Source organism: Glycocaulis sp., assembly GCF_050485565.1.
GTDB lineage: Bacteria > Pseudomonadota > Alphaproteobacteria > Caulobacterales > Maricaulaceae > Glycocaulis.
The window spans coordinates 54521-107590 of the sequence record NZ_JBJHBQ010000007.1; the positions used below are offsets into that span (position 1 = coordinate 54521).

Annotated in this window: 63 protein-coding genes (2 of these 63 only partly in view); 34 read left to right on the forward strand and 29 right to left on the reverse strand. The window is 62.9% G+C overall.

The genetic code is table 11. The annotated features are described in order from the left end of the window. From ACQ5ID_RS09155 to ACQ5ID_RS09210, 12 genes are all read right to left on the reverse strand, one after another. Window positions 1-1359, reverse strand: the 5' portion of a protein-coding gene (locus ACQ5ID_RS09155; RefSeq protein WP_429912143.1) for a PQQ-binding-like beta-propeller repeat protein. Its footprint begins 57 nt before the window's first position; 1359 of the gene's 1416 nt are visible here — the first part of the coding sequence; the start codon lies at window positions 1357-1359; the stop codon falls past the left edge of the window. After that, entirely contained in the window at window positions 1356-2114 is a 759-nt protein-coding gene (locus ACQ5ID_RS09160) for a tetratricopeptide repeat protein (protein WP_429912144.1), read from the reverse strand. Before ACQ5ID_RS09160 ends, ACQ5ID_RS09155 begins: the two co-directional genes overlap by 4 nt. 83 nt (window positions 2115-2197) lie before the next feature. Next, the gene (gene panB / locus ACQ5ID_RS09165) at window positions 2198-3025 is read right to left on the reverse strand and encodes a 3-methyl-2-oxobutanoate hydroxymethyltransferase (protein ID WP_429912145.1); all 828 of its coding nucleotides are present in this window, start codon (window positions 3023-3025) and stop codon (window positions 2198-2200) included. A gap of 67 nt (window positions 3026-3092) precedes the next feature. Next, complete coding sequence (locus ACQ5ID_RS09170) at window positions 3093-3431, reverse strand: hypothetical protein (RefSeq protein WP_429912146.1); 339 nt, start codon at window positions 3429-3431, stop codon at window positions 3093-3095. Further along, complete coding sequence (locus ACQ5ID_RS09175; protein ID WP_429912147.1) at window positions 3428-3970, reverse strand: RNA polymerase sigma factor; 543 nt, start codon at window positions 3968-3970, stop codon at window positions 3428-3430. The genes ACQ5ID_RS09170 and ACQ5ID_RS09175 overlap by 4 nt, the downstream gene beginning before the upstream one ends. A 27-nt stretch (window positions 3971-3997) precedes the next feature. Next, the gene (locus ACQ5ID_RS09180; RefSeq protein ID WP_429912148.1) at window positions 3998-4399 is read right to left on the reverse strand and encodes a DUF6249 domain-containing protein; all 402 of its coding nucleotides are present in this window, start codon (window positions 4397-4399) and stop codon (window positions 3998-4000) included. A gap of 45 nt (window positions 4400-4444) precedes the next feature. Further along, a complete protein-coding gene (locus tag ACQ5ID_RS09185; protein ID WP_429912149.1) occupies window positions 4445-5029 on the reverse strand; it encodes an NnrU family protein in 585 nt (194 codons plus the stop codon). A gap of 128 nt (window positions 5030-5157) precedes the next feature. Beyond that, window positions 5158-5487: a PadR family transcriptional regulator gene (locus ACQ5ID_RS09190; RefSeq protein WP_429912150.1), complete on the reverse strand. Its 330-nt coding sequence runs from the start codon at window positions 5485-5487 to the stop codon at window positions 5158-5160. Between the two features lie 119 nt (window positions 5488-5606). Beyond that, the gene (locus ACQ5ID_RS09195) at window positions 5607-7292 is read right to left on the reverse strand and encodes an FAD-dependent oxidoreductase (protein WP_429912152.1); all 1686 of its coding nucleotides are present in this window, start codon (window positions 7290-7292) and stop codon (window positions 5607-5609) included. Window positions 7293-7378: 86 nt separating this feature from the next. Continuing rightward, window positions 7379-9301 carry an AsmA family protein gene (locus ACQ5ID_RS09200; protein WP_429912153.1) on the reverse strand — a complete coding sequence of 641 codons (1923 nt, stop codon included), beginning with the start codon at window positions 9299-9301 and terminating at the stop codon, window positions 7379-7381. Window positions 9302-9387: 86 nt separating this feature from the next. Next, entirely contained in the window at window positions 9388-9591 is a 204-nt protein-coding gene (locus tag ACQ5ID_RS09205) for a SlyX family protein (RefSeq protein ID WP_429912154.1), read from the reverse strand. Window positions 9592-9637: 46 nt separating this feature from the next. Then, window positions 9638-9877, reverse strand: coding sequence for a FitA-like ribbon-helix-helix domain-containing protein (locus ACQ5ID_RS09210; RefSeq protein ID WP_429912155.1), 240 nt, complete (start codon window positions 9875-9877; stop codon window positions 9638-9640). A 203-nt stretch (window positions 9878-10080) separates the two neighbouring features. Here ACQ5ID_RS09210 and ACQ5ID_RS09215 point away from each other — a divergent pair, with 203 nt between their 5' ends. The 4 genes from ACQ5ID_RS09215 to ACQ5ID_RS09230 all read left to right on the forward strand — a co-directional run bounded on the left by ACQ5ID_RS09215 (window position 10081) and on the right by ACQ5ID_RS09230 (window position 13263). Further along, a complete protein-coding gene (locus tag ACQ5ID_RS09215) occupies window positions 10081-10671 on the forward strand; it encodes an NADPH-dependent FMN reductase (RefSeq protein WP_429912156.1) in 591 nt (196 codons plus the stop codon). Window positions 10672-11155: 484 nt separating this feature from the next. After that, window positions 11156-12001 carry a type IV toxin-antitoxin system AbiEi family antitoxin domain-containing protein gene (locus ACQ5ID_RS09220; protein ID WP_429912157.1) on the forward strand — a complete coding sequence of 282 codons (846 nt, stop codon included), beginning with the start codon at window positions 11156-11158 and terminating at the stop codon, window positions 11999-12001. Then, on the forward strand, window positions 12001-12915 hold the full coding sequence (locus tag ACQ5ID_RS09225; RefSeq protein WP_429912283.1) for a nucleotidyl transferase AbiEii/AbiGii toxin family protein: 915 nt from the start codon (window positions 12001-12003) through the stop codon (window positions 12913-12915). Before ACQ5ID_RS09220 ends, ACQ5ID_RS09225 begins: the two co-directional genes overlap by 1 nt. 39 nt (window positions 12916-12954) lie before the next feature. After that, window positions 12955-13263, forward strand: coding sequence for a hypothetical protein (locus ACQ5ID_RS09230; RefSeq protein ID WP_429912158.1), 309 nt, complete (start codon window positions 12955-12957; stop codon window positions 13261-13263). Here ACQ5ID_RS09230 and ACQ5ID_RS09235 read toward each other — a convergent pair. Further along, the gene (locus ACQ5ID_RS09235) at window positions 13247-13735 is read right to left on the reverse strand and encodes a DUF421 domain-containing protein (protein WP_429912159.1); all 489 of its coding nucleotides are present in this window, start codon (window positions 13733-13735) and stop codon (window positions 13247-13249) included. The genes ACQ5ID_RS09230 and ACQ5ID_RS09235 overlap by 17 nt on opposite strands. Window positions 13736-13951: 216 nt before the next feature. On the opposite strand from ACQ5ID_RS09235, the gene ACQ5ID_RS09240 reads away from it, so the two are divergent. Both ACQ5ID_RS09240 and ACQ5ID_RS09245 read left to right on the forward strand, forming a co-directional pair. After that, a complete protein-coding gene (locus ACQ5ID_RS09240) occupies window positions 13952-15193 on the forward strand; it encodes an aminotransferase class V-fold PLP-dependent enzyme (protein WP_429912160.1) in 1242 nt (413 codons plus the stop codon). Between the two features lie 64 nt (window positions 15194-15257). After that, window positions 15258-15611: a hypothetical protein gene (locus tag ACQ5ID_RS09245; protein WP_429912161.1), complete on the forward strand. Its 354-nt coding sequence runs from the start codon at window positions 15258-15260 to the stop codon at window positions 15609-15611. A 39-nt stretch (window positions 15612-15650) separates the two neighbouring features. On the opposite strand, the gene ACQ5ID_RS09250 is transcribed toward ACQ5ID_RS09245, so the two are convergent. Continuing rightward, a complete protein-coding gene (locus ACQ5ID_RS09250; protein WP_429912162.1) occupies window positions 15651-15953 on the reverse strand; it encodes a DUF2934 domain-containing protein in 303 nt (100 codons plus the stop codon). A 157-nt stretch (window positions 15954-16110) separates the two neighbouring features. On the opposite strand from ACQ5ID_RS09250, the gene ACQ5ID_RS09255 reads away from it, so the two are divergent. The 3 genes from ACQ5ID_RS09255 to ACQ5ID_RS09265 all read left to right on the forward strand — a co-directional run bounded on the left by ACQ5ID_RS09255 (window position 16111) and on the right by ACQ5ID_RS09265 (window position 17154). Next, window positions 16111-16275: a hypothetical protein gene (locus ACQ5ID_RS09255; RefSeq protein ID WP_429912163.1), complete on the forward strand. Its 165-nt coding sequence runs from the start codon at window positions 16111-16113 to the stop codon at window positions 16273-16275. 150 nt (window positions 16276-16425) lie between these two features. Continuing rightward, complete coding sequence (locus ACQ5ID_RS09260; RefSeq protein ID WP_429912164.1) at window positions 16426-16911, forward strand: hypothetical protein; 486 nt, start codon at window positions 16426-16428, stop codon at window positions 16909-16911. 3 nt (window positions 16912-16914) lie between these two features. Beyond that, entirely contained in the window at window positions 16915-17154 is a 240-nt protein-coding gene (locus tag ACQ5ID_RS09265; protein WP_429912165.1) for a hypothetical protein, read from the forward strand. On the opposite strand, the gene ACQ5ID_RS09270 is transcribed toward ACQ5ID_RS09265, so the two are convergent. Next, window positions 17151-18101 carry a mechanosensitive ion channel family protein gene (locus tag ACQ5ID_RS09270; protein WP_429912166.1) on the reverse strand — a complete coding sequence of 317 codons (951 nt, stop codon included), beginning with the start codon at window positions 18099-18101 and terminating at the stop codon, window positions 17151-17153. The genes ACQ5ID_RS09265 and ACQ5ID_RS09270 overlap by 4 nt on opposite strands. Window positions 18102-18167: 66 nt before the next feature. Between ACQ5ID_RS09270 and otsB the strand changes: the two genes are divergently transcribed. After that, window positions 18168-18875 carry a trehalose-phosphatase gene (otsB, locus tag ACQ5ID_RS09275; protein ID WP_429912167.1) on the forward strand — a complete coding sequence of 236 codons (708 nt, stop codon included), beginning with the start codon at window positions 18168-18170 and terminating at the stop codon, window positions 18873-18875. Here the strand turns inward: otsB and ACQ5ID_RS09280 are convergent. Next, the gene (locus ACQ5ID_RS09280) at window positions 18872-20107 is read right to left on the reverse strand and encodes an MFS transporter (protein ID WP_429912168.1); all 1236 of its coding nucleotides are present in this window, start codon (window positions 20105-20107) and stop codon (window positions 18872-18874) included. The genes otsB and ACQ5ID_RS09280 overlap by 4 nt on opposite strands. Window positions 20108-20231: 124 nt before the next feature. Next, window positions 20232-21842, reverse strand: a complete 1611-nt coding sequence (locus tag ACQ5ID_RS09285) for a PRC-barrel domain-containing protein (protein WP_429912169.1) — start codon at window positions 21840-21842, stop codon at window positions 20232-20234. A 149-nt stretch (window positions 21843-21991) separates the two neighbouring features. Between ACQ5ID_RS09285 and ACQ5ID_RS09290 the strand changes: the two genes are divergently transcribed. The 9 genes from ACQ5ID_RS09290 (at window position 21992) to ACQ5ID_RS09330 (ending at window position 30860) form a co-directional block, all read left to right on the forward strand. Continuing rightward, window positions 21992-23083, forward strand: a complete 1092-nt coding sequence (locus tag ACQ5ID_RS09290; RefSeq protein ID WP_429912170.1) for a YihY/virulence factor BrkB family protein — start codon at window positions 21992-21994, stop codon at window positions 23081-23083. A gap of 46 nt (window positions 23084-23129) precedes the next feature. After that, on the forward strand, window positions 23130-23981 hold the full coding sequence (locus tag ACQ5ID_RS09295; protein WP_429912171.1) for an SDR family oxidoreductase: 852 nt from the start codon (window positions 23130-23132) through the stop codon (window positions 23979-23981). Window positions 23982-24020: 39 nt separating this feature from the next. Continuing rightward, a complete protein-coding gene (locus tag ACQ5ID_RS09300; protein WP_429912172.1) occupies window positions 24021-24905 on the forward strand; it encodes a Ku protein in 885 nt (294 codons plus the stop codon). Then, a complete protein-coding gene (gene ligD, locus ACQ5ID_RS09305) occupies window positions 24906-26423 on the forward strand; it encodes a non-homologous end-joining DNA ligase (protein ID WP_429912173.1) in 1518 nt (505 codons plus the stop codon). Continuing rightward, a complete protein-coding gene (gene ligD, locus ACQ5ID_RS09310; protein WP_429912174.1) occupies window positions 26416-27303 on the forward strand; it encodes a non-homologous end-joining DNA ligase in 888 nt (295 codons plus the stop codon). Before ligD (ACQ5ID_RS09305) ends, ligD (ACQ5ID_RS09310) begins: the two co-directional genes overlap by 8 nt. 106 nt (window positions 27304-27409) lie before the next feature. Then, window positions 27410-27742 (forward strand): four-helix bundle copper-binding protein, encoded by a 333-nt coding sequence (locus tag ACQ5ID_RS09315; RefSeq protein WP_429912175.1) that lies wholly within the window; start codon window positions 27410-27412, stop codon window positions 27740-27742. A 14-nt stretch (window positions 27743-27756) separates the two neighbouring features. After that, a complete protein-coding gene (locus tag ACQ5ID_RS09320; protein ID WP_429912176.1) occupies window positions 27757-28785 on the forward strand; it encodes an AI-2E family transporter in 1029 nt (342 codons plus the stop codon). 101 nt (window positions 28786-28886) lie between these two features. Then, window positions 28887-29657 carry an SRPBCC family protein gene (locus tag ACQ5ID_RS09325; RefSeq protein WP_429912177.1) on the forward strand — a complete coding sequence of 257 codons (771 nt, stop codon included), beginning with the start codon at window positions 28887-28889 and terminating at the stop codon, window positions 29655-29657. Between the two features lie 9 nt (window positions 29658-29666). Then, window positions 29667-30860, forward strand: a complete 1194-nt coding sequence (locus tag ACQ5ID_RS09330; protein ID WP_429912178.1) for a zinc-dependent alcohol dehydrogenase — start codon at window positions 29667-29669, stop codon at window positions 30858-30860. Between the two features lie 64 nt (window positions 30861-30924). Here the strand turns inward: ACQ5ID_RS09330 and ACQ5ID_RS09335 are convergent, their stop codons facing one another. Then, window positions 30925-31356 (reverse strand): CBS domain-containing protein, encoded by a 432-nt coding sequence (locus ACQ5ID_RS09335; RefSeq protein ID WP_429912179.1) that lies wholly within the window; start codon window positions 31354-31356, stop codon window positions 30925-30927. Between the two features lie 154 nt (window positions 31357-31510). Here ACQ5ID_RS09335 and ACQ5ID_RS09340 point away from each other — a divergent pair, with 154 nt between their 5' ends. The 4 genes from ACQ5ID_RS09340 to ACQ5ID_RS09355 all read left to right on the forward strand — a co-directional run bounded on the left by ACQ5ID_RS09340 (window position 31511) and on the right by ACQ5ID_RS09355 (window position 34753). Further along, window positions 31511-31699, forward strand: a complete 189-nt coding sequence (locus ACQ5ID_RS09340) for a DUF3008 family protein (RefSeq protein ID WP_429912180.1) — start codon at window positions 31511-31513, stop codon at window positions 31697-31699. 55 nt (window positions 31700-31754) lie between these two features. Beyond that, window positions 31755-32021, forward strand: a complete 267-nt coding sequence (locus ACQ5ID_RS09345; protein WP_429912181.1) for a hypothetical protein — start codon at window positions 31755-31757, stop codon at window positions 32019-32021. A gap of 141 nt (window positions 32022-32162) precedes the next feature. After that, complete coding sequence (locus ACQ5ID_RS09350) at window positions 32163-33644, forward strand: alpha,alpha-trehalose-phosphate synthase (UDP-forming) (RefSeq protein ID WP_429912182.1); 1482 nt, start codon at window positions 32163-32165, stop codon at window positions 33642-33644. Window positions 33645-33727: 83 nt separating this feature from the next. Further along, window positions 33728-34753 (forward strand): SDR family oxidoreductase, encoded by a 1026-nt coding sequence (locus ACQ5ID_RS09355; RefSeq protein ID WP_429912183.1) that lies wholly within the window; start codon window positions 33728-33730, stop codon window positions 34751-34753. 4 nt (window positions 34754-34757) lie between these two features. Here ACQ5ID_RS09355 and ACQ5ID_RS09360 read toward each other — a convergent pair whose 3' ends face one another. Further along, the gene (locus ACQ5ID_RS09360) at window positions 34758-35198 is read right to left on the reverse strand and encodes an MgtC/SapB family protein (RefSeq protein WP_429912184.1); all 441 of its coding nucleotides are present in this window, start codon (window positions 35196-35198) and stop codon (window positions 34758-34760) included. Between the two features lie 167 nt (window positions 35199-35365). Between ACQ5ID_RS09360 and ACQ5ID_RS09365 the strand changes: the two genes are divergently transcribed. After that, the gene (locus ACQ5ID_RS09365; RefSeq protein ID WP_429912185.1) at window positions 35366-36163 is read left to right on the forward strand and encodes a DUF2243 domain-containing protein; all 798 of its coding nucleotides are present in this window, start codon (window positions 35366-35368) and stop codon (window positions 36161-36163) included. Between the two features lie 99 nt (window positions 36164-36262). Continuing rightward, a complete protein-coding gene (locus tag ACQ5ID_RS09370) occupies window positions 36263-36781 on the forward strand; it encodes a sigma-70 family RNA polymerase sigma factor (RefSeq protein WP_429912186.1) in 519 nt (172 codons plus the stop codon). On the opposite strand, the gene ACQ5ID_RS09375 is transcribed toward ACQ5ID_RS09370, so the two are convergent. Continuing rightward, window positions 36778-37002: a hypothetical protein gene (locus ACQ5ID_RS09375; protein ID WP_429912187.1), complete on the reverse strand. Its 225-nt coding sequence runs from the start codon at window positions 37000-37002 to the stop codon at window positions 36778-36780. The genes ACQ5ID_RS09370 and ACQ5ID_RS09375 overlap by 4 nt on opposite strands. A gap of 91 nt (window positions 37003-37093) precedes the next feature. Continuing rightward, window positions 37094-37843 (reverse strand): sigma factor-like helix-turn-helix DNA-binding protein, encoded by a 750-nt coding sequence (locus ACQ5ID_RS09380; protein ID WP_429912188.1) that lies wholly within the window; start codon window positions 37841-37843, stop codon window positions 37094-37096. Between the two features lie 166 nt (window positions 37844-38009). Here ACQ5ID_RS09380 and ACQ5ID_RS09385 point away from each other — a divergent pair, with 166 nt between their 5' ends. Continuing rightward, window positions 38010-38306: a hypothetical protein gene (locus tag ACQ5ID_RS09385; RefSeq protein ID WP_429912189.1), complete on the forward strand. Its 297-nt coding sequence runs from the start codon at window positions 38010-38012 to the stop codon at window positions 38304-38306. Window positions 38307-38391: 85 nt separating this feature from the next. Here ACQ5ID_RS09385 and ACQ5ID_RS09390 read toward each other — a convergent pair whose 3' ends face one another. The 5 genes from ACQ5ID_RS09390 to ACQ5ID_RS09410 all read right to left on the reverse strand — a co-directional run bounded on the left by ACQ5ID_RS09390 (window position 38392) and on the right by ACQ5ID_RS09410 (window position 41943). After that, window positions 38392-38880, reverse strand: coding sequence for a ferritin-like domain-containing protein (locus tag ACQ5ID_RS09390; protein ID WP_429912190.1), 489 nt, complete (start codon window positions 38878-38880; stop codon window positions 38392-38394). Between the two features lie 330 nt (window positions 38881-39210). Continuing rightward, window positions 39211-40503 carry a cytochrome P450 gene (locus ACQ5ID_RS09395; RefSeq protein ID WP_429912191.1) on the reverse strand — a complete coding sequence of 431 codons (1293 nt, stop codon included), beginning with the start codon at window positions 40501-40503 and terminating at the stop codon, window positions 39211-39213. A 3-nt stretch (window positions 40504-40506) separates the two neighbouring features. Beyond that, window positions 40507-41013, reverse strand: coding sequence for a ferritin-like domain-containing protein (locus ACQ5ID_RS09400; protein WP_429912192.1), 507 nt, complete (start codon window positions 41011-41013; stop codon window positions 40507-40509). Window positions 41014-41042: 29 nt separating this feature from the next. After that, window positions 41043-41738: a DUF4142 domain-containing protein gene (locus ACQ5ID_RS09405; protein ID WP_429912193.1), complete on the reverse strand. Its 696-nt coding sequence runs from the start codon at window positions 41736-41738 to the stop codon at window positions 41043-41045. 58 nt (window positions 41739-41796) lie between these two features. Then, window positions 41797-41943: a hypothetical protein gene (locus ACQ5ID_RS09410; protein ID WP_429912194.1), complete on the reverse strand. Its 147-nt coding sequence runs from the start codon at window positions 41941-41943 to the stop codon at window positions 41797-41799. Window positions 41944-42053: 110 nt separating this feature from the next. Between ACQ5ID_RS09410 and ACQ5ID_RS09415 the strand changes: the two genes are divergently transcribed. Both ACQ5ID_RS09415 and ACQ5ID_RS09420 read left to right on the forward strand, forming a co-directional pair. Beyond that, window positions 42054-42488, forward strand: a complete 435-nt coding sequence (locus ACQ5ID_RS09415) for a hypothetical protein (RefSeq protein WP_429912195.1) — start codon at window positions 42054-42056, stop codon at window positions 42486-42488. 215 nt (window positions 42489-42703) lie between these two features. Next, on the forward strand, window positions 42704-43696 hold the full coding sequence (locus ACQ5ID_RS09420) for an ArdC family protein (protein ID WP_429912196.1): 993 nt from the start codon (window positions 42704-42706) through the stop codon (window positions 43694-43696). A gap of 174 nt (window positions 43697-43870) precedes the next feature. On the opposite strand, the gene guaA is transcribed toward ACQ5ID_RS09420, so the two are convergent. Next, window positions 43871-45436 (reverse strand): glutamine-hydrolyzing GMP synthase, encoded by a 1566-nt coding sequence (gene guaA, locus ACQ5ID_RS09425; protein WP_429912197.1) that lies wholly within the window; start codon window positions 45434-45436, stop codon window positions 43871-43873. A 112-nt stretch (window positions 45437-45548) separates the two neighbouring features. Between guaA and ACQ5ID_RS09430 the strand changes: the two genes are divergently transcribed. The 3 genes from ACQ5ID_RS09430 (at window position 45549) to ACQ5ID_RS09440 (ending at window position 47223) form a co-directional block, all read left to right on the forward strand. Next, window positions 45549-46187, forward strand: coding sequence for an SRPBCC family protein (locus tag ACQ5ID_RS09430; RefSeq protein WP_429912198.1), 639 nt, complete (start codon window positions 45549-45551; stop codon window positions 46185-46187). A 4-nt stretch (window positions 46188-46191) separates the two neighbouring features. Beyond that, a complete protein-coding gene (locus ACQ5ID_RS09435; protein WP_429912199.1) occupies window positions 46192-46521 on the forward strand; it encodes an ArsR/SmtB family transcription factor in 330 nt (109 codons plus the stop codon). Window positions 46522-46752: 231 nt separating this feature from the next. Further along, entirely contained in the window at window positions 46753-47223 is a 471-nt protein-coding gene (locus ACQ5ID_RS09440; RefSeq protein ID WP_429912200.1) for a cupin domain-containing protein, read from the forward strand. Between the two features lie 67 nt (window positions 47224-47290). Here ACQ5ID_RS09440 and ACQ5ID_RS09445 read toward each other — a convergent pair whose 3' ends face one another. Beyond that, window positions 47291-48604 (reverse strand): RsmB/NOP family class I SAM-dependent RNA methyltransferase, encoded by a 1314-nt coding sequence (locus ACQ5ID_RS09445; RefSeq protein ID WP_429912201.1) that lies wholly within the window; start codon window positions 48602-48604, stop codon window positions 47291-47293. A 72-nt stretch (window positions 48605-48676) separates the two neighbouring features. On the opposite strand from ACQ5ID_RS09445, the gene ACQ5ID_RS09450 reads away from it, so the two are divergent. After that, complete coding sequence (locus tag ACQ5ID_RS09450) at window positions 48677-49747, forward strand: bifunctional transcriptional activator/DNA repair enzyme AdaA (protein ID WP_429912202.1); 1071 nt, start codon at window positions 48677-48679, stop codon at window positions 49745-49747. Beyond that, on the forward strand, window positions 49744-50508 hold the full coding sequence (locus tag ACQ5ID_RS09455; RefSeq protein WP_429912203.1) for an isocitrate lyase/PEP mutase family protein: 765 nt from the start codon (window positions 49744-49746) through the stop codon (window positions 50506-50508). Before ACQ5ID_RS09450 ends, ACQ5ID_RS09455 begins: the two co-directional genes overlap by 4 nt. Before the next feature lie 12 nt (window positions 50509-50520). Here ACQ5ID_RS09455 and guaB read toward each other — a convergent pair whose 3' ends face one another. Continuing rightward, entirely contained in the window at window positions 50521-52011 is a 1491-nt protein-coding gene (gene guaB, locus ACQ5ID_RS09460; RefSeq protein ID WP_429912204.1) for an IMP dehydrogenase, read from the reverse strand. Window positions 52012-52259: 248 nt separating this feature from the next. Here guaB and ACQ5ID_RS09465 point away from each other — a divergent pair, with 248 nt between their 5' ends. Then, window positions 52260-53070: the 5' portion of a hypothetical protein gene (locus ACQ5ID_RS09465; protein WP_429912205.1), read on the forward strand. It continues 140 nt past the right edge of the window; the window shows 811 of its 951 coding nt (coding positions 1-811); the start codon lies at window positions 52260-52262; its stop codon lies beyond the right edge, outside the window.

Here is a 53070-nt window from a genome sequence, read left to right on the forward strand (position 1 = left end):
AATGACCGGGGCGATAAACACCGGATCACCAACACTGCGGCGCTCCTGGATCGTGCCATCAGCCGGGTTGATGATAACCAGATCCCCGCGCGATGACGCTGCAAGCAGCCGGTTGCCAGCAAGCACAGGGCCCGCCCAGGCAATACGGTCGCGCCGGCGGCGCTCATTGCGGAAAGCTTCCAGCTGGGTGATCCAGGCGACATTCCCGGTCTGGCGTTCAAACGCCACCACCTGGGCATCACTCGTCACCACAAACAGGTAATTGCCAACAAGCCACGGGGCATGCAGCGCGCTGGCAGGCTGGGTCCAGTTGCGTTCCCCGGTGCGCATGTCGAACGACGCCATGACGCCCGAATGGCTCAGCGCATAAACTTGGCCCCCGCCAATCACCGGCGACCCGGCAATGTCGTTGATCGAGGACATGGGCGTCAGGCCGCCCGCACGCGTGAGCGAGTCGCTCCACAGAACCGTTCCGTTTTGTGCGCGCAGCGCGATCAGCTCGCCAGAGCTGAACGGCGCCACCACAACATCGCCCTGTACGGCCACGCTGGGGGCTGTAAGCAGCCGCGCAGAATCCGCAATCGCACCATGCGTCCACTGGATATTGCCCGAAGAGGCGTCAAACGCGATCAGCTCGTTCTCATGGGTGATCGAATAGACGCGGCCATCAGCGACCGTTGGCGCTGCGATCAGCGGCGTCAGCACCGTCTCGCGCCAGACTTCCTCGCCATTGGACGCATTGAGGGCAGCCATGAAGCGCCGCCCCGTATGCACATAGACACGTCCGCCATCAACAGCGATGCCGCCACCGAACGCATACCGGTCAGTGCCTCCGCCCTCCCGGCCCAGGAAGGGTATCGGTAGTGACCTGCCGCCACCCTGGGCTTCCTCGCGTGGTGACAGGCGCACCTGCCAACGGCGTGCGCCCGTCTCGGCGTTGGTGGCCGTCACACGGCCTTCCCCGTCGACCGTGTAAACGGTCCCGTCGAGCACAACCGGGCGCGCATTGATGCGGCGGTCACGGTTGGAGCCCGCACCGATATCGGCACGCCAGATGCGTTCCAGGCTGCCACGCGCCTGTGTGTGCTGCATGGCGTGGGTCGGGAAGCCGTCCGGCTGGGGCCAGCGATCATTGACATAGGCGGACGGCAGGTTGACGAGCGAACCCCCGCTGATTTCCAGGCTTTCGCCCACACCCAGAACCGGCACGCGCTGATCGCGCGGCGGCGCATTGGGGTCTTCGCGGTCTCCGCCAGAGAAAGGATTGAGCCGGGAAATCTGCTGACCGGCACCACATCCGGCCAGTAAGAAACTGCTCGCCAGAGCCGCCAGCACGGCAACACGAAGGGTAGAAGTCATTCGACAGTATCCTCTTCCTCAGCGGCAGTCTCTGCCGGACCGGGGGCAGTATCGGTGCCGGCGGCATCCGGCGTTTCATCAGCCGAGGCGTCAGCTGGCACCTCTTCGGGTGCTTCACGCGCAATTACGGCCAGAGCGTCACGGGCCCGCGAGCGCATGGCTTCGGATGCATCTATCGACAATTGCACAAACTCATACTGACGGCGCGCTTCGCTCCACCGCTCGTCGCGCAAGGCCGCCGCGCCGATCAGTTCGCGCGACAACAGGGCAAAGCCGCCGCCGCCCGACACCAGCGGATCAAGCCGGAGCGCGAGATCATCGCTGGAGAGCGTGTCAAAACCAGCCACTGCAGACTGGTAGCGGGCCAGATCGCGGACAAGCGCGACCGGTGAACGCTGGCCAGCCTCCTCATAGAGGCGCGCCGCTTCCGCATTATCGCCCGCCTCGCTCGCAATGGCAGCCTGGTGAAGCAGCGACAGGGTTGCATAGCCGCGCGGGCCTTCGCTGGCCAGCAAGGCATAGGCTTCGAGAGCCCCGTCCGTCTGCCCGGCATCATGCAAGGCGCGCGCGTCGGCAAACTGCGCAGAAGCCTCTGCGCTCTGGTTTTCCTGCCACGCACGCCAGCCCTGATAGCCCGCCACACCCGCAATGACCGTGACGGCTGCGCCGAGCACCCACGGGCCCCAGCTGCGCAGCATCTGCATATAGCGCTCTTTGCGCAGTTCTTCTTCAACTTCGTCGAAAACGTCGACCAAGGTCCGCCTCGCAATTCATGCCAGTTCAATGTCCGGCGGACCCTAGCGGCCCTGCAGGGCCGCCGCAATACGCGCGAGCCGCGTTACGCGCGTGTAATGCGGTAGACTTGGTCCGGTCCGGGGAAGCGACGGGCGCGCACATCGTCGGCATAGGCTTTTACAGCCCCCTCCGTCAGCGCTTTCAGGTCGGCGTAGCGCTTGACGAAGCGCGGCGTCCAGTCGAACAGGCCGAGCATGTCCGGCGTGACGAGAATCTGCCCGTCACAGCTTGCCGACGCGCCGATACCTATGGTGGGCGCCGCCACCGCTCCGGTAATCTCCGCGGCGAGGTCTTCGGCAACCCCCTCGATGACAATCGCAAACGCTCCCGCCGCATCGGCGGCCTGGGCCTCGCTTATCACGCGGGCACGCTCGTCATCATTGCGGCCCTTGGCCTTGAAGCCGCCCTCGGCAAGGGCTGCCTGCGGGCGCAGGCCGACATGGGCCATCACCGGCACACCGCGCTCGGCAAGATAGCGGATGGTGTCGGCGATATAGACACCGCTCTCCAGCTTCACGGCCTGCGCGCCGGTTTCGCGCAGGATCCGGGTGGCATTCATGAACGCCTGCTCCGGGGAGGCTTCATAGCTGCCAAACGGCATGTCGATGACGACCATCGACCGGCTGGCGCCGCGCATCACCGCCTGACCGTGCAGGATCATCATGTCCAGTGTCACCGGGATGGTGTTGGGCAGCCCGTGCACGACCATTCCCACCGAGTCGCCCACCAGCAACAGATCACAATGCGGGTCCAGAAGGCGCGCCGTGGGCGCATCATAGGCTGTCAGGCAAACCAGCGGTTCACCCCCCTTGCGGGCACGGATGTCCGGGACGCCAATGCGCTTAACCGGGGCGGGGTTTTGTGCGGACATGAGCTACTCCGTACCTGGCAGACGGCGGCACGCTAGCCCAAGTTCGCAATTGCACAAATCACGCAACTCACAGATCAACCTCGCCATGCCGGAAGGCGATCAGGGTCAGGGCACTCAGCCCGAGGGCCGCAATGGCCATCAGCATGGCCTGCAGGCCAGCGGTATTGGCCACTGCGCTGCCAATGCTGAAAAGTGCAGCGCCAAGAAGCCCGATCAGATCGCCAAATTGCCAGCTGGCAAGGGCCACGCCCAGAAGCGCAGCGGTCACCAGCAAGAGCGGGCGAAGGAATGCGAGACGGTCCACCGCGCCCATCACCCGGCCGGTAAAGGCGCGGTCGGCGGGCGGCGCAGCCTCCTCGAACAAGTCCATCAGGCGGGCGTCAAATCCATTATCATGTCCGCTCATGCCGCACTCTCCTGCCGGTCAAACCAGTCCTTCAGTTTTGCCCGTCCACGGTTGACGTGAGACTTCACCGTACCCAGCGGCAGCCCCGTCACGTCCGCTGCTTCAGAATGGCTGAGGCCGGAAGCAAAGCATAGCACAACGCAGGCCCGCTCCTCATCCCCCAGCACGGCCAGAGCCCGGTCGAGATCACGCGCAAGCCCCGGCTGCGCCGCCGCCTCGTCCAGCAGGGGCGGATCAGCGCGCAAGCCTTCCATCAGCCGCCCGCGTGACCTCGCCTTGCGCGCACTCATCAGGAAACGGCTATAGGCGATCTGGCACAACCACGCCTTGAAGCTGCCCTCGCCGCGATAGGTGGCAATGCGCTGCCAAGCCTGCACGAACGTATCCTGCGCGATATCGTCAGCATCCGCCCTGTTGCCGGTCAGGCGGGCCAGAAGCCCGCGCACAAGGCGCTGATGACGGTCGACAAGCGCGCTGAAGGCACGCCTGTCACCCGTCGCCAGAACCTGGCTCACCAGCACATCATCGCTCTGCGCCATCAGCGCCCCCGCAAGCCGCGCTTACGCTCAGTCTTCCTGCTTGGGCGGCCGCAAGGCGTTGACCACGCCAAACCCGGTCAGAACCAGGCCGATAAAGGCCGGAATTGCCGCAACACCAGCCATCATGTTCATCATCGGGGGCACATCCGGCTCGTCCGGCAGGGCCGTCCCCACCAGCGCGCCAAGAGCGACCAGACCCGCCGCCACCGCGATCAGGATCAGTCCGGCCTTGAGATCATTATTGCGAGGCTTGCGCCGGGGCGCGCCCAGCGCCTTGATGGCTTCGGCGTCCAGCGTCTTTCCCTGACGCAGGGCCTCGCGCACGGTCTCGTGCATGTTGAACCGGTTCACGACACTGGCGGTGACGATGATCAGCACGATGGCGACCGCCGCAAGAAAAAAGCCCACTGATGCGATGACGTCTTCCATCGAAAGTCTCCTGTTGGGCACCCGCCTGCCGGGCACCTATGAAGACTAGATGCCGGGCGCGTAGGGATCGGATGCAAATTCGACGACGGCAACGCCAAATAATTCCATATGGAACCAGGCGAGCAGTCCGGCGGCGACAAGGCCGATAATGATCGCCACGATATCGGCCGACCATTTGCCGTCGCTGGCAAAGCTGCCGCCGCGCACATAGGCGCCAATCAGGGTGAGCAGCGCCCAGGCGGCAAAACTGCCAAACAGAATGACGCTTGCAATCTCGCCATTGGCCACCAGATGCGCGGCAGCCCAGAGCAGCACACCCAGCGTCATGGGGTGGCGCACGGTCGAGCGGATATGGCCGGGTACATAGGCCGACACGATCAGGACAATGCTGAGCGGCACCACTACCAGCGCCAGCGTGCGGGTCCACTCAGGCGGAGCCCATACGGCGGCAGACGGGTGAGCAAGAATGTGGCCGTACACGATCAGTGCGAGCCCGATAGCGCTGACAAGCGAATAGACAATCGAGTACGCGCCCTGCCCCAGGACTGCGATCATCGGGCCGCGCAACCCGACAAGGCGGACAGAGTGAACCCCCAGAAAGAGTGCCAGCCCCACAATCAGGAATTCCATTTACCCGCTCCCTGCGACGTGAATCATGCCGGTTCAACCTTAGGGCAAATGACGCCTGCCGGGCACAGGATTATCGCTGGCCGCAAACAGGTAAGGGCGCGGCTGAGGCTTTCAGGTAACGGCGCGCGTCACGCCCTTACAATCCGATTGAGTTGCGCTTCAAATTCGCTCCAGAACGCGGCCATGCCTTCGACAGCTTCCCGGCCCGATCTGGTGAGTGAGTAGTATTTGCGCGGGGGCGCATTCTCATTGACTTCCCACCGCGCGCTCAGGCGCCCGTCCGCCTGCAGCCTGCGCAATAGCGGATAGACGGTCCCTTCGGACAATCCCACACTGTCTGCGCCGGTAAGGCGCGCGACCAGCTCCACCCCGTACAGCTCGCCCTCGCGCAGGGCCGACAGGACAGCAAATTCGGCTGCGCCCTTTCGCATCTGGGACTTCCAGGAATCCAGATTCATCAGACATCCGAAGGTTTGAGCGCCCAACCGGGATATCTAGCGGCGAGTGCGCCACAAAGGCAATCGCTCGCCGGACGCAAGCGCCCCGCAAAACGCCCCCTCGCAAGACCGCAGCTGGGCTATTCGGGCTTTCCAAACCCGGCAAGCGCAGCATGGATGGCGCTGACCACCACCGAGCCCTCACCGACCGCGCTGGCCACGCGTTTGACCGACGCCGACCGCACATCGCCCACCGCATAGACCCGCTCAAGACTGGTCTCATAGGCTGATGGCATCCGGTCCAGCGCCCAGCCGCCGCGCACCAGCTCGCGCGGCTCGATTTGAGTGCCGGTTTTCACGAAGCCTTTTGCGTCACGGGCCAGTCCGGCTGGCAGCCAGTCTGTAAAGGGCGCGGCACCAATGAACAGGAACACGAAGCCCGCCTCGATCTCGGCCTCGCCTTGCGCGGTTTTGACCTTCAGCGCCCGCAGCCGCCGGTCATCGCCCTCGCCAATACCGGCAAGGCCGGAGATTTCCGTCTGCGGATGCAGGGTGATATTGGCCTGTTCCTCAAGGCGGCGGACGAGATATTCGCTCATCGTGTCGCGAATATCAGGGCGCCGGTACATCACATGGGCATGGCGCGCTGTGCGGGCGAGGAAGACCGCGCCCTGCCCGGCCGAATTGCCCGCCCCGACAATCACCACATCCGCCCCGGCGCACAGCTGCGCCTCCAGCGGCGAGGCCCCGTAATAGAGCCCGCAGCCCTCATAGCTCTCCGCCTCTTCCACCGGCAGGCGCTGATATTGCGCGCCAGACGCAATCACCACCGCGCGCGCCTCCAGCTTGCGGCCATCGCTCGTGGAGACGCAGTAGCAACCATTCTCCAGCCGATCCAGCGCACAAGCCTTTACCGGCGCGGCGAGGCGCACACCGAATTTCTGCGCCTGAATGGCGGCGCGGTCTGCCAGCTCCCGGCCCGACACGCCCATCGGAAAGCCCAGATAATTCTCGATCTTGGAGCTGGAACCCGCCTGACCGCCCGGCGCTTCGGCATCGAGCGTCACCACGGTCAGCCCTTCCGACGCCGCATAGACCGCAGCGGCGAGCCCGGCAGGCCCCGCACCCACCACAATGACATCCGCCGCTGCGCCGTCAGGCACGAGGTCCGAGCCGAAATATCCCGCCAGATCGCTAACCGTCGGCTGGGTCATCACCCGCGACGCGCTAAGCACCACGGCGGGCAAGGCATCGCGCGCCAGTCCTTTGGCCTCCATGATCGGCGCGGCCAACGGATTGCTGTCCGGATCCAGCCAGGCATGGGGCAGGCCGTGGCGAGTGAGAAAATCGCGCAAGGCAAAGACCGACCGGTCGAGCGCCGAGCCGATCACGATCACCGAATTGCCCTCCCGCGCCAGCGCAAAGGCACGCCGCGCCGAGAGCGTGCGCACGAACACGTCCGACAGGGCGGAGTTCTCCACCAGCAGGCGCTGGAAGGCGGCAAAGGGGATGTGCAGCACCTCGCCCGCCTTACCCATGGTGGTGCGCCCCAGCGCCGCCTGCCCGGTCAGCACGCCGATATCACCGGCAAACTGGCCGCGCTCCATCCAGCCAAGCCGCACTGGCCCGTCCATGTCATCGACGAAGATATGGGTCTCGCCCGACAGGGTGATCAGGCAATCAGCCTGCCGGTCACCGACGGCCACCAGCACCTCGCCTTCCTCATGCGCGCGCACCTCGCCATAGGGCGCGAGCGCGGCCAACTCGGCATCGGAGAACGTGTAGTTCACATCAGCAGGCGGCTTGGTGGCGGCGAGAGTGTTCACGCGGGGAAATCTCCGCAGGAGTGATCAGAGCGCTCCAGCCTAACGCCGGGCCCTGCACCCGCAAGCCTCAGATATGTGACGGGCCCTCACTCTCCCTCCGGCGCGTCCGCCTGATCCAGCAGGCGTTCGCACACCCCGCCATCTACGGTGTCCAGCTGGACGGTGCCCAAAAGCCCTGCGAGCGGGGTCAGGAAGACGCCAAGAGCGACCGAGGCAGCGCCGCGCAGATAGGTCTCGTCATCAAGCGAAATATCCGGATCGCGGAACGTGCCGCCAATATTGATCGGTCCGCCCAGCGAGCCGATATTCGGGCTGGTATCGCGCGCCTGCACCCTCAGATCAAAGCGCTCGCGGCGGAAATCGAACCGGCCTTCGCCATGGATCTGGCTGTCAGGCGTGGCGACCAGCAAGGTCTCGGCCTCGCCGACACCGTCCGTCACCACGATATCGGCCATGCCGCACGTAGTGGCGACCGTTTCATCGTTGGCAAACAGATAGTTGAACAGGTCGAGCCCGATCAGCTCCAGCGTCCGCCGCGAGATGCCGCCCTCATCGACCAGCGCGCGGATGCGACCGTTCGAGCTGGCCATGGCGCGGCGGATACTGTCGCCGGTCCCGACCAGGCTGATATCGCCGGAAAACGTGCCGGTAATCCGCTCATCGGGGATGAAATCCTCCAGCCGGATGCCAGAGAAAGTCCCGTCAGCGGACGTCACCGTGTCCTCGCCGCGCGCATCGATCTCCACCCGCGATTCCAGCCGTCCGCCCCGGAAGCCGAACTCCAGCGGCTCAAAGAGCAGCACCCGGTCATCCAGCGTGATGGTGGTGGAGACTTCCGTGAGCGCCTGGCCGGCGCCGGTCACCTCGCGCCCCTCGAAGACCAACCGCCCGTCCACGCCTGAAATCCGCTCCACGTCCAGCGGCGCGCGCGGGAAGATGCGGCCCTCATCGCGCAAGGCACGCGCCTGCGCCCGCCTTAGCGCGCTTTCACTCATATCGTCAGGGTCGATGGCCGGCGCACCGATCAGCATGCCGATATCGTTGAAATCGAGTGCATCCGAAGTCAGTTCGGCATCGACAAAGGGCCGCTCCCGGCCGGTATCGTAATCAAGCTGGCCGGCAAGATCGCTATCGCCCACCACGCCCTCGATATTGCGCGCCTGCCAGACATCGTCCACGCGCGCCAGATCCAGCGTCAAATCATAAGGCGAGGTATCGGGGACGGGAATGCCGGTGAAATCATACACCTCGCGCAGATTCTCGCCCTGCAGCGCCAGTGCGCCCGCAATCTGGCGGAAACTGCCGCGCGGACCCAACTGCCCGTCAAACACGAAGCGCGTCTCGCCTCCCTCGATGTCGAGGCGGAAGGCAAAGCTCTGATCAGGATCACGCAGGCGCATCACCCCGTCGCCCTCGCCGGTGAAGCTCAAGGCATTGCCGCGCACCTCGCCTTCGCCGGAGATGGAGGTGCGGTCTGCGCCGCCCTCGTCCTCGGCCACCACGCTGTCCAGATCGGCGGTGAAGGACACCTCGCGCGCCGCATTGCGGTAAATGATCTGGCTGTCGACCAGATGCAGCCCGCCAACGATCGGCACCCGGCCCTGCCCGTCCTCGCGGCCAAGACCCCAGTTATTGCGGCCCTCATCATCCACGCTCAGGCGCAGTTCCAGGCCCCTTATCCAAGCTTCACGCAAATTCACCCGCCCGCGCAACAGGTCGAGCAAGGCGACGTCCGCTACCGCGCGCTCCAGCTGAATGAAATGCTCATCGCCGGTCCAGTCCTCATCGGAAATGGTGACGCCTTCAAAGCGGACACGCGGCACGAAATTCCACCGCCACCGCACCGCCAGCGGCTCGTTGATGGTCACCTGGCGGTCGAGCGCGTCTGATACGCGCGCCTCCACCGGACCGCGCAGCCAGTCCCACCCCGCCAGCTGGATCAAAAGAACCAGGGCAAGGCACGCTGCGACGATAAGGGCCACAAGGCCGGCAAGGATGCGCACGAACATGACGGAACCGGAAAAGCGGACACGTATGAACTAAGCGCGCAAGGCGGCGCGCGGTTCCCCTGCGGCGTCAGATGGCGGCGTGAGGCTCAGTAGTGCGGCGGCTTTTCAGACGCAGCGGCAGGCAGGCCCGCCTCCAGCTCCGCAATGCGGTCATCAGAGCGGTGAAGCCGGGCTTTCAGCCGCTCGATATCCTTCTGCTGCAGCGCCAGCGCCTCGGAGAGCTCATCAATCGTGCGCTGCTGCTGGGCGATATGGATTTCCAGCGCTTCGAGGCGGGTGTTGTCGGTCATGGGGGCTGCTCTCGGTCATGAATCCCCGCCACCTTGCGGGCAGTGTTCAGACTATAGGGTTTTCGCCGCGCTCTTCGCGGATGATCCGGGTTGTGGAGACCGGCAGCTCGACCGGCTCCATCGACGCCTGGCGCGCCCTGATCGATACCCAGTCGGGCCGCTTCAGATCCTGCTCTATCAGGCGGCGCAGATAATCGCTCATGCTCATCCCTTCCGCCGCCGCACGCGCTTTGAGCGCCTGATGGGTCGCGTCGGGAATTTCCCTGATCCGGACATGTTTGAGCATGTGGAAAACATGAAGACGGGGGTTCGGGAAGTCAATGCGCGTCAGACGGATGCCCCCTGCCCCGCTTGATCCCGGCTGCTGAGGCGTGGTGACTGCAGAGCCATCGTTACCGAGGGCCAGTTGGACATTTTGGCATTAGCAGAATGTTCGGCCTAACATTGTTGATCACGCATCACACAAGGCCGTCCGGGAAAGGGAAATACATGACCCACCATATCCTCGTCCTCTACGGCTCCTATCGCGCCGACCGGCAGGGAATCAGGCTCGCGCGTTATCTGGTGAGAAAGCTGAGCGAGCTCGGCAACGAGGCCGAGCTGATCGACGCCAAGGCCATCAACCTGCCCATGCTGGACCGCATGTACAAGGAATATGCTGCCGGCGAGGCACCTGCCGGAATGGAAGAGCTGGCCGGAAAGATCCGTGCCGCCGATGCCTTCGTCTTCGTCACCGGCGAATATAACTGGGGTATCCAGCCGGGCTTGAAAAACCTGACGGACCATTTCCTGGAGGAATGGTTCTGGCGGCCCGCGGCCATCGCCAGCTATTCGGCCGGACGGCTGGCCGGCGTGCGTGCCGCGCTTACCTGGCACGGGACGCTGTCGGAAATGGGGATGGTCGTCATTTCAAGTTCGCTGGCCGTGGGTGGGATTCGCCACGCCATCGATGACGACGCGAAGCCGACCGGCGAGGGCGGAGCCGCGCTGGAAAAGGCTTTTCCACGCTTCGCCGCCGATCTTGCATGGTGGACCGAGGCGGCCCGGGCTCAACGCCAAAAAAGCGGAACACCGTATTGAGTGGCGGCTACAGAGCCTGAACCTGCCTGATCAGTCTCAGACTCACTCCCACTCAATTATAGATTAGAGCTTAAATAGATTGAATAATAAAAGCAAATTACGTTTTCCACAGAAATTTCCCGGCGACCGCTCCGTCAAAATTTCGGGCTATTGAAAATATTGAGCTTTTCAGATTGAGCTGAAAACTTCGATTTCGGGGATTATCGTCTAGCGACGGAACCTCAGACACTTCGCAGTCCCGCGCATGCATCCGCCGTTTCTACGCTATAGTCTTCTACCACCGAACGCTAAGCGTGTCACGCCACACCCCGGCCAGGATCCGGTATGCGATTTTCGCAAAGCGGTCGAGCGATCACAAGACCCCTAATGGGTACCTCGAACCTCACAGGCAGTTTATCTTTCGAGCGATTTGCAAACCAAGACTACTTAAATTCCATGATGTTTAAACTGGCGCTCGGTTTGCAAACACGCTAAAAACCACACCATGAGAGAGCAAAGGGCAGGAAAGCTAAACCAGCTCGAGCGCCTCCTTCCAGAAGGCCTGCTCGTGGACGCCGCTTGGCTGTCCTCTCACGGCTACTCCCCCTCCTTGCGCGCCAAGTATGTCGCGTCGGGCTGGCTCGAGCAGCCTGCCCGCCGGGTCTATCGCCGACCGCGCGGACAGCTAGGCTGGCAGCAGGCCGTCATCTCGCTCCAAACGCTTCTCGGGCATCGCCTATTTGTCGGAGGCCGCACGGCTCTCGAACTGCAAGGCTACACCCATTATGTCACGCTGAGCCGCACGCAGATACATCTGCACGGCCCGACCAAGCCGCCGACCTGGCTCGCCGCGCTGCCGATCAAGGAGCGGTTCGTTTATCGCAACAGCGCCCCGCTTTTTGGAAACGATCTGGACCAGGTCGCCTTCCCTGCCCTTGTTCCGGATCACGCCAGCAGCCACGGCGACCAGGCTTTCCGGGATGCAGGACTGCGCGCGCTCCCCTGGGGGCAATGGGATTGGCCTTTGACGGTCTCGGCGCCTGAACGCGCGATCCTGGAGCTTCTCGACGCACTGCCGGATCATGAAAGCTTCCACCAGGCCGACATGCTGATGGAAAGTCTGAGCAATCTCGCTCCGCGGCGCATGCAGACGCTGCTGGTCCGCTGCCGCAGCGTGAAGGCGAAGCGCCTGTTTTTCTATTTCGCTGATCGCCATCGCCATGCCTGGCTGAAACATCTCGACCAAGCGGCGATCGATCTGGGCTCGGGCAAGCGCATGCTGGTCAAGGACGGGCGGTATGATTCCGCCTACCAGATCACCGTACCCAAAGAGCTGGACGAGGCGCCCTGATCACTTTCGCTGATGCTTATCGAAGCCAGGTCGCGCTGCTGATCCGCGCGCTGCCTTCCGTCGCGGCTGAAGCGTGTTTCGCGATGAAGGGCGGCACCGCCATCAATCTGTTCATCCGCGACCTGCCGCGGCTTTCGGTCGATATCGACCTCACCTATCTGCCGGTTGAGGATCGCGCAGCCTCGCTGGCCGCGATCGATGCCGCAATGCTCCGCATAGCAGAGCGCATTACGGCAACCATCCGAGACGCCCGAGTCCTGCCTTCCCGCTCTCGTGAAAACGTCATCACCAAGCTCGTCGTCCGGGGCGATGGCGCGCAGATCAAGATCGAGGTCACGCCGGTCCTGCGGGGCTGCGTGTTCGAGCCCCAGATGCGTCCGGTCTCCCCAAGCGTCGAGGACGCGTTCGGCTTCGCGGAAATGCGGATCGTCTCCTTCCCCGATCTCTTCGCTGGAAAGCTCGTCGCCGCGCTCGACCGGCAGCATCCGCGCGACCTGTTCGACGTGCGCGACCTGTTGGCCGCCGAAGGCATCGACGAGGAGCTCCGGCGCGCCTTCCTCGTATACCTGATCAGTCACGACCGTCCGATGGCCGAGGTTTTGTCGGCCCGGCGCAAGGATATCGCCGCCGAATTCGAGCGCGGCTTCGTCGGCATGACGCTGCAGCCCGTCGTTCTGACCGATCTCCTCGCGGCCCGCGAAGCCCTGGTGAGCCAGATTGTCGGCGCGATGCCCGAGGCTCACCGCCAATTCCTGCTGGCGTTTGAACGGGGCGCGCCTGATTGGTCCGCCGTCAGCTTGGAGGCCGCCGCCGGTCTGCCGGCCGTGCGCTGGCGGCAACGCAATCTCGATAGCTTGAGTGTCGAGAAGCGCGCTGCTCTGGTGGCGCAGCTCGAAGCAGTCTTGGCGAGGTAGCCGAAGCGATGGCGGAACGACTGCCCCGACAAGAGCTGTATGATCGTGTCTGGTCAGGTAGACGAGGAAGACGCAATCCGGCATCACCAATGGCGCATTGAGCGCAAAGTTCAGATTAAGGAAGAAGACAGGCCGCTCCGAGCGGAAGCCGAACGCGCGGAGCGCGAGCGACAAGAGCGTCTTGAGCAGGCGCGCATCGATCGCCTCCTCCAGGACGCGGACGCGTTCCGAAAATCGAACGAGATCCGCAACTATGTCACGGCACTGACGTCCAGGGTTCAGGAGAACAGCAAGGCGAATATGGAGAGATGGAGAGAAGCGCTCACCCTGCTCAAGCGTTACGCCTAAGGCTGACGCTCAGCGTTCCATCGCTTTCGAGTATCAGGGTTTTGACATCGCCGATCTGCTGTCCCCCGGAAGCGCGGATGGCGCTGAGTGCTTCCTCCTCGGTGAGGCGGGCCCGTTTCATGGCTGCCGGGCAAAATGCTCCGTCTCTGGCCAGCAATGACGGTTCAGAGCGGATGAGCCTGGCAAACCCGGGCGATCTGACCGAGGTGTAAGTAACGATGAACTGCAGCAGAACAAGCAGGCCCAGCGCAACCACGCCTTCGGTCAGCGCGATGGATTCCTGAAGCAGCACCGCAGACAGGGTGGAGCCGAGCGCTACCGTGATAACCAGATCGAACGCATTCAGCTTGGCAAGCGTTCGTTTGCCAGAAATCCGCAGAAACACAATCAGCACGATATAGGCTAACGTCCCTACCAGAAGAGTGCGGATAATGCCCTCCCAGTTCTGAAAGATCATACCTTCGAAATTCATAAATCCCCTAACGGCATCTGGAGCAGCGAGCGGCAGCGCACCGCAGCGCGCCAAACGGGGAACCATTGTCGATCAGGCGTGGTTCCAATGGGAGTAGTATCTGCCGGGCAGTAGGAGGGTGCACATCCCATGATCGCAAATCCAGTGCATGATCGCTGAATGACTCCCTCAAGGCGCAGCGTACTGGGTTTATGTGCTAGTGCCCCGCTCACCGGCATGCTTCCGGCCAAAGCTCAGCCGATTGCTGAAACCGGACCGCTTTCCAACTGGAGCCAGGTGCGTTCCCTGTTCAATCTGGAGCCCGGCACCGTTCATATGAGCGCGATGCTTCTGGCGTCTCACCCGGCACCGGTCCGCGCTGCCATCGCCCGGCATAGAAGAGCCCTTGACGCCGATCCGGTGGACTATCTTGAGGCACATGGGCCGAGGCTGACCGAGGCAAGCCGTGAAGCTGCGGCGAACTATCTGGGAACTCACCTCTCCCGGGTAGCGCTGACCGAGAGCACCACGATGGGCGTGGGGCTTGTTTACACCAGCCTGCAACTCAGGCCGGATCAGGAAGTCCTCACGACCGACGAAGATTATTATGTCACGCACGTGTCGCTGGAGCAGGCAGCACAGCGAACCGGCGCGGCGGTGCGCAAAACCGCTCTCTTTGACCGCCCCGATGCCGTGAGTGCTGATCAGATCGTCGAGCGCATAACATCCAGCATCCGGCCAGAAACCCGCTTGCTGGCGCTCACATGGGTTCACTCCAGTACCGGCGTGAAGATACCCGTGCGCGAGATCGCTGCGGCCCTGAATGAGATCAATGCAGACCGGGGTGAGGACGATCATGTTCTCTTTGGCTTGGACGCGGTTCACGGATTTGGCGTGGAGACCGAGAGCTTTGCCGATACCGGAGCGGATTTCCTCATGGCCGGCTGTCATAAATGGCTGTTCGGCCCGCGCGGCACAGGCGTGGCGGCGATCAGCGAACGCGGTCTTGCCGCAACCCGGCCAACAATACCGAGTTTTGACGAAAGCGAAGTCTTCTCGGCCTGGTACATGCGGCGTGAACCGCGCGGAGGCAATAATGGGCGCCGGATGACACCTGGCGGGTTCAAGGCTTTCGAACATCGCTGGGCCCTGACAGACGCCTTCGAGTTTCATGACATGCTGGGCCGCAGCCGGGTGGCTTCAAGAACGCATGAGCTTGCGGGCGCGTTGAAGGAGGCACTGGCGGACATTGACAGGATCGATGTCAGAACACCGCGCGATAGCGCCCTGTCCTCCGGCATTGTCGCTTTCGCCGTCGAGGGGATGAGCTCCGCCGAAATGGTTTCGAGGCTCCGAGACCGCCATATAGTGGCGTCCGTCGCCCCCTATCCGAGCGCCCTGGTGCGCCTGACACCCAGCATTATCAACTCTTCTGCAGAGATTGACCGCGCGGCCCGCGCCGTGCGCGACAGTCTCTGACACTCGCCGGGAACCTCGGCCCCGCTTGCCGGTTGACGTCTGCCACCACAACATGGAGACGCAAATGCTACCCGCCAGCCTTGCCCGTCTGCTGGGTCTACGCAGCCGGACCATCCGTGTCCGCCCGGCACCCCTTATGGTCGCTGAACTACCGCGTTCGCGCCACTATTGCCTTAAGGGACGCCGTCCGGTCCTGAAGCCGGACCAGCGCATACGGCTTCGCCGGCCTACTGGCGAAGGAAAGGCCCTGGAAGCCTGGTGCGGCGGGCAAAGGATTGGCGAACTCCATCCCGAAGACGTGGCCGAAGTAGAGCCCCTGCTCGACTGCGGTCAGAAACTCGAAGCCTGGATTGCGGCTCCAGCAGGCGGACAGGGACGGCCTGTCCGCGTTGCGATGGCTCTCCAGCTCCGGCAGTGAGATCCACCTCCAAGCTTGACCGGAAAGCAGGCAGCCTGCCTATTCCAGCGCCTTCTTGCGGTCACCCAGACGCAGCGGTGTGGTGTTGTCCTCTCCCTGATCGGTCAGGGTGGGAAATTCACCCTGATTTTCCAGAGCTTCAAGTGGCTCGACATCGGGATCACCGCCCCTCGGCCGGATCGGCCGGGTGGGATTATCTCCGGTTTCCTCGATTGATATCAGATCATCCGCGAGATTCTCATACGCTTGCGGTCCGCCTAGGGGGCTGCCAGCCTCCTCCCAGAGTCGGCGCGCGCGGGCCTGCACCTTTCCGGCGCGTTGGTCATCGGGCTTGTCGGGCATGAGTCTGCTCCATTGCTGTCCGCAGAAAAGCCAACAACCCGGTCCGCCAAGTGTTCCGCTATGTACCCGCTTCCACTGCAAAATTCTTCATTCGCTGAGGGAACAAGCGCACCGCGGCCCGGTTGTCGGGCGCGGTGGAGGATCAATGGAGAGAGTCATGAACAAGACACCCCAGAACAACGCAGACCAGAACCGTCCTGAACACCAGCAGGAAGGCGGTGATCAGGAGCAGCAGGGTCAACGCCAGCAAGGCCAGGATCAGGGCCGGGCACAGGCTCAGGCTGACGAGCGCCGTCCGGAAGAGCAGGAACCCCGGCGCTAGATACATCGCACCTGTCTACCTCCCTGAAGCGGCGGCAACGCCGCTTCTTTTTTGGTTGCCAGCCCGTCCGATGGAACCTGACGGGGAATGAGCCGGTTGCTGTTGAGAGTTCCAGTTTTTGCTGCCCGCATCCCGCACGAGGAGACGAATATGAGTTTCAGACCGATAGCCGCGGCGGTGGCTGGTGTGGCAGGCACGGTCGCGATGACGACCGCCATGCGGCGGCTCAACCGGCGGCTTCCCGCCAGTGCGCGATATCCTCTTCCGCCGCGCGAACTGGTGGAAGCAGGCGGGCCGGACCTGCCCGAACCCGTGGCCGAGGAAGTGACACTTCTGGGCCACGCCGGATATGGCGCAGCAACCGGCGCAATCATGCCGCTTCTGATCCCCCGCACATCGGTTCTTAACGGCGCGCTCTATGGCGGGCTAGTCTGGGTGCTCAGCTATCTGGGCTGGATTCCCGCCTCCGGCCTTCTGAAGAACGCGGCCTGCCATCCGCCATCACGCAATCTGGCGATGATTGCTGTGCACCTGGTCTGGGGAGGCGTCACCGCCCTCGCCTACAAGGAACTGACCAGTGCCCAACACGAGATTTTCGCCGGACACCACGCCCCCGACGCTGATCAGGAGTCTTGAACCATGTCTGTCAAGCCCCCGCCCCGCGAAGCGGCTGCAGAAGCCCTGCACATACTGCGCGAATCCCATCCCGACCCCAAGGCCGCCAGTCCCGAAGCGCACGCCTTGGCGAAAACCTTGGCGGAGGACGAACTGGAAGCGCTGGCGCAGGCGGGATCCGGTCATTCCGGCAAGCGCGGTGCGCCGGAAGAATTGCCACCTCGCCGAAGTGGCCCGGAGCGTAGCGATGGTGACCCCCGCTAGTAGGCCTCAGCTTGCGCGTTATCGGATATCGTGGTGTCGGCACGCAGGCAGGGCAGAGCTTCAGGATAGTGTTCGCGCAGCCAGACGATCATCTGCTCGCGGATGGCACAGCGCAGCTCCCAGGCCGCGCCTGAATTGGCTGCACTGGCCAGCGCGCGGACCTGGATCGTTGTGACATCGGTTTCGACCACCTGCAGCACCACGACCTTGCCATCCCATTGCGGGGCCGCCTCGACCATTTCTTTCAGCTTCCCGCGCATGGCTTCCAGCGGGGCGCGGTAGTCCAGATGCCAGAATACAGGTCCGATGATGGAGGCGGTCTCGCGCGTCCAGTTCTGGAAAGGCTGATCGATGAATACGCGCAGCGGGACCACCAGACGGCGTAAATCCCAGATGCGGATGACGACGTGGAACAGGCCGATCTCCTCGATCCAGCCCCACTCGCCTTCAACCACCACGGCGTCATCGATGCGGATGGGCTGGGTGAAGGCGATCTGCAGCCCCGCGATCAGGTTGGACAGGACGGGCTGGGCGGCGATACCGACCGCAATGCCGACAATGCCCGCCGATGCGAACAGAGAGAAGCCGATCTGCCGCGCCCCTGGAACAACGGTGAGCGCAGTGGCGAAAACCAGCACTGACACGGTAATCGTCCACACCCGGCGCAGCATGGTCAGACGCGTGGCGCGGCGGCGCGCGTTCAGATTGTCGGAGGCTTTCAGATCAAGCCGGGCAAGCTTCCGGTTGAGCGATAGAAGCCCCAATTGCAAAATGACGATACCGACGGCCAGTACAAGCAGTATACGGGCGGCCAGCTCAACAATTTCCACCAGCCGCGCATCAACTGCGGCGAAACGCGTTACAAGCGCCAGCACCACTGCGGAGAAAAAAAGGACTGCAGGCGTTTTGAGAACGGATAAAAGGCGATTCACATCAGTTTTATTCATACTTGAAATCTCCGCATTCTGGCGTTGGAGGGCGGCGTGACCCACCCTCCCCAATTGAACCTAGAAGTGGACGCACTGTTCCTTGATTTTGACGGCACCCTGACGGAGATCGTGACGAGACCGGACGATGCACGCCTGTCACCCGACCGGGCCAACAGGTTGTCCGTGCTGGCGGAACGCATGCAGGGCGCGGTGGCCATTCTCAGCGGCCGGCCGGTTTATGACCTGGATGAGCGCCTGCCCCGGGCCTTGTGGCGTGTCGGCGGGCACGGCGCGGAGACGGCCGCTCCCGGCGAGCCGACGGCAACCAGTAGCACCGCGACCGCGAAGGCCCTCGCCCTGACTGAAGTCCTGCGTGGGGTGGCAGCCTCACTGGACGGCGTGCAGCTGGAAGAAAAGCCCACCGGAGCCGCATTGCACTTTCGCACACGCCCCGAGGCCGGGCCTGCTTGCAGCGAGGCCATGAGAGCCGCGGCAGGCAAGGTCGGCGGATTTGAGATCCAGCACGGCAAGATGGTCGTAGAAGCGCGGCCAGCTGGCGCGAATAAGGGTAAGGCTCTCGCTCAGCTCACGGGCGTGCCTGCGTTCACCGGCCGGCGGCCGATAATGATCGGCGACGATCTGACCGACGAGCCCGCCATGCACGTGGCGCGCACACTTGGCGGGCTGGCCATCAAGGTCGGCAGTGGTGACAGCTGCGCCGGTTTCCGCTTGCGTGGCCCGGAAGAAGTACATCAATGGCTGGAGGCGGCTTTGGCCTCTGCACGGGGTTAGCCGGCACGCCCGTCATCAGGCAGTTCCAGCGGCCCGGCCACCGGATGAAGCGGCACCGGCATTGTCGTCCGGTCCGCTTCCCCGGCGCGCGCAGGGCGCGTGAGCAGCCGCGCCGTTCCCGTCACCACAATAGCCAGCTGAAAGGCCATCAGAACGCCGATAAATCCGGCAGCGCCTGCCATGTCCATGGCAAGACCGCCAACCATCGGACCCATAGCCGCTCCGGCCGCCAGCACCATGACCAGCGTCCCGGCCGCTGTAACCATATCGCGCCGCTCCACACGGTCATTGACCTGCGCGGCAGCGATGGCCTGCACCGGGAACACGGCTGCGCCCAGCGCAGCGCCCAGCGCAAGCGTGAGAGCTGGCTGGCCTGCAGGCAGTAGTGCAAACGCGATCAACACCAGTACGGCCCCCAAGGCGGCGCCAGCGGCCACGCCCCGCCTGCTGACCCGGTCCGACAGGCGCCCAAGGGGCCATTGCGCCAGCATCGCCCCGCCCGTCGCCAGTGCCATGAACATGCCAAGCTGCGCGGTGGTCAGCCCCCGGCTCTCCGCAAACACCGGCGCGAGGGCAAAAAAGCACCCCACCGACATGCCCGTGAACAGGGTCGCCAGCGTGCCGAAGGGCGATGCCCGGAAGATGAGACCAGGCCGGAGGCGGCCCGCCGAGATCTCCTCCATCGGACTTTGGGCCTTGCTCAGCGAGGCCGGCACCAGCGCCAGGGACAGAATGATGGAAACGACGGCAAAAAGTACGAATCCCTCGGGTGCCGCCAGTGAAATCTGAAGCTGTCCCAGCGCCCCGGCGCCAAGGCCCGTTGCGGCATAGATCGCCAGCAAACCGCCGCGCTGGTTGGAGGTGACAGAGGCATTCAGCCAGCTCTCCACGACCATGAGCATGCCGGCAAAGCACAATCCGCTGAACGCCCGGATCACCAGCCAGGCGGGCAGATCGATGACCAAAAGGTGGGCCAACGCGGCGGTCGAGGCGAGCGATGCGAGGGCGGAAAACGCCCTCAAATGACCGGCTCGCCGTATGATCGACGGTGCCAGGAAACTTCCCACGCCCATGCCGACAAAAAAGCCGCTCATCACCGCACCGATACCCAGGGCCGAGAAGCCTTCCGCCTGGCCACGCAGTGCCAGCAATGTGCCCTGAAGGGCATTACCCATCTGGAGAAGAGCAAAACCCAGCAGCAGGGCGGCGGCGGAGGCAATGATCTGACGCAAGGGTTCGATCCGCTATTGGCTGTCAGGGGTAATGACCGGCCTACGCGTTCGGCGCGGCTGCGGTTTCATGAAAAGGCCCGGGCGCGAGCACCCGGGCCTCTCCGATACCGCCAGTAAGAAGGCGTTAGCCTCCAGCGCGGTTGCGGTTGCGCTCATGATCGGGCAGGTCTTCAAACCGGCTCTGGGTCATGCCGAGCACAAGGCGCGGCTCGCCGTCCTGCATCTCCAGCTCGACCTGGTCGATATCTACTTCGACCTGTCGCCGGCCGAGACCGAGGAAGCCATTGGTGCGGACAATGACTGCCGCAACATCGGGGTCCGGCTCGGTCATCGCGACGGTGTCGCCACCGCGCGCATAGGCCGTGTCACTGTAGGAACGCACCTGATGCACCGAACCGAGCCGCTCGCCATCAGACGAGAAGACGGGGGTGTCCACCCAGTGATGGCCATCGGTGTAAACGTCGCCGTGGACTTCACCGGAAGCCTGAGCGCGTTGCGTAGCCGCATCCGCCTGAGTTTGCCCGGCAGCACCGGGTTGCGTCTGCGTCTGAGCTTGGGTCTGGGTCTGACCCTGGAGGCCGGCATCAGTCTGCGTTGCCGCGCCGTCCTGGCGATCCTGCCAGGTCCGGTCAGTACGGTCGGTACGGTCGTCCGTGTTCCACATGCCGTCATCATCGTCGCGAGCATGCTCGCGCAGACGCTCAAACTCGGCATTGGACATATCCAGAATGATGCGCTGCTCGCCATCGACGGACGTACGCTGTGCGCTGCCCGCTTCGATCTCGACCTCACGGGTGCCGATACCCAGGAAGCCGCCTGTTTCCACGACGAGGCCGGTGACATCAAGATCCGATGTGTCGCCATCGGTCATGTCAGTGTAAGTGCCGGCATCGGCGCCGCCACGCACACGTTCAACCGAGCCTACGCGCTCGCCGTCATTGGTATAGACAGCGACGTCACGCAGGGGATGGTCATCGCGGAAAGCATCATCGGTAGCAAACGTGCCCCGATCATGGCCGGCCTGCCCCTGAACGCCGGTCTGAGTGTTGGACGCAGGGATCAACCCGCCCTCGTCGTCGTCAGTCCACTGATCGCGATCCTGACGCTGTTGGTCCTGCCAGTCGCGGTCCTGACCGGGCTGCTGGGTGTCGCGATCCTGCCAGTCACGGTCCTGGCCTGTACGATCCTGATCGGCGCGGCCAGGCTGGAGGTGCTGCTGCTGAGTACGGTCCTGCTGGGTGCGCTGGCCATTCCACATACCATCATCTTCGCGGGCATGCTCGCGCATGCGCTCGAACTCCTCGTTCGACATGTCCAGAATGATGCGCTGTTCACCGTTTACCGATGTGCGCGTGGCGTTACCGGCCTCGACGCGCACTTCACGCGTACCGATGCCGAGAAAGCCACCGGTCGAGACCACGAGGCCGTCTACGTCGAGGTCCTCGGTGCGGCCATCAGCCATGTCTGTATACTGGCCGGTTTGGATGCCGCCAGCGACACGATCGACCGTGCCGATGCGTTCGCCATCCCGGCTGTAAACTGCAACGCCTTCAAGCGAATGGCCGTCATCAAACCAGTCACCCGGATTGAACCAATCGTTCTGACGTTCACCAGTGGTGTGCTGACGGTCTCCGGTCGTTTGCTGCTGCGTGGCAGGGTCCTGAACGGGATCCTGGGCGACGCTAGGCGCAGCCACGAGGGCGAGCGCACTGGAGGCAATAAGCATCGTTTTCATTTCGAGCACTCCTGTTGCTGCTTGGGACCGAGACAACAGGGATGCGGCGGGGATGTTCCCCGCCAGCCAACGAAACACTCCGCTCAAGTAAGGAACTTGCGTTACTGGGCAGGCGTTTCAGGGCAACTGCATTCGAGGAAAACCCCGCCTTGCGCCCACGACGTCCCACGCCCCGCACGACTGGCCGCCTGCGCGGCCTGTCTTTATACAATGCGAAAAGCCGCCGCGATTTCCGGCTGCCGCGCCGGGAGCGGGCACGTGCCCGGCAGGCCGGAAGGGGCCGCCGCGCGGCAACTCCGCGAGACATACCCCTCGCCGGATGGCGCGACATCCTGGTAAGAAGCTGGGGCAAGTTCCTGGCCCACAGGCTGCTGCTTATTGCAGCCGGACTGACCTTCTTCGCACTACTGGGCATATTCCCGGCGCTGACGGCGATTGTCTCCGTCTACGGGCTGTTTACCGATCCGGCAAATATCGCGGAGCAACTATCTCTTCTCGAGGGTTTTGTACCCGGCGGCGCGCTGGAGCTGCTCGCTACGCAGATGACCGACATCGCCTCGCGCAGTGATGGGGCTCTGACCTTTGGCCTGATTGCCGGTCTGGCCGTTGCCCTTTGGACAGCGAATGCCGGCATGCGCAACCTCTTCAATGCGCTCAATATCGTGTACGAGGAGGAAGAGACGCGCGGCATGATCCGCATGACCCTGATTTCCCTCGCCTTCACTGCCTGCGTGCTGGTTTTCGCAGGCATCGTCATCGCTCTCATCATAGTGCTTCCGGTGGTGCTGGAGCTTCTTGGTCTTGGCGCGTGGGAAAGCTGGATTCTGCTGGCCCGATGGCCCGCCCTTTTCATCATTGTCACGCTTGGCCTCTCGATCGCCTATCGTTGGGGACCCAGCAGGCGCAAACCGCGCTGGCGCTGGGTCACGCCAGGGGGGCTGCTTGCGACCAGCCTATGGATGATCGCAGCCTTCGCGGTCTCCTGGTACGTGGAGAATTTCGGCCGGTATGACGACACTTACGGGTCTTTCGGGGCCGGGATCGGCTTCATGATGTGGCTATGGGTGTCATCCATCATCGTGCTGCTCGGCGCCCAATTGAACGCGGAGCAGGAACACCAGACGGCGCGTGATACGACCATGCCGCCCGACCGCCCGCTCGGACAGCGCGGGGCCACCGTGGCCGATACTGTCGGCAGGGCCACCGGCGCAAAGGGAACAGACGCGCCGCCAGCCGGTTGATGCGCTCACACAGCCAAGGGCTGCCCGCACCAGCAGGAGAGCACCGATGAACGACAAGCTTCAGCCTGAACAGACTCAAGATCGCCAACCGGGGCGTGAGACCGAAATGGACCCGCAGCCGGAATTCGCGCCCCGGTTTCCCGGGGCGGGACGTCTGAAGGACAAGGTTGCGCTGATCTCCGGCGGAGATAGCGGCATTGGCCGCGCCGTCGCCGTGGCCATGGCGCGCGAAGGGGCCGATATCGCTTTCATTTATCTCGAAGAAGACGAAGACGCCCGCGTAACGGTGAGCCTCATCGAGGACGAAGGCCACCCCGCGCTCTCCCTTGCTGGCGATATCGGGGATGAGCAGTTCTGCCGGGACGCTGTGGCCAGGGTCATGGACCGCTTCGGGCGGCTCGACATTCTGGTGAACAACGCCGCCGAACAACATGAAGTCGATGATCTTGCCGATCTGTCCGCCGAGCAGCTGGAACGCACCTTCAAGACCAATGTCTTTGGCTATTTTTTTCTCACCAAAGCAGCCTTGCCCCACCTGAAAGAGGGCGCAGCCATCATCAACACCACTTCGGTCACCGCCTATCAGGGTCACGACACTCTTCTGGATTACGCGGCCACGCGCGGCGCAATCGTGGCTTTCACGCGCGCGCTTTCCACCCGGTACGTGTCCGACGGCATTCGCGTCAACGCCGTGGCGCCCGGACCTATCTGGACGCCGCTCATCCCCGCCTCCTTCGATGCGGAAGGCGTGGCCGAACACGGCGCCAGCACACCCATGGAAAGACCCGGTCAGCCCAACGAAGTCGCGCCCGCCTATGTGTTTCTGGCAAGCGAAGATGCGTCCTATATGAGCGGACAGGTGCTGCACCCCAATGGCGGGAAGATCGTCGGGTCATGATGCGGGGGAACCGCGTCTGTGGCCGGGCGTTGCGCTGACATGGCAGCTCCACGCACATACTGGACGGGCCATCTGCGCCTGTCGCTCGTATCCATCGATATCGCGCTCTACTCGGCGACCAGCCGGTCCGGGCGCACCTCGCTGCGTCAAATCCACAAGAAGAGCGGACAGCCCATCCGCTACCAGAAGACCGCTGACGGCATCGGCCCGGTTGATGCCGACGAAATCGTCAAAGGGTTTGAGGCACAGAAGGGCAGTTTCGTCATTCTTGAGCCTGAGGAAATCGAGGAGATCAGACTGGAGAGCCAAGATGCGATCCGCATCGTCCAGTTTGTTGACCATCACGAAATCGACCCGCGCTTCTACGACAAACCCTACTATGTCGCCCCGCGCGGCAAGGCCGCCAGCGAGGGTTTTGTCGTGATCCGCGAGGCGTTGCGCTCGGCGAAGAAGACCGCGCTCGGCCAGATGACCACGCGTGGCCGCGAGCACCTGATTGCCATCCGTTCCTGCGGCGATGGCCTGCTGCTGGAGACGCTGCGCTATGCCGATGAGGTGAAGAATTCGAACAGCGTCTTTGCCGATATCGGCAATGTGGACGTCGATGACGAAATGCTCGAACTCGCTGAAGATCTCATTGCCAAAAAAACCGCGCCCTTTGACCCTGGCGCCTTCAGGGATTCCTATGAGGCAGCCTTGCGCGAGCTGATTGAGGAGAAGGCCAAGGGCAAGGCCATTGTCTCGGCCAAGGGCGGGAAGAAAGCAAAATCCGCTCAGGTGATCGACCTGATGGAGGCGCTGAAGAAGTCTGTGAAGGAAGAACGAGCCGGCCGCTCCGGCAAGTCACCTGCCCGCAAGAAGACCGCGGGCAAAACCGCCACGAAGAGCAAGTCGTCATCGTCGCGGAACCGCAAGGCGGGCTAGATGGCGCGCGCTCTCGAGACATACCGCGCGAAGCGGGACTTCTCGAAATCGCCTGAGCCCGCGCCCCGGGCGGGCAAGGCAAAGACCGGACGCAGCTATGTCATTCAGAAGCATGATGCAACCCGGCTGCATTACGACCTGCGGCTGGAACATGATGGCGTGCTGCTGAGCTGGGCCGTCACACGCGGCCCCAGCCTGGATCCGGCAGACAAGCGCCTGGCTGTGCGCACCGAGGATCATCCCGTCAGCTATCGCGACTTTGAAGGTGTCATTCCGCCCGGCCAGTATGGCAGCGGTACGGTGATGCTATGGGATCGCGGCAGCTGGTCCCCCGCCACTGATGATGTGGACGCGGCACTGGAGAAGGGTGAACTTAAATTCAACCTCGAGGGAGAGCGGCTGAAAGGCGAGTGGGTACTGGTGCGCATGAACCGCGAGGGCAAGCGCGAGAACTGGCTGATGATCAAGAAGGCTGATGCGCACGCGGGCAAGCGCGATGCGTCAAGACTCGGATCCACCAGCATCACGACGGGACGCACGCTGGCGGCAATTGCCAGGGCGAAGCCGCAAGCAGGTGGAAAACCGCCCGCCTTCCAGCCCCCTGCCCTGTGCAAGCTGGTGGAAGCCCCGCCGGAGGGACGCGAATGGCTCCACGAGCTCAAATATGACGGCTATCGTCTGCTGGCCGCCGCGGGCGGCGGCAAGGCGCGGCTTTTCACCCGGTCAGGCAAGGACTGGTCACATCGGTTTGGAACCCTGTGCAATAGTCTCGCCGCCATCAACTGCCGCTCGGCCCTGATTGATGGCGAAGCGGCTGTGCTCGGCACAGGGGGCCTGTCAGACTTCTCTGCGCTGCAGGCCGCCCTGTCTGACGGTGAAGGCGATATCGCCTTCTTCGCCTTTGACCTTCTGAAGCTGGATGGCGAGAGCCTCAAATCGCTCCCGCTTGTCGAACGCAAGGCCCGGCTGAAGCGCATGTTGAAGCCTGCAGACGGCGCAGTCCGTTTCGCCGATCATGTGCGCGGCAATGGCGCAGCAGTGTTTGAAAAGGCGTGCAGGCTCGGCGCGGAAGGCACGATCGCCAAGAAGGCCGACAGCGCTTACCGCGCGGGCCGGTCCAGCGGCTGGCTCAAGATCAAGTGCGAGCACCGCGAAGAAGCCGTCATCATCGGCTGGTCACCTTCGGACAAGCCGGGCCGCGAGTTTGCCTCCCTCCTGCTGGCGACCTTTGAAGGCGGTGAATGGGTCTATCGGGGGCGTGTCGGCACCGGCTTCAACGCCAGCTCCCGTGCTACCATTTCGGCGAAGATGAAGCCGCTGGAGCGCAAGTCCGCACCCGCCCCGGTACCCCGCACAATCGCCCGCGATGCGGTGTGGCTGACACCGAAGCTCGTCGCGGAGTTACGCTATTCCGAACGCACGCGCGACGGCCTGTTCCGCCACCCAGCCTTTCTGGGGCTGCGCGAGGACAAGAAAGCGAAAGATGTTTCCGCCGAACCGGACCTGAAAAATGGCTAGGAGCGCCCTCACCCATCCCGACAGGATTTACTACCCCGATGAGGGCATCTCGAAGCGGGATGTACGAGACTATTACCACGATGTGGCAGATCGCTTGCTGCCGCACGCCGCCGGCCGGCCGCTCTCCCTGGTACGCTGTCCTGGCGGCATAGCGGAGGGGTGCTTTTTCCAGCGCCATTACAGCGAAAGCCTGCCTGACGGGATCAAACCTGTATCACTCTACGAGAAGAGCGGGGACAAGGCAGAATACCTGATGATTGAGGACGCCGGCGGGCTTGAGGCGCTGGCCCAGATCGGCGCGCTGGAAATCCACCCCTGGGGCTCCACAGTCCGCGAACTGGAGCAGCCTGAGCGCATCATATTCGACCTTGATCCCGATGCCGGACTGGATTTTTCAGACGTGAAGGCGGCAGCTCTGACTGTAAGCGCACTGCTGGAGGCCGCCGGGCTGACACCTTTCGTCATGCTGACCGGCGGCAAGGGCCTGCACGTGATCGCGCCTCTAATTCCTGAGGCGGACTGGAAGATGGTCAAGGACTTCGCCCGGACGCTCGCGCGGGTGCTGGCAGCGCGCGAGCCGGACCGGTTCGTCGCCGAAGCTGCCAAGAAAAAGCGCGAGGGCCGCATCTTTATCGACTGGCTGCGAAACCAGCGCGGCCAGACTTCCGTCTGCCCTTACAGCCTCAGGGCAAGACCCGGCGCGCCAGTGGCTACCCCGCTTCGCTGGGACGAGCTGGCCCGCGCCGGTTCAGCGTCGGCCTATCGCCTCAAAACCGTCTCCCGGCGTCTGTCCGCGCTGAACGCCGACCCGTGGGACGGCTATTTCGACAGCGCCGAAACCTTATCACCGGCGGCGCTGAAAATTCTCAAGCGGGCATAAGCCCTGTCTGACTGGCGAGCGATAAGGCATGGAACCGAATGTACGCGGAACGGTTGGCCACGGCCTGTTACTCACGTCTGTGAAAGCAAATCGATTGAGGTCTCTCATGATTACCCTCTCCGACGACGTCAAGGATTGCATCGCCATCTGCACGCGCTGTGCGCAGACCTGTCTGGGCGAAGCCATGACCCATTGCCTTGAAAAGGGTGGCGATCATGTGGCGCCCGCCCACTTCAGACACATGATCGCGTGCGCGGAGATGTGCCGCGCTGCTGCTGCCATCATGCTGACCGGCGCGGGCCATCACGCCAGCGTTTGCCGCGTCTGTGCAGAAATCTGTGAGGCATGCGCCCGCGATTGCGAACAGCTTGAAGGCATGGAGGACTGCGCAGCTACCTGCCGCGAATGCGCCGAGAGCTGCCGCGAGATGGCGCAGTAGCGCCCCCCGATATTATGTCCCCGCCTGTTCGCGCCGCGCTGCTTGTCGCCGGATTGGTAACGGCCGGGCTGCTGGTGTGGCAGTTGTCGGGCGTGTTGCTGCTGGCGTTTGCCTCCGCCCTGCTGGCGATCATCTTGCGCAGCTTCGCCGGGCTTTTCGAGAAATTGACCCCCTTGCGGCCCCCTTGGACCGTGGCCTTGGCGGGGCTTCTGATACTGGCCGGCGCGGGTACGTTTCTGACGGTCCTTGGCACGCAGATATATGCGCAAGTCACCAGCCTTGCCGCAAACCTGCCAGATACACTGGATGATTTGGGCACACGGATCGGTATTGACGATTTGCGCGATCACGTGACCGATCAGATCGAGGCGATTGACGCCAATGGTCTCGCAGGGTCACTGGCTGGATACACGTTTGGCGCTTTTGACATGGCGACGACCTTGCTCGTGGTCGTCGTCAGCGGCGTATATCTCGCCATGAGCCCCTCAACCTATCTCAAGGGCGCCGTCCAACTCTTCCCCTCTATCGCCCGCGAGCGGGTGGAGAGAGCGATAAATGTCAGCGGCGGCGCCCTGCAGCGCTGGCTGCTCGGTCAGCTGATCTCGATGACGTTCGTGGGCGTGGTTACTACCCTCGGGCTCTATCTTATCGGCATGCCGTCCGCGCTGGCGCTGGGCCTGCTTGCCGGCCTTGCCGAGTTCGTGCCCCTGGTCGGTCCCATCGCTGCTTCGGTGCCAGCCATCCTGCTCGCGCTGGCGCAGGGCGATAATACCGTCATCTGGGTTATCCTGCTCTTTCTCGGCATTCAGCAGATCGACGGGAATATCGTGGTGCCACTGGTCCAGAAGCGCGCCGTCAAACTGCCGCCGGCCCTGATGCTGTTTTCCATTCTGTCGGCCGGGGCACTATTCGGCATCCCTGGCGTGATCCTTGCCGTGCCGATGGCGGTGCTCGTCTACGTTCTGGTCAAACAGCTCTACATCCGTGACACGCTGCAGGAGGAGACGCCCATCCCCGGTCAGTCCGGGAAACACGACGCCTGAAATTCCGATCGCCCTGGCGACACCGCAGCGCCATCGTCGGGGCAAGGAACAATAACGCCAATCGCCTGTTCGTCTCCCGACGCAAGTTCTGGAGGCTGTCCATGCACCATCTTCACAAACATGATGATCACCGCCACGCGGCCGGGGCCGCTGCAGCCGGTGCGGTAGCGCTGGCCGCGCTTGTCGGCGGATATGTCGCCACGCGCATGATGGCGCGGCGGCGCCACACTTATTCCAGCCCCGAGGATGCGCCGGACAAGACCCTCAAAGGCCACCCGGCCCGAGGCTGGCGCGAGGATACGGTTGTGGGCCGTACCGTCACCATAAACCGCCCGCGCGCCGAGCTTTATGCCTTCTGGCGTGACTTTTCCAATCTGCCCAAATTCATGGAGCACGTTCACTCGGCAGAACAGCTCGATGACGGCCGGACACGCTGGGTCGTGAAATCCCCGATGGGATCACTCGAATTTGAAACCCGCATCACCGAGGAGCGGGAAGGCGAGCTTATCGCCTGGGAGTCAGATCCTGACGCCAAGATACGAAACAGCGGACGAATCGAGTTCCGCGATGCGCCCGGCGGACGCGGAACCCAGGTCGACGCGACAATCGCCTATGATGCGCCGGGCGGAGGTGCCGGCCGGCTGATAGCCAAGCTCTTCCAGAAAGAGCCCAAAATCCAGGCCCGCCGGGAGCTAAAACGTTTCAAACAACTCATGGAAACGGGCGAGATCGCCAATGGGGACATACGCGGCGAACCGGTAGGCATGGTCAAGCGCAAGAAGGCGGCAGCGGCCCGCCAAGCGGCTGCAAAAACCGCCGCCAAGCCCAAAACACCACAAAAAGCCAAATCCACCCCGAAGCAGAAAAACTAGGAGGCCGCCATGCGAGCCCTTGCCTGGCACGGCAAAAAGGATGTCCGTGTCGATACCGTGGAGGATCCCGGCATCATCAACCCGCGAGATGCGGTTATCCGCATTACCTCTACGGCCATCTGCGGGTCTGACCTGCACCTGTATAATGGTCTGATACCCACCCTCCAACCCGGCGACGTCCTGGGGCACGAGTTCATGGGGGAAGTCGTGGAGACCGGGCCGGACAGCACGCTGAAGAAGGGCGAGCGCGTCGTTGTGCCTTTCGTGATTGCCTGCGGGTCGTGCTTCCACTGCGGCAAGCAGCAATTCTCAGCCTGTGACAATTCCAACCCCGCCGACAAGGCGGACATTTCCGAGACGCTATATGGCTATCAGATGAGCGGGCTGTTCGGCTATTCACACATGACCGGCGGCTATGCAGGCGGTCAGGCCGAATATGTACGTGTGCCCTTTTCCGATGTCGGCCCGATCGTGATCCCCGACGGGCTGGACGACGACGACGTCCTGTTCCTTTCCGATATTCTGCCTACCGGCTGGATGGCAGCCGAGAACTGCGACATCGAGGAAGGCGACACCGTTGCCGTGTGGGGTTGCGGTCCGGTGGGCCTGTTCGCCATCCAGAGCGCTCTCATCATGGGTGCCGCGCAGGTCATCGCGATAGATCATTATCCGCACCGGCTGGAACTCGCCAAGCGCCTCGGCGCGAAAGTGATCAATTTCAAGGATGTTCACGTTCACGAAGCGCTGCTGGAAATGACCGGCGGGATCGGACCTGACGCCGTTATCGATGCGGTGGGCATGGAAAGCCATGGCTTCGCCCTGGACAGTGTTTATGACGGCGTCAAGCAGGCCCTCATGCTCGCCACGGACCGCCCCCACGCGCTACGCGACGCCCTGCGGGCCTGCCGCAAAGGGGGACGAGTATCCATCCCGGGTGTGTATGGCGGTATCGTCGACAAATTCCCGATTGGCGCCCTGATGCAGAAAGGACTGACGGTGAAAACCGGACAGACCCATGTGCACAAATATCTGCCCAAACTGCTTGAGATGATCGGGGAGAAGAAAATCGATACGACCTTCCTGATCAGCCATCATATGAGCCTTGAAGACGCGCCGGAAGGATACCGGCTCTTCCTGGAGGAGCAGAACAGCACTACCAAGGTGGTTTTGAAACCGGAATGGGAAAAGCAGCGGGCAAACTGATGCACAGTGCGATATCCGGCACGCGGAACGCATCTGTCTGTCCCGCGTGCCGGGCATCTGCTGCTCAGGCGCGGGATGCAACGCCGGTCTGACTGGAAATCCTCGAAAGCGCGGCACCCGCTGATCCATCACCATCGGCCAGGGCCACATCGCCCAGTGACAGAATACCCACCAGCCGCTTGTCCCGGTTCAGCACGGGCAAGCGGCGTACCTGCAGCTCGCCCAGATTCTGGCAGACATCGCCTGTGTCATCATCCTCGTAACAGTATTTGACACTGTCGCTCATGACCTGGGAGACCGGGGTGTCCGGCCCCATGCCACTCGCTACGGCCCGCACCGCTATGTCCCGGTCCGTGATCATTCCAACAAGACCGTCACCTTCGGCAACCGGCAGGCACCCGGTGTCGATTTCGCTCATGAGGCGAGCGGCCTCCTGGATGGTATGGTCCGGGTTGGTCATGCGGACATCGCGTGTCATTACATCGCTGACTCTCATCTGATCCTCCTTGGTTCACCCAACCCCGGTGGCCAACCGGCCAGCCTTGTCCTTGTTCCCTTGCAGCACCATCGCGGAACCATCGCGGCGGGTGCCGGTTGGTCTGCCCCCGACCGAAGCCTTCGTCAGGCTGTATGAAAGGAAGGAGCGTCCCATGCCCGCCAAATCGAAGAACCAGCAGCAAGCCGCCGGAGCGGCGCTCAGCGCCAAACGCGGCGACACCAAGAAAAGCGACCTCAAGGGTGCGTCCAGGGAGATGTACGAGTCCATGAGCAAGGACGAGCTTGAAGACATGGCTTCCACCCCGCGCAAGGGTAAGCCGACAAAGAAAAAGTCCTCATGACGGAGCAACGTGTGCTGATCCGGACCGACATGAGCAGCCAGCCCGCAGGTTAGTGATGTCCATATTTATCAAAGTGCTCGGCGTGATATTCCTGCTTGCAGGGCTGGCATTGTCCTGGTCGCCCATCCCTGTGGGGATCCTGCTCATACCGCTCGGTGCCGCAATGATCGTGGCCACCTCCAGCCACGCCAAGAAATGGCTCCACCACCTGCGCGTCAATAATCCGAAGCTTGATCGCTGGCTGTGCAAGATGGAGGGCAAGGTGCCTGAACGCATTGCCCGCCCTCTCCATGAAACCGATGCCAACAACGACAACCGTTAGCAGCAACGAACATGGAACAAAGCGTCTCCTGACTTGTTGGCCGCACCGACGCCAGATTTTCAGACGGCTTGTTCAGGATATTGACATGTTTAGGTTTTCTTCACTTCTCATTGACGACCGGACCGCGCCGGAGGGTGCGCGATGAGCAGGAAATTGTCCCGGCTGGTGCTTGTATCCAACCGCGTGCCTGTCGGGGAGACAACGCCCGGCGGTCTGGCCGTCGCGTTGAAAGACGCCCTGTCCACCCGGCAGGTCCTGTGGTTCGGCTGGAGCGGCGGACTGACGGACAAGACGGGCGCTGGCCTGACCTCCATCCGGCGCGGCAATGTCGAATATGCCGTCACCGATCTCACCACGGACGAGTATGAAGGTTACTACGCCGGGTACGCGAACAAAGCCCTGTGGCCCAGCTTCCACTACCGGCTCGATCTGGCCGAATATCAACCCGACGAGTTCGCCACCTACATGGCGGTGAATGCCCGCTTCGCCCGCGAATTGTTCGAGCGGATCTCGCCCAGCGACCAGATATGGATACATGACTATCACCTCATCCCGCTGGCAGCCGAGCTACGCAAGTTTGGCGTGACCAATCCGATCGGATTCTTCTCTCACATTCCCTTTCCCTCACCGGAAATCTTCCGTGCCATACCCCAGCACGCCGCGCTGGCGAGCGGGCTGATGGCATGCGACCTGGTAGGCTTTCAATCGGACCGGGACCGCAGCAACTTTGAGCGCTATGCGGCAGAACAGGCCGCCATGTCGGCCCTGCCGGCGAACGCCCCGCAAACAGGCGGCAGCCGAATGAGGGCTATGGCCTTCCCGATAGGTATCGATGCGGTCGGGTTTGCGAAAGAAGCTGAAACCAGCGCCGGGTGCGCGCCCGCCGCACTGGTGGGGGCTGGCAAGTGCCTGATCCTGGGCGTGGACCGTATGGACTATTCCAAGGGCCTCGTTGAACGGGTGACGGCCATAGAGACGCTGCTCGACAGCCGGCCTGATCTGTGTGAGCGGGTAAGCTATATTCAGGTCACACCGCCCAGCCGCGGAGAGGTGGACGCCTACGCCCAGCTGCGCATCGAGCTGGAGACCTGCATCGGCCATGTCAACGGCCGCTTCACTACGCTGGACTGGGCGCCTGTGCGCTATCTGGCACAAGGACTGCCACGAAACGAGCTCGCGGGCCTTTACCGCGACGCAGCAGTAGGCCTCGTCACCCCGTTGCGCGATGGCATGAACCTCGTGGCCAAGGAATTTGTAGCCGCGCAAGACCCCCGCAATCCCGGCGTTCTGGTGCTCTCCGAATTCGCTGGCGTGGCAGAACAGCTGCCGGAAGCCCTGATCATCAATCCCCATGATCCTGCCCAGCAGGCGCGTGCCATTGAGCATGCGCTGGCCATGCCCCTGCCTGAGCGACAGGAACGCCATGCAGCCATGATGGACACGCTAAACCGCTATGATGCCTCGTGGTGGTGTGGCGCATTCCTGCAAGAGCTGGCAGTGGCCACGTCAAGGAGTTCCGCGGTTCAGGCCGGGGCCGCCCACGCACACAATGAGCCACTGACGGCGCCGCAGATTGCGGCCGGTGCGCTGGCGGTGGCCGGGTGCCGTTTGTCGGGAAGCTAGAAAGCCCGGAGCCATCTACCGGAACAACAACGCGCGCCCGCTGTTGGAAAGCTTCCACTCGCTATAACGCCAAGGAGGCCCCGATGAAAATCCGGCTGAAACCCCTCTCACAGCAAACCATCGTCATTACCGGCGGCAGTTCCGGCATCGGGCTGTGCACGGCCCGGCTGGCCGCAGAAGAAGGCGCGCGCGTCGTCATCATCTCACGCAATGAAGAGGCTCTGACCAGTGTTGTGGAGCAGATCAAGGCCAGCGGCGGCGAGGCTGACTACATCGTCGCCGATGTCGGCGATCGTGATGCCATGCGTGATGCGGTCGATACGGTAATCGAGCGCCATGGCGGCTTTGACACCTGGGTCAACAATGCCGGCGTCGGGATCTATGCCACGCTGGAAGAGACCAGCGACGAGGATCACCATCGCATCTTTCAGACCAATTACTGGGGCGTGGTCTATGGATCTCTGGAAGCCCTGCGCCATCTCAAGGAGCGCGGCGGCGCGCTGATCAATATCGGGTCCATTTCTTCAGAAATGCCGGCCCCCATACTCAGCGCCTACACGGCCTCGAAATTTGCCGTGAAGGGATTTACCGACTCCCTCCGGCTCGAACTCATGCACGAGAAGGCCCCAGTGGCCGTCACGCTGATAAAGCCGAGCGGCATTCACACACCGTTCGGCGAGCATGCGAAAAACTACATGACCGCCCGCTCGCAGGTTCCGCCGCCCGTCTACCATCCCAAACTCGTTGCCAAGGCCATCCTGCACTGCGCCGAGCACCCGACCCGCGACGTGCTGGTAGGTGCCTCCGGCTTTGCCCAGACGATGATGGCAAAATTCATGCCCGGTCTCTCCGACCGGCTGTTCTCCTGGGCCTTCTACAAGACCGCCCTGGACGAGAACTTGCCCAAGCGCAATGCACCGGGCCTGCACAATCCCGGCTCTGACGGCAAGGAGCTCGGTGATCAGGACGACCCGATCCTCGAGGTCAGCCCCTACACCGCCGCGCAGCTGCACCCCAAAGCCACGTTTGCGATCGGTGCGGGCATTGCGGCGCTGGCAGCGGCCCTTGTCATCAAGCGCAAGGAAGTCGGCAAGCTGGTGAAGGCCTAGCGCCCTAGGATTTCTCCTCGTCAGCCTCCTGATCCTTGCCATTCCTGTCGATGCTGGTGAGGAGCAGGAGGCTGGCAAAATTGATCAGCGATAGCACCAGCGCGATGCTGATCCGGCCAAATCCTACCGCGACGCCGATAGCGCCTGCATTCCAGATGGTCGCGGCTGTCACCAGGCCGTGCACTGAACCATTGTGCTTCAGGATGGCGCCGCCACCGATAAATCCAATGCCCGTGATGACGCCCTGCAGGACCCGGGCGCGTGCCTCGACTTCACTCGCATCCGCAGTAGCAATTACTAGCGCGAAGCCGCAGGCAGCCATCGCCACCACCGGCAGGGTACGAAATCCGGTGTTGTGAGGGCCGTGGCCCCGCTCCCAGGCGATCGGCAGGGTGAGAAGAAAGGCCAGCAATACCTTCAACAGGTCAATGCCCAGACGTTCCATGTCAGGAACGATCTCCTGCAATAACTCCATACCGTCCTTACGCCTCCACCGGATCGCCTCAGAATAACGCCCTTGAAACCTGACAGACCGGGTTCGGTTCCGCGCGGAACAAGACGGGCAATCTGATGTTTTGGCCTCGGCTTTAAGAGCAGCGTCGGGAGGACCCCATGAAAGAAGCAGGCGAGACATCGGCTCTCAGGCCGTTGCATTGGCCCGCCGGCGTGCTTGGATTCGCGCTCGGGGGCTTTTTCGATGGCATCGTGCTGCACCAGATACTGCAATGGCACCACCTGCTTAGTGGACTGGACACAGGCCGGGGCGGATTGCGGTTTCAGATACTCGCCGATGGCGTGTTCCATGCGTTGATGTATGCCGTGGCGTTGGCAGGACTGGTCTGGCTTTGGCGGACGCGGAGCGCCCTTCACCGTCCGGGCGCGGGGCGCCGGTTACTCGCTGCCATGCTGGCCGGTTTTGGCGTCTGGCACGTTGTCGATACGCTTCTGTCTCACTGGATTCTCGGCATACACCGCATCCGCATGGACGCGCCCGATCCGCTGTTCTGGGACGTGATATGGCTTGCCCTGTTCGGGCTCTTGCCAATGGTGGCCAGCGTCCTTCTGTGGCGCCGCGGTACGCCATCTCGAACCGGGCCGCTGACGGCGATGCTACTGGCCGGCGGAACCGTACTGGCAGGGATTGGCTCAAGCCTGCCACCGCGCGGACAGAACGGCGTTTCGGTGGTGTTCGCGCCAGGCACCAGTCAGGCCGATATATTCACGGCTGCTGCCCTGCTGGACGCTAGGGTGGTCGGAGCCGATCCGACGGGAACGGTCTGGACCTTTCACCTTCCCGGAGAGCGCTCCCCCTTCACGCTGTACCGCCACGGCGCGATTTTTGTCGGAGGTGCGGGGCCGGCAGCCTGCCTGAGCTGGGCCGAGCTGCCGCCAGCAGACAATATAACCTAAATTATCGGAACGCAGGCATGTCTCAGACGTAAGTTCGGTGGGCGGAATGAACCGAATCTGAACGAGGCATTTCACCGAAGGAAGGGTGGCCGTCCCCTCATGGAACACGCATCCGGGTTGCAATCAGAAATACTCGATCTCCTGCCATCACTCAAAGCGTTCGCCTTCTCTCTGGCGCGTGACAGCAGTGATGCCGACGATCTGGTACAGGAGACACTCGCCAAGGCCCTGACCAATATCGACCGTTTCGAGCCGGGCACCAATTTACGCGCCTGGCTTTTCACCATATTGCGGAACACCTTTTACAATGCGCATCACCGCCGCGTCCGTGAACCGGCCATGCCGGTCGAGGACATGCCCGCTTCCCGGTGCAAGCCGGAACAGGAATGGTGCCTCAAGCTGAAAGATGTCCACGAGGCGATCGCCAAACTGCCCATCCAGCAGCGCGAGGCGCTGATGCTCGTCGGCGGGGCGGGATTCAGCTACATCGAAGCGGCTGAAGTGCTGGGCTGCGCCGTGGGAACTATCAAGAGCCGCGTCAATCGCGGCCGGATGCAGCTGCTGGCCCTGCTCGACTGCGAAACCGAGCTTGAGTTTCTCGAAGAGAAAGCGAGCTAGCTCTTACCGTCTTCCGGATCGGGTTTGGCCCGGAGCGCGGCACGCTGGCGGTCTAGCGCCTGCGCAAGCTTACGTACCTCCTCGGGCATATCACCTTTGCCGTAAGCGGCATAAAGCTCGCGCAGCTGCCGGTCCAGCTGCTCTGCCTTCGCGATGTCGTCCTGCTTGTCCGAACCTGCACCGCGAGACGCAGGGGAACCATTTGATTTTTCTGTATCCATACTCGTAGCGCTTTTGCGGGGTAATAAGTTTTGTTACGCAACCTAGTTCCGTATGGATCACACAAATCAGATTTTTGAACTACTGACAATGTTAGCCGATGGGCTTTGCAAAAACCTGGCGGAGGCAACCGGCCAGAGCAACGGGGCTGAGCGGCTTCCTGACCAGGAAGGTCCCTGTATCGGCGCAAAACTCGCTATGCTGGCCTGGCCGGGAGGTCACAAGCACCACTGGTACGCTCAACGCCTGGCGGATATGGTTCACCGCGCTGGCGCCGGTTTCCTCACCATCCAGCTCCGCGTCGGTGATGACCAGATCCGGCAGGGAAGATGATGCAGAGGCAATCACCTCGCGCGGCGAGCTGAACGGACCGACCGGCTCAAAACCCAGCTCCTCCACCAGATCATGGAGCTGCTGCGCCATCACGACATCCGGTGCGAAAATCAGAACTCTGCGCGACCAGCCAAACCCGGTCAGAACATGTGCGCGGCCGATAGCGGCTTCGAGCTCGCGTTCAGACACGCCCGTAATTTCGGCCGCCTCCCGGAGCGAGAATCCCTCAAAGACGCACAGCAGCAGCGCCGCGCGGTCTATGGGACAAAGCTTGGCAAGCAGATAATCGAGCCTGTTGGTGGGGGTAAAGCCCGGCCGATCAACGGGTATCCAGCATTTGTGCAGCGCCTTGAATAGCTGGATACGAGCCGAAGCGTGATTGCGTCTGTCCGAAGGCATTAATTGCCTCAGCGCGTCCACCAGCAATTCATCGGCTTCGTCAGCATCGAGACTAAGAAACCTGGCGTATCGGCGGACCGAGCCAAGTTGAACTGTAATTTCACCATCCATGTTTGAGGGGCCTTTGTTGCGTGTTTGCCCGCAATCCCTCTGATTGAGCAAGTTAATACATTGGAGGCTGCGCGGCTAGCTCAAAACAGTCGGAACGTTTTTCGTTGAAACAAATCGGGCACCAATCGGTTGATTAATAACGCCGATAGCATAAGGCCTGTTCTGCATGGCAAAATCTCCCACTACCGTGGACCAGTTGAGGCACGACATCGACCGGGGCCGCACGCATGACAAGGTCGATTTTCCTGACCCCGCGGCCGCGCCTCTGGGTGCCGATGAAGAAGCCGCCGGCACGCAGGTGACGCCCTCACAAGCCAGGCAAGCACGCCGGGATGAGGCTGGCCGGCCGGCCGGCAAGGCCGGAGCGCCCGGACTGGAAAGCAATCCACGCAAGGCCAACCTCTTCCTCCTGCTCGGCGCCGCCCTCGCCGGCACTCTGGCGCTCCTCGCTCTGGTCACATGACCGGCCTCCAAAGGTAAGTGCATGGACGCCCGCACGGGTTTCCGGCGGGCGTCCCTGATCACGCTGGACCGCAGAGGCTCAGTGCCTAGGCGGCCTGCTTGTTCACCTGGCTTTCCGCCAGCTTCGTCAGCTTCTTGTCGGTGTTTTTCTCCTCCTCGAGCGTTTCCTCGAGAAGCTTGCGGCTGTCTTCATGACCAAGCTCGCTCGCCCATTGGCACAACGTACCGTAGCGGGCGATCTCATAATGCTCGACCGCCTGGGCACCGGCGAGCAGCGCGGCAGTCAGCACATCCTTGTCCTTGATCTCGTCCATCAGCTCCTCGGCCTCGTCGATAATGCCCTCGATGGCCGGGCACTCCTCGCCTTCAGCTTTTTTCCCCAGCTGTTCGAAAACCTTCTCGAGGCGGCGGACCTGCTCCTCGGTTTCCGTCTTGTGCGTTTCGAACGCAGCCTTCAGGTCAGTGTTGTCGACCTTTTCGGCCATCTTCGGCAGCGCATTCACGATGCGCTTTTCGGCGTAATAAATGTCGCGAAGCCCATGGATGAAAAGGTCTTCTTTTGTCTTGATGCTCATTTTGCGGCTCTCCCTGCTGGGTGGTTGGAGGCCGGTGAACAATGCGGGCAGGCAATGGTTCCAACGCACGTCACGCAAGATCAGGCGCGTGTGACAGCTCACTGAAAAAATGCCGGAACGCACGGAACAATGAGGCCGGCCAACGATTTCCCGTTCAGCGAGCCGGCTTCCCCTCCCCGCGCCGGCCGCTTTGCCCGGCTCCCCCGCTATGGCCGGGATTTCGCCCGGACCCCGCATTGCTCCGGGCAGCCGCCGGAGGCAGTGGCCAGCTTACCCCGCCCAAACAGCCACTGCATCCGGCGGCATTTTTTTGCCCGTTGAGAAGAATGATCAGCGCAGCTGAAATATCAGCCGGTAGGGGCTGAGCGTAGCTGGTATATCGCCGCCGGCCGGGATCGCGCCGGATTCTTCCCGCCACTGCTGCTCTATCAGACGGCGCAGCGCCATGGCGCTGGTCATCAGCACGAGATGGCGGGCCGGGCAGCGCGCCGGCCCGGCGCTGAACGGAAATACCCCTCTCTGGTCTACGGTCTGCCCGTCCTGCCAGATGTCCGGGGTGAAGCGATGCGCAATATCCCCGGCGGAGGGGCCGCGATGGAAAAACGGAGCGAAAATGATAACGCCGGAGCCCTTGGCAATGGCGCACCCGTTAAGGTCGGCATTCTCGCTTGTCTGGCGCAATATGGCGGGCGTCGTCGGCCAGAGCCGCAGCGACTCCATCATGCAGGCCCGCATAAAGCCCAGATTTTCGGTGGCGCGCTCCTTCCGGGCGCGCTCATAAGCCTCCGGATCGGCACAAAGCAATGCCAGCGTCCGGAAAACTGCCATCCCCGCAGGATCATAGGCGAACAGCCAGTGCGCAACCTGATGAGCGGGCGCATCGCCGGGTGAAGCCGATGCGGCAACGCGGCTGGCGAGCGATCCGGGTTCCGCGCGCTCCAGATGCGTGTCCAATCGCGCGTAAAAAGCTTTCAGGAGGCGCTTTCTGCGCGGACGAAGAAAGGCCCAGTTGGCCGCCTTTCTCAATCCGGCGAGCTGGCGGGTGAGTGTCTTATCGTCACGCGCGCCCTCCCCCAGAACTACCCGGCGGACAACACGAAACCAGGCCTCCGAAAACGTGTCCCAGTCGAGCTGGCCGTCCGGAGGCAGCAACAAGGGTCCCAACTCGTCATCGATGATGGTTTCAAATGCGGCCGCGCAAGGGTGGGACACCTCCTCGGAGGCGAGTACCTGTTCATTGAAGCTACGGCGGTCACAACGCTCGGCGCCGCGCGAAGCCAGCGAAACTCCGGGTTCGAAATGCGCGAGCGCCGATTGCTTGTCGTCGCTTGCCGCCATGAACGGCGTGGACGTGTTGTCCAGTACCTCCATCGCGTCCTCAGGTGACAGAATAACCACCCGGGGCCGGCCGGGCAGCTTCAGCTGCAAGGGCCGGTTCCCGTAGGTCGAGCGCAGCCGGGTCAGCGTGCGTACGGCACGCGCATCCGTGTCCATGCGGTCGGCGAGCGCGAGCACGCTTCTGCGCCGGATCAGTACGCCCTTGCCCAAGGTCGGCAAGGCAACGTGCAGAGCAAAGGCGAGCGTATCGCCTGCGGTTGCGCGCGAGGGTCCTCTCTGTGCCATGCTTCACCGGCTCGCAGGCAGATCGCTTGCATCACGTCCGAGATAAGCCAGCGTCAATGTGGGCAGATTGTCCTTCACCCATGCCGCCATGGCCTCTTCCTGCGCGAGGATTTTGCGGCAGGCGACGACGATTTCGGCTTCGCCCGCCGCCTCCGCGGTGGCGACAAGTACGGTGTAGGAGGCCACTTCCAGGTTCTCGAAAGCGTGCGACGCCAGAGCCCAGTTCATGATTTCGTCATCGGCAAACATGCCGCTGATCGCCTGGCCCTTGGCCAGCAGCTTTGAACCAGCATCCTTGAACGAAGAGGGATCCTCGCCAAGAGATTCCAGACAACCGCGCACGATCTCTGCCTGATTTTTCGTTTCCTGAAGGTGCTCGCGCACTCGCGCCTCGAACTGCGGATAGTGTTTCACGCGATCAAGGTGTCCCTTCAGCATGGTTTCGGCCTGTTCTTCCATGGCGTGCGCATCGCGCAACCATTGCACCAGCCGCTCTCTGGCCTGGGTCATTGGGCAATCTCCTTGCTATCTCAAAGTTGCTAGTTTGCGTCGAGGGCGCTTGCCCTCTCGGCCGAGCTGCGAATATCTGCCAACCGGCTCTCGGCATAGTCGCGCATGGGCTGGCGCCCTGGGGTTCCGGCATACGCCTCGTACAAGGCAAGTTCCGCCTCGTGGGCCTCGCGCATCTGCTGCACGAAGGACGCGTCGAACTGACCGTCCGGCACATCCCGGAGCTGCTCCAGCCGCCGCTCGATCATCTGTCCGGCCTGGGTGGCGCTCCATGCGGCACTGCCCGGTGCCTCGGGACTGCCCGTGCGCGACTGGCTTCCAGGCGCGTCTTGTGTGGCCTCCCGGGCACGCAGGACATTGCGGTCGCTTACCGTGCCGGGGCCTTCGGCGCTCGCGTCGGGGTGGTGGGTCTGCAGACGCTCCAAGGCATCTGCTTCGATCGCGGACGCATTGGCAGCACGTGTCAGGGCGAGCGCTTCCTGGCGCTGATCTGCCACCATCTGCTCGGCGAAAGCCCGGATTTCCGCTGCTTCGGCAAGCTCTGCTGCCATCTGTCCGGCTTCGATCTTGAATACCACCCAAAGAGCGGCCTCGGTCGCAAACTGGTTGGACCGCAACCCCTCCTCTTCCACAAGAACCGGATCAGAGGCTGACGGCTCCATGCGGGCAGCAGGGGTAGCGACAATGATGGCCGCGGCAAATATACCCTTGTGGAACGTCTTCATGTCGGCCTCCGGCTGATTGCTTACAGGCCACGCCAACCGGCCCCGGTGCGAATTGTTCCTACCATTGGCGCTTATCCGGCGAAGGCGGATCGGAAGGACGCGGCATGCGCCGCTGCCGGCGCAATGCTCCTCCACGCCCGAGAGCAAAAATGACGATCACGGCAACAACCGCCGCAGTAATCAACGCGATCCAGATCATATCCATGGTCCTGCTCCTCGTTTCGTCCGCCTTAAGCAGGCGGGCGAATGGAACAAAGAAGCCGACGATTGGTTCCAAGGTCAGAGGTCGGCGCAGAAACCAGCTGGAAGGCGTGCATGATCAAGAGAGTATTCGGTGACAGACCCCCGCCTCCACTGCCGTGGTGGCGTGTTGAGGCTGCCGGCATCGGCGTTATCGCGGCGCTTGGCCTGCCCATGATTATCGACCAGTTCTTTCACGCCATGAATGTGTTTCCACCGACGCGTGCGCTCATCGTAGAGGCTGGCGACCATGTCCTCGCCTTCTCATACCGGCTGCTGGCATTGCTCTTCGGCGCATTTCTGGCCGCTCGTATCGGCCCGCCTGGCGTTTACCGGACCGCGCTTGCCATGGGACTCATCGTTCTTCTGGCCAACGCGCTGGCCGTGATCTCCATCCGTCCAGAAGGTCCGGCATGGCACCTCATCGCCATGGTTATCGTGACGCTCCCGGCAGCTCTGCTGGGTGCCTGGCTTGCCTATATCCGGCAGCGTCACCGCCGCGTGGTGTGACGCCGGTTTCACGCTGCAATCACCGCGTTTCGACCTAAGGTGTTTGGGGCGCAGGTTGAATGTGTTTGCACATTGAGCAACTGACGCCCCGAACGTTGCAGCCCTTGCCGACTGCCTCATGAACGCCCCCTTTGAGAGTGAGAGTGCGGACCGGTTTGGCGTGAGGGGTTGGAAGCCGAGGGAGAGGCCTTCGGCGCCCGTCGCGGAGAACCGCGATGTCCAGACAGAACCGCAGGGCCGACGCCGGACGCGACCGGACGAACCTCTATTCCGAGATCACCGACAGGATCATCGCCGAGCTGGAGGCGGAGCGCGTGCCTTGGGTCCAGCCATGGGGCATGGCCGCAGCGAAAGCGCCGCTCGCCATGCCGAAGAACGCCGCGACCGGCCGGCACTATTCGGGGATCAACGTGCTTCTGCTCTGGGGCGCGGTCATCGAGCGGGGTTTTTCCGGCCAGAGCTGGCTCACCTTCCGCCAGGCGCTGTCGCTTGGTGGCAATTTCCGCAAGGGCGAGCGCGGGACGACCGTCGTCTATGCCAACCGCTTCGTGCCGGAGGATGAGAAGCGACACGCCGCTGAGACCGGCGAGGACGCGCAGGCCATCCCCTTCCTGAAGCGCTTCACGGTCTTCAACACCGATCAGTGCGAGGGCCTGCCGGAGGATGTCGCCACATCCGCGCCGCCGATTCCGGAGGGGCTGATAGAGCCCACTGTCGAGGCGCTGATCGAGGCCACCGGCATCGACTTCCGCGTCGGCGGCAATCGGGCCTTCTATGTGCCCGCCCACGACTATGTGCAGGTGCCGCCGCCGCAGGCCTATTTCGAGCCGGTCAACTGGCACCGCACGGCGCTGCACGAACTCGGACACGCGACGGGCCATGTATCACGGCTCAACCGCGATATGACCGGCTCCTTCGGCTCGAAGACATACGCCTTCGAGGAGCTGATCGCGGAGATCAGCGCCGCCTTCTGCTGGACGTCGACATACATACCGTCACGGTCCGTGACCTTGTACTTTTTTGCCTTTGGTTTCAGTGACTTAAGAGCCGCGTCGGTGAGCATGGGCATCCTCCGGAAGGGGCATTTTCCAACCCCGAGGGCCCAAAAATACCGTCACCCGGATTTTTACCCTGCTCAGTCCAATTTTCCGTTTACATACAATTGGGTAGCGGAGAAAAAATACCGTCAGAGCCTCGTTCGACCCTGACGGTATGAGAGATTTCCGCTTATCGCAACATTGGGCGATACCGTCACCCGACCCGTCAGCTCACTCGCTAGGCCGACGAAAGTTCGCGATAGGTCACGAGAGAAAAAATAATTATTTTCAGCGAGTTACGTCGAATTCTGGCACATTTTCGGGTGGCTCCCGGCGGCGCCTGAATCACTCCCACTCAATCGTTCCCGGCGGCTTGCTGGTCACGTCATAGACCACGCGGTTTACGCCGCGCACTTCATTGATGATGCGCGTGGCGACGCGCCCCAGAAAGTCGTGATCGAAGGGGAAATAGTCCGCCGTCATGCCGTCAACGCTCGTCACGGCGCGTAAGGCAAGCACACTGTCATAGGTGCGCTCATCGCCCATCACGCCGACGGTGCGAACGGGCAGCAGCACGGCAAAAGCCTGCCAGATCACGTCGTAGAGACCTTCCTTCTTGATCTCCTCGATATAGATGCGGTCGGCGGCGCGCAGGATATCGGCCTTTTCCTTCGTGACGGCGCCCGGAATACGGATGCCAAGGCCCGGACCGGGGAAGGGATGGCGGCCGACGAAAGCTTCGGGCAGGCCAAGCTCGCGCCCCAGCGCCCTCACCTCGTCCTTGAAGAGCTCGCGAAGCGGCTCCACCAGTTTCATGTTCATGCGCGCGGGCAGGCCGCCGACATTATGGTGGGACTTGATGGTGACGGACGGCCCGCCATCAAAGCTGACGCTCTCGATCACGTCCGGATAGAGCGTGCCCTGGGCCAGGAAATCGGCGCCGCCGGCGAGCTTTGCCTTCTCTTCGAACACATCGATGAAGAGCTTGCCGATGGTCTTGCGCTTGGCTTCCGGGTCATCGATGCCGGAAAGCGCGGAGAGGAAGCGTTCGCCCTCATCGGCGGCGACCAGCGGGATATTGTAATGCTCGCGGAAGAGGGTGACGACCTCTTCGGCCTCGCCATGGCGCATCAGGCCGGTATCGACGAAGACGCAAGTTAGCTGATCGCCAATCGCCTCATGGATCAGCACGGCGGCAACAGCCGAATCCACCCCGCCCGATAGCCCGCAGATCACCCGGCCGGAACCCACCTGTTCGCGGATGCGGGCAATCGCCTCATCCTTGAAGGCGGCCATAGTCCAGTCGCCCTTCATCCCCGCAATACCGTGCGTGAAGTTCTTCAGGAGCAGCGCGCCGCGCGGCGTGTGGACCACTTCGGGGTGGAACTGCACGCCATAGAACTGGCGCGCCTCGTCCGCTATGGCGGCAAAGGGCGCGCCGGGGCTGGTGGCGATGACATGAAAGCCTTCGGGCGCGGCCATCACGCGGTCGCCATGGCTCATCCACACGCGCTCGGTATCGCCCACCTCGCCGAGGCCCTTGAGGAGCGGGCTTTCGGCGACGATCTGGATGTCGGCGCGGCCAAACTCGCGATGGTCGGATGTCTCCACCCGCCCGCCAAGCTGCGCGCACATGGTCTGCTCGCCATAGCAGATGCCCAGAACCGGCACGCCTGCCTCGAAGATGTAGGGGTCGGCGCGCGGGCTGTCCTCCCAGCTGGTCGAGTGCGGGGAGCCGGAGAGGATGATGGCCCTGGGGCCGTAATCCTTCACGAAATCCGCAGTGGCGCGGTTATAGGGGTGGACCTCGCAATAGACGCCGCTCTCGCGCAGGCGCCGTGCGATAAGCTGGGTCACCTGACTGCCGAAATCGACAATCAGGGCGCGTTCGTGTTCGGCAGGTATATCCATGCGCAGCGATTAGCCGAGATTCTTGTCCATGGCGAGGGGGGAAGTGGGTTCAATTTGACTCTCATATAATTTCTTACTTATATAAGTTATATCGAAATCATGGGAGACAGGCATGCACATCGACATTGCAGCGGCCATCGGGGCCACGGCCCGCGAGGTGCGCAATCTGGAGCGGGACGGCAAACCCGCCGTAGCGATTGTGGCGAGCCGCACCTACCCCACCAGTATCGAGGATTTGTGGGAGGCGGTGACCACGAAAGAGCGCCTCGCGCGCTGGTTCTCGCCCGTGTCGGGTGAATTCCGGCCCGGCGGGCGGTTCCAGATCGAGAATAATGCGGCTGGCGAAATTAGCGTCTGCGAGCCGCCGCGCACGCTGGACATCACCTGGGAATTCTCCGAACAGATCAGCTGGGTAAGCGTGCGGCTCTACACGGCAGGCAATGGCCATGCGCGCCTGGAACTGACCCATCTCTACGTGGTCGATCCCGACTGGGAAGAAAAATACGGCCCCGGCGCGGGCGGTGTCGGCTGGGATCTGGGGCTTGCAGGGCTGGCGCTGCATGTCAGCGGCGAGGTGACGGCCCCGGTGGAAGCAAGTGGCGAATGGTTCGCCTCGCAGAATTATCGCGATCTGGTCGATGCCACCGCCAAAGCCTGGGGCGAGGCACATGCCGCCTCTGGCGCGCCGGCAGACGAGGCCCACGCGGCGGCGGCCCGCACCGCCGCCTTCTTCAAGGGGGAGGAGCAATAGCCCCATGCACGCCTTTGACGTATTGGGAGACCCGGTGCGCCGGCGCATACTGGAATTGCTGGCCGAAAACGAGCTGCGCTCGGGCGAGATCGTGGAGGTGATCCATTCAGAATTCGGGATCAGTCAGGCCGGTGTCTCCCAGCATCTCAAAGTCCTGCGCGATGCGGGCTTTGCCACCTCCCGCGTGGACGGGCCGCGCCGCATCTACACGCTCGAACCCGCTCCCCTGCAGCAAATCGATGACTGGCTCTCCCGCTTCAAGGGCTTCTGGACGCACAAGCTCGAAGCCCTCGCCACCGAAGTGGCAAGGGGGAAGAAGGAACGCGGGGAGTGAGGCTCAGGCGGCGTGAATTTTCTTGCAGACTTGACGCATTGCCCGGCATGCCCCGATCATCGGGGCGCGTCTGTCACGCAGGTTCGCGCTATTGCGCGGCGATTCCCAGACGGGCGCCCAGGCTTGTGATTGATGGCTCGTAGCCTTGATCCGGCATCCGGCGTGCCTCGCGCCGTCCTCCAAGCCAAGCTGCGTCCGCGAGGACGCGCAATCATCGGAATGGAGGTAGCAATGACCCATTGCAATCTGACCATCGCAGCATCAGCCGCCGTGGCCGCCATGCTGTCTGCGCCTTTAGTGGCGGCGCAGGAGGATCATGTACTGATCCAGAGTGATGCGTTCGAGTATGCAGCAGGCCCCGGCTCAATGGCCGAGGGTGCTGAGTACGCCATACTCTACGGCGATCCCGCAGCCGAAGGCGTGTTCGCCATGCGGCTGAGGCTGCCTGACGGCTTTTACATCGCGCCCCACCATCACGGCCAGCCGGAAATCGTCACGGTGATATCAGGACGGTTTCTGATCGGCATGGGCGAGGACCCGGACCCCGAAGCGGCTACCGCGTTGGAGCCGGGCGGCTTCTTCGCCTATCCGCCGGGCATGATCCACTACGCCTATACCGAGGGCGAGACGGTGGTTCAGCTCAACAGCACCGGCCCGTGGACCATCACCTATGTCAATGAGGAAGATGACCCGCGCCGGTAGGGCGGCGGTCTGTATTCCTGGAACCGGGACAGGCAGCGCGCCGAATAAGTGGAACTGGGCGCCTGCCCTACCCCGCCTTCTCCAGTCCGCACACGTAAAATCCGTCCGTGCCCGTGCGGGCGGGGGTGAGCTGGAGTGCGCCGTGCGCGCCCGCGCAGGCGGCAAGGGTTAGCGCGCCTTCTTCGGTGAGCTGGCCGGAGGCGGACAACGCGTCCATCACCGGCACGGCACGAAAATCAGGATTGGTGCTCAGGAACGCGTCGACCCGGTCGCCGTTTTCTTCCGGCAGGACAGAGCAGGTCACATAGACCATGCGCCCGCCGGGACGCACGTATTTTGCGGCCTTGGCCAGCACCTCGTCCTGCTGGGTAATGCGCGTGGCGAGCGCCTTGTCCTTCAGACGCCATTTGGTGTCCGGCCTGCGTCGCCAGGTGCCGGAGCCTGTGCAGGGCGCGTCGATGAAGACCAGGTCCATCTTGCCCGCAAGATCACCCAAGGCTTCGGCTTCCTTGCCCGAACGCACCTGCACATTGCGCACGCCTGCCCGCTCCAGACGTGGCCAGATGGCGCGCAAACGCCGCCAGTCATAATCCCACGCATAGAGCTGGCCGGTATTGTTCATCAGCGCAGCCAGAGAGAGCGTCTTGCCGCCCGCACCGGCACAGAAATCGAGCACTTGCAGCCCTTCCACCGGCGCTGCGGCGATCGCGGCGATCTGGCTGCCAATGTCCTGCACCTCCACCCAGCCTTTCCCGTAAGCGGGGATGGCGTCAGCGGGCGGGGATTTGGCACGCGGATCATGGCCGGGAATGCGGATGGCCGTGGTGAGCAGCTCTGACGGATCGGCATTGATCTGGGCGCGTACGGCGCTAATCGCCTTTTCAGGATCGGCCTTGAGCGCATTGACGCGCAAATCCACCGGCGCACGGCCCGCCATGCTGGTCCCTTCCAGCGCCGCGTCCGCGCCAAATCCGCGCTCGAAGCTGGCTGAGAGCCACTCGGGGATTTCCGCGCGCGCATGCAGCGGCGCGTCGTCAGGCAGGGTGGCCAGCATGCCCGCACGCTCGGCATCGGTCAGGGGTTCAGGCGCATGCTCATCGCCCTCAAAGATCGCGGCGACCGCGTCAGGCCCCATATCCCATTCATGGGCGAGCGTGCCGAGCACCAGAGCGCGGGGGCTGTCAGCGCCCATCAGGTAAGAGACAGAACCCCGGCGCCGCAGACTGTCCAGCACGAGACCGGAAATCCACGCCCGGTCGCCAGAGCCCGCATAGCGGTTGGCCTTGCCCCAGTCGCGCATGGCTTCCTTGACCGGCTGATGCCGGTTCAGAATGGTATCAAGCACCTCGATGGCGGCGGCTATGCGCCCTGCGTCCCGCATGTGACTGTCTTTCTGAAAATAAACGCCCGAATTTCGTTCATAGCCCATCTGCAAGTCTGCTAGGCGTTAGGGATGCTGTTCGAACCGCCCTCTGACGCCCTGCTTTATGACGCCCTGATCGCCCGCGATGCACGATGGGACGGACGGGCCTATGTCGGCGTCATCACCACCGGGATATTCTGCCGCCTCACCTGCCCGGCCCGCAAACCCAGACGGGAGAATTGCCGCTTTTTCGAGAGCGCCGCCGCCTGCTTAGAAGCGAGCTTCCGCCCATGCAAGCGCTGCAAACCGCTGGAGCACGGCATGGAGCCGCTGGTCGCCAGCCTCTCGCAGGCGCTGCAGGCTGATCCCTCCCGCCGCTGGTCCGAGAGTGATCTGATCGCCATGGGTCACGACCCCTCTACCGTCCGCCGGGCATTCCGCAGACAGCTGGGCATTACCTTTCTTGAACTGGCGCGTCTGCGCCGGTTGCAGGAAGGCTTCACCAGCCTTGGTGAAGGCGAAAGCGTGATCGGCGCGCAGCTGGCCGCCAGCTATGAGTCCGCCAGCGGGTTTCGGGCCGCCCTTGCCCGCTTTCTGGGTCTGCCACCGGGCGCGTTCAGAGCGGATGCCCTTTTACAGGCTGCACCGGTTGAAACGCCGCTGGGTACGATGATCGCCGTGTGTGACGCTCATGGGCTGCACCTGCTGGAGTTCATGGATCGCAGGGCTCTGCCGCGCGAGTTGCAGCGTCTGGCGGCCACCAGTCCGGGCGGGTTGGGCTGCGGGCGCGTCGCGCTCCACGACCGGGTAGAGGACGAGCTGGCAGCCTATTTCGAAGGGACCAGCACGCGGTTCGACATCCCGCTGACCCTGCACGGCAGTCCGTTCGTCCGGGAGGTCTGGCGGGCGCTGCAGGATATCCCGAGAGGCGAAACGCGCAGCTATGGCGAGATCGCGAAAGCCATCGGGCACCCATCTGCCAGCCGCGCTGTCGCGCGCGCCAATGGGCAAAATCAGATCGCGCTGGTGATTCCCTGTCACCGGGTGATCGGCGCTGACGGTTCGCTCACCGGCTATGGGGGCGGCCTGCACCGGAAACGCGCCCTTCTCGACCTTGAACGCCTGCCACCCTCTCAACCATCCGGAGCCAGTACGACATGACGACCCAAGCCAGCATTTTCCGCGATCTGCACACATCGGCGCAACCGCTGGTGCTGTTCAATGCCTGGGATGCAGGCAGCGCTGCAGCCATCGCCGATAGCGGGGCGCGCGCCATCGCCACCAGCAGCTGGGCGGTCGCCGAAGCATCCGGTTACCGGGATGGCGAACAATTACCGTTCGACCGGCTGGTGGACTCTACGCGCCGCATCACGGCGTCGGTCAGCCTTCCGGTCAGCGTGGATGCCGAAACCGGCTATGGCACGACCGGCGAGGCGGTTGCGGCAAATGTGCTGACGCTTGTCCGGGAAGGCGCAGCCGGCATCAATCTTGAAGATCGCGACCGGTCAGGCTCCGGTCTGGCATCCATACAGGACGCCGCCGGACGGATCGCCGCCATCCGCAGCACCCTTCAAGCACAGGGACTCGATGTCTTCATCAATGCCCGGTGTGACGTCTTTTTCACCAGCGGCCCGGACACAGCCACATCTGAAACAGGCCGGCTGAAAGAAGCGGTGCAGCGGGCGCAAGCCTATCTGGCCGCCGGTGCGGACGGCATATTCCTGCCGGGCCTGTCCGACCCGGCGCTGGTAGCGCAGGCTGCGCAGGCGATACCGGCACCGCTCAACGTGATGGTCCGCTCACCGGACGCCATTGCCTCCCTTCGGGAAGCAGGTGTCCGGCGGATCAGCTTTGGCCCGGCCCCCTATATCGCAGCGATGGACGCGCTTCGTGGTGCGGCCCGCGACGCTTTTGCTGCCTGACCGGCCTCACCCTCAGTTCGGGCTGGGATAGTTGGGCGCTTCGCGGGTGATGGTCACGTCATGCACATGGCTTTCGCGAAGCCCGGCATTGGTGATGCGCACGAAGACGGCGTTCTTCTGGAAGTCGGCAATCGTCTTTGCGCCGGTATAGCCCATGGCCGCACGAAGCCCGCCCACCATCTGGTGCAGGATCGGGCCTACCGGACCCTTATAGGGCACCTGGCCCTCAATGCCTTCGGGCACCAGCTTCATCCGGTCGGTAACTTCCTTCTGGAAATACCGGTCGGCCGAGCCGCGCGCCATCGCGCCGACACTGCCCATGCCGCGATAGGATTTGTAGGAGCGGCCCTTGTAGAGGAAGACCTCGCCGGGCGCTTCTTCCGTCCCGGCCAGCATGGAGCCCATCATCACGCAGTCCGCACCGGCGGCAATGGCTTTCGCCACGTCACCGGAATACTTGATCCCGCCATCGGCAATGACAGTGCCTTCAAAGCCTTGCGCCGCGCGGCGCGCTTCCATGATGGCGGTCAGCTGCGGCACGCCGACACCGGCCACGATACGCGTGGTGCAGATCGAGCCCGGCCCGATCCCCACCTTCACGCAGTCCGCACCGGCATCAAACAGGCCGCGCGCGCCATCATAGGTCGCGACATTGCCGGCCACGATCTGGGTGGTGTTGGACGCGCGCTTGATGCGGCGCACCTGCTCCAGCACGGCTGCGCTCATGCCGTGGGCGGTGTCGATGACGACCACGTCCACACCGGCATCCATCAGCGCTTCAGCGCGCTCAAAACCCGCATCACCGGTCGTGGTGGCAGCCGCCACGCGCAGGCGGCCATGCGCGTCCTTGGCGGCATTGGGATAGGCTTGCGCCTTCTCCATGTCCTTCACGGTCATCAGGCCGACGCAGAAGCCGTCCTCATCGACGACCAGCAGGCGCTCGATACGGTGCTTGTGCAGCAAGCGGCGCGCCTCGTCCTGCGATGCGCCAGGGCGCACGGTGACCAGATGATCCCTCGTCATCAGGCTGGACACAGCGGCGTTCAGATCGTCGGCAAAGCGCACATCCCGGTTGGTGATGATACCGATAAGCTTGCCGGGCTTGGCGCCGGCTGCGCCGCCCTTGCCACCGCCCTCAACGACCGGAATGCCGGAGATACGGTGATGGTCCATCAGGGCTTTGAGGTCCGCCAGGGTCGCGTCCGGGCCGATCGTGACCGGATTGACCACCATGCCGCTCTCATAGCGCTTCACCCGGCGCACTTCCTCGGCCTGCTCGGCTATTTCCAGATTGCGGTGGATAACACCCAGGCCGCCCGCCTGCGCCATGGCAATCGCCAGCGGCGCTTCGGTGACGGTATCCATCGCCGCCGACAGGATCGGAATATTCAGGCCGACATCACGCGTCACACGCGTGCGCACATCTGCGTCAGCGGGGATTATCTCGGATGCGCCGGGCTGCAAGAGCACATCGTCGAAGGTAAGACCTTCACGTATCTCCATGGCGGAGACCTCCTTTTCTCTTGCGAGGCGGCTCTAACCCTGAATCTGTCCCGGCGCAAGGGGCGGCATCCAGCCGTGGGCGTCCATCCCCAAGCGGCACCCTTTCCTGCCTATGAACTGAAGAACCTGAAATCACACTACAGAAAGAAAGTTCAGAGAAATTCCAAAATGAAATTTAATTAATGCCCTATCTGTTGTGTCTGGTTCGGAAATTTGTAGCCTACCAGTATGTCTAGGGGAGGGTTATCATGAAGTTTTTTTCAATATTTAGTGCGGCCGCGATGATTGGCTTCGGGTCGCCCGACGACGGGCCGTCACCCTATGCTTTGGTTGACATCACGGGAGAGTATGCCCGCATTTACGACCAGACGGCAGACATGCCGGAAGAGGAGCGGATAGCGCGCACCCAAGCGGGCCTCCACGAAGCCTTTCCGGGCTTTTACGACACCGCCCGCATGAACAGCATAGGGGTATCCAACGACCGCTATAGCGCATGGATAGCGCGGTCCCTTGAGAATTTCGCTGATATTCGCGGCGACTACCGCCATACGGCACGAGAATTTGCCGATATGCTGGCTCCCGCCCATGCCAGCTTCGCCGAGGCATTTCCAGACCTCGAACCCATTGGCGATATCTACATTCTCCACAGTCTGGGGGAGATGGACGGCGGAACACGCTATATCGATGAACGCATCATGCTGGTGTTTGGCGCCGACCGGATGGCGACCAGCCCGATAACCGACTGGACCGCCTTCTTCCATCACGAGCTATTCCACGTCTACCACTTCCAGCAATCCTTCATGGGCTGTCCGGAGATGTGGTGCTTTTTGTGGATAGAGGGTCTTGCGACTTATGTCGCCGCGACACTGAACCCCGGCGCCAATGACACAGAATTGCTGCTGGACTGGCCCGAACCCATCCGCGAGAACGTTGACGCCAATCTGGCCGAAGCTGTCTGCGCAGTGGGTGAAAGGTTCGACTCGCACGCATCGGAAGACCATGGCGCGCTCTTCAGCAATAACCGCCTGAACGAAAGGCTGCCGCCACGCTTTGGCTATT

Excerpts from the sequence above, each read along its gene's own strand:
- ACQ5ID_RS09170 (WP_429912146.1), bottom strand. The coding sequence starts at position 3,431 with ATGAGCGGACATGATAATGGATTTGACGCCCGCCTGATGGACTTGTTC.
- ACQ5ID_RS09295 (WP_429912171.1), top strand. The coding sequence starts at position 23,130 with ATGAACGACAAGCTTCAGCCTGAACAGACTCAAGATCGCCAACCGGGG.
- panB (WP_429912145.1), bottom strand. The coding sequence starts at position 3,025 with ATGTCCGCACAAAACCCCGCCCCGGTTAAGCGCATTGGCGTCCCGGAC.
- ACQ5ID_RS09360 (WP_429912184.1), bottom strand. The coding sequence starts at position 35,198 with ATGGAACGTCTGGGCATTGACCTGTTGAAGGTATTGCTGGCCTTTCTT.
- guaB (WP_429912204.1), bottom strand. The coding sequence starts at position 52,011 with ATGGAGATACGTGAAGGTCTTACCTTCGACGATGTGCTCTTGCAGCCC.
- ACQ5ID_RS09190 (WP_429912150.1), bottom strand. The coding sequence starts at position 5,487 with ATGAATCTGGATTCCTGGAAGTCCCAGATGCGAAAGGGCGCAGCCGAA.
- ACQ5ID_RS09435 (WP_429912199.1), top strand. The coding sequence starts at position 46,192 with ATGCACGCCTTTGACGTATTGGGAGACCCGGTGCGCCGGCGCATACTG.
- ACQ5ID_RS09260 (WP_429912164.1), top strand. The coding sequence starts at position 16,426 with ATGAGTTTCAGACCGATAGCCGCGGCGGTGGCTGGTGTGGCAGGCACG.
- ACQ5ID_RS09210 (WP_429912155.1), bottom strand. The coding sequence starts at position 9,877 with ATGCTCAAACATGTCCGGATCAGGGAAATTCCCGACGCGACCCATCAG.
- ACQ5ID_RS09365 (WP_429912185.1), top strand. The coding sequence starts at position 35,366 with ATGAAAGAAGCAGGCGAGACATCGGCTCTCAGGCCGTTGCATTGGCCC.
- ACQ5ID_RS09250 (WP_429912162.1), bottom strand. The coding sequence starts at position 15,953 with ATGCCCGACAAGCCCGATGACCAACGCGCCGGAAAGGTGCAGGCCCGC.
- ACQ5ID_RS09420 (WP_429912196.1), top strand. The coding sequence starts at position 42,704 with ATGTCCAGACAGAACCGCAGGGCCGACGCCGGACGCGACCGGACGAAC.
- ACQ5ID_RS09200 (WP_429912153.1), bottom strand. The coding sequence starts at position 9,301 with ATGTTCGTGCGCATCCTTGCCGGCCTTGTGGCCCTTATCGTCGCAGCG.
- ACQ5ID_RS09285 (WP_429912169.1), bottom strand. The coding sequence starts at position 21,842 with ATGAAAACGATGCTTATTGCCTCCAGTGCGCTCGCCCTCGTGGCTGCG.
- ACQ5ID_RS09230 (WP_429912158.1), top strand. The coding sequence starts at position 12,955 with ATGATCGTGTCTGGTCAGGTAGACGAGGAAGACGCAATCCGGCATCAC.
- ACQ5ID_RS09185 (WP_429912149.1), bottom strand. The coding sequence starts at position 5,029 with ATGGAATTCCTGATTGTGGGGCTGGCACTCTTTCTGGGGGTTCACTCT.
- ACQ5ID_RS09410 (WP_429912194.1), bottom strand. The coding sequence starts at position 41,943 with ATGGATATGATCTGGATCGCGTTGATTACTGCGGCGGTTGTTGCCGTG.
- ACQ5ID_RS09175 (WP_429912147.1), bottom strand. The coding sequence starts at position 3,970 with ATGGCGCAGAGCGATGATGTGCTGGTGAGCCAGGTTCTGGCGACGGGT.
- ligD (WP_429912173.1), top strand. The coding sequence starts at position 24,906 with ATGGCGCGCGCTCTCGAGACATACCGCGCGAAGCGGGACTTCTCGAAA.
- ACQ5ID_RS09395 (WP_429912191.1), bottom strand. The coding sequence starts at position 40,503 with ATGGCACAGAGAGGACCCTCGCGCGCAACCGCAGGCGATACGCTCGCC.
- ACQ5ID_RS09235 (WP_429912159.1), bottom strand. The coding sequence starts at position 13,735 with ATGAATTTCGAAGGTATGATCTTTCAGAACTGGGAGGGCATTATCCGC.
- ACQ5ID_RS09430 (WP_429912198.1), top strand. The coding sequence starts at position 45,549 with ATGCACATCGACATTGCAGCGGCCATCGGGGCCACGGCCCGCGAGGTG.
- ligD (WP_429912174.1), top strand. The coding sequence starts at position 26,416 with ATGGCTAGGAGCGCCCTCACCCATCCCGACAGGATTTACTACCCCGAT.
- ACQ5ID_RS09335 (WP_429912179.1), bottom strand. The coding sequence starts at position 31,356 with ATGAGAGTCAGCGATGTAATGACACGCGATGTCCGCATGACCAACCCG.
- ACQ5ID_RS09220 (WP_429912157.1), top strand. The coding sequence starts at position 11,156 with ATGAGAGAGCAAAGGGCAGGAAAGCTAAACCAGCTCGAGCGCCTCCTT.
- guaA (WP_429912197.1), bottom strand. The coding sequence starts at position 45,436 with ATGGATATACCTGCCGAACACGAACGCGCCCTGATTGTCGATTTCGGC.
- ACQ5ID_RS09380 (WP_429912188.1), bottom strand. The coding sequence starts at position 37,843 with ATGGATGGTGAAATTACAGTTCAACTTGGCTCGGTCCGCCGATACGCC.
- ACQ5ID_RS09370 (WP_429912186.1), top strand. The coding sequence starts at position 36,263 with ATGGAACACGCATCCGGGTTGCAATCAGAAATACTCGATCTCCTGCCA.
- ACQ5ID_RS09270 (WP_429912166.1), bottom strand. The coding sequence starts at position 18,101 with ATGAATAAAACTGATGTGAATCGCCTTTTATCCGTTCTCAAAACGCCT.
- ACQ5ID_RS09315 (WP_429912175.1), top strand. The coding sequence starts at position 27,410 with ATGATTACCCTCTCCGACGACGTCAAGGATTGCATCGCCATCTGCACG.
- ACQ5ID_RS09390 (WP_429912190.1), bottom strand. The coding sequence starts at position 38,880 with ATGAGCATCAAGACAAAAGAAGACCTTTTCATCCATGGGCTTCGCGAC.
- ACQ5ID_RS09215 (WP_429912156.1), top strand. The coding sequence starts at position 10,081 with ATGACCCACCATATCCTCGTCCTCTACGGCTCCTATCGCGCCGACCGG.
- ACQ5ID_RS09265 (WP_429912165.1), top strand. The coding sequence starts at position 16,915 with ATGTCTGTCAAGCCCCCGCCCCGCGAAGCGGCTGCAGAAGCCCTGCAC.
- ACQ5ID_RS09350 (WP_429912182.1), top strand. The coding sequence starts at position 32,163 with ATGAGCAGGAAATTGTCCCGGCTGGTGCTTGTATCCAACCGCGTGCCT.
- ACQ5ID_RS09355 (WP_429912183.1), top strand. The coding sequence starts at position 33,728 with ATGAAAATCCGGCTGAAACCCCTCTCACAGCAAACCATCGTCATTACC.
- ACQ5ID_RS09245 (WP_429912161.1), top strand. The coding sequence starts at position 15,258 with ATGCTACCCGCCAGCCTTGCCCGTCTGCTGGGTCTACGCAGCCGGACC.
- ACQ5ID_RS09400 (WP_429912192.1), bottom strand. The coding sequence starts at position 41,013 with ATGACCCAGGCCAGAGAGCGGCTGGTGCAATGGTTGCGCGATGCGCAC.
- ACQ5ID_RS09300 (WP_429912172.1), top strand. The coding sequence starts at position 24,021 with ATGGCAGCTCCACGCACATACTGGACGGGCCATCTGCGCCTGTCGCTC.
- ACQ5ID_RS09180 (WP_429912148.1), bottom strand. The coding sequence starts at position 4,399 with ATGGAAGACGTCATCGCATCAGTGGGCTTTTTTCTTGCGGCGGTCGCC.
- ACQ5ID_RS09205 (WP_429912154.1), bottom strand. The coding sequence starts at position 9,591 with ATGACCGACAACACCCGCCTCGAAGCGCTGGAAATCCATATCGCCCAG.
- ACQ5ID_RS09455 (WP_429912203.1), top strand. The coding sequence starts at position 49,744 with ATGACGACCCAAGCCAGCATTTTCCGCGATCTGCACACATCGGCGCAA.
- ACQ5ID_RS09440 (WP_429912200.1), top strand. The coding sequence starts at position 46,753 with ATGACCCATTGCAATCTGACCATCGCAGCATCAGCCGCCGTGGCCGCC.
- ACQ5ID_RS09345 (WP_429912181.1), top strand. The coding sequence starts at position 31,755 with ATGTCCATATTTATCAAAGTGCTCGGCGTGATATTCCTGCTTGCAGGG.
- ACQ5ID_RS09415 (WP_429912195.1), top strand. The coding sequence starts at position 42,054 with ATGATCAAGAGAGTATTCGGTGACAGACCCCCGCCTCCACTGCCGTGG.
- ACQ5ID_RS09255 (WP_429912163.1), top strand. The coding sequence starts at position 16,111 with ATGAACAAGACACCCCAGAACAACGCAGACCAGAACCGTCCTGAACAC.
- ACQ5ID_RS09405 (WP_429912193.1), bottom strand. The coding sequence starts at position 41,738 with ATGAAGACGTTCCACAAGGGTATATTTGCCGCGGCCATCATTGTCGCT.
- ACQ5ID_RS09385 (WP_429912189.1), top strand. The coding sequence starts at position 38,010 with ATGGCAAAATCTCCCACTACCGTGGACCAGTTGAGGCACGACATCGAC.
- ACQ5ID_RS09240 (WP_429912160.1), top strand. The coding sequence starts at position 13,952 with ATGCTTCCGGCCAAAGCTCAGCCGATTGCTGAAACCGGACCGCTTTCC.
- ACQ5ID_RS09330 (WP_429912178.1), top strand. The coding sequence starts at position 29,667 with ATGCGAGCCCTTGCCTGGCACGGCAAAAAGGATGTCCGTGTCGATACC.
- ACQ5ID_RS09325 (WP_429912177.1), top strand. The coding sequence starts at position 28,887 with ATGCACCATCTTCACAAACATGATGATCACCGCCACGCGGCCGGGGCC.
- ACQ5ID_RS09340 (WP_429912180.1), top strand. The coding sequence starts at position 31,511 with ATGCCCGCCAAATCGAAGAACCAGCAGCAAGCCGCCGGAGCGGCGCTC.
- ACQ5ID_RS09320 (WP_429912176.1), top strand. The coding sequence starts at position 27,757 with ATGTCCCCGCCTGTTCGCGCCGCGCTGCTTGTCGCCGGATTGGTAACG.
- ACQ5ID_RS09375 (WP_429912187.1), bottom strand. The coding sequence starts at position 37,002 with ATGGATACAGAAAAATCAAATGGTTCCCCTGCGTCTCGCGGTGCAGGT.
- ACQ5ID_RS09450 (WP_429912202.1), top strand. The coding sequence starts at position 48,677 with ATGCTGTTCGAACCGCCCTCTGACGCCCTGCTTTATGACGCCCTGATC.
- ACQ5ID_RS09445 (WP_429912201.1), bottom strand. The coding sequence starts at position 48,604 with ATGCGGGACGCAGGGCGCATAGCCGCCGCCATCGAGGTGCTTGATACC.